This is a genomic window from Pseudarthrobacter sp. NPDC058119 (assembly GCF_042884655.1).
Lineage (GTDB): Bacteria > Actinomycetota > Actinomycetes > Actinomycetales > Micrococcaceae > Arthrobacter.
In genome coordinates, this window is record NZ_JBHVTN010000003.1 from 73419 (window position 1) to 130127 (window position 56709).

Consider the following 56709-nt stretch of genomic DNA (forward strand, 5'->3'; position numbering starts at 1 on the left):
GTGGTCGCCGGCAACAGGCGCCCACATCACCACCGGCGCGATCGGTGCCGCCTGGGCAGCTGCCGGGTTCGAAAACGGCAGGCTCGGCTACCCCGTCATCGACCAAGTGGGCGGCCTCAAAGACGGCGGGGCGTACCAGAATTACCAAGGCGGGACCATCATCTGGTCACCGGCAACAGGCGCCCACATCTGCATCGCCGCCATCCGCTCCATCTGGGCCTCCACCGGCTATGAAAACGGCCGCCTCGGCTACCCCACGAGCGATGAGTACGCGACAGGCAATGACGGAAGCGTTGCCCAGAACTACCAGGGCGGCGTTATCCACTGGAGCCCCACAGGCTCCTACATCACCTGGCGATAAGGAGTGTGCCGGCGGCCGCGTCAGTTGGCCGGCCGGCCTCCCAGCCGGGTGGTCACTTTGGCGGCGGCGGCAACGCACGCCTCGCCCAGGCTTTCGAACTGCTCCTTGGAAACCCTGAAGCGGGGCGCTGGAATCAGGACGGCGGCCACAACGTCGCCGCGGTGGTCGCGGACGGGCGCGGCCACGCCCACTTCGTCCATGGACGATTCGCCGTAGTTCCCCGCCCATCCGCGCTGCGCAACATCCTGGAGCCGGGCTTCGTAAGCCGCCAGGCCGTCGTCGTCCATCCCCGGAAAGGTGATGGTGCCGCTCTTCAGCAGCTCCCGCACCCGCTCGGCCGGAAGGGTGGACAGGAAGACCTGGACGGAAGCGCTCATGGCGTCACGGTAGCGGGCACCGAGCGGGGTGGTGTGCTTGATCTGGTGGTGGCTGGCGATCTGCTCCACGCAGATCGCTTCGTCCCCGTTCCAGAGCATGAGGGCGCTGGTTTCCCCCGTCTGCTCGGTCAATTGCCGCAGCACCGGGTAGGCCACGCGGCGCTCCTCCATCTCCGCCAACAGCGGTCCGGCAACGGCGATGAGCCCCAGGCCCAGCCGGAAGCGCTTGGTTTCCGGGTCCCGCTCCACCAGGTTTTCCTGCTCGAACGTGGCCAAGATCCGGGAGACGCTGCTCTTGTGCATGCCCACCCGGTTGGCGATTTCGGTGACGCCCAGCAGGGGTTCGTCGGCTGTGAAGGTGCGCAGTACGGCGATGGCGTTGACGACGACGGAGGCGCCTTTGGCATCAGTCCCGCCATTGGTGCCGGCTCCGTTGGCGCTGGTGTCGGAAGTTTGTGCAGGAGTCATGGTGGAGACCATCTTTCCCTATGCGCGGGCATTTTGCCCGGACGGCGGAAACGGCGCCACGGTTCCGTGACGCCGTTTCCTGCTGCTGGTGGCTATGCCCCGATGATGTTCTTCTCCGGGCCGAACGGGAACTTGGTGATGTTCTCCACCGAGTTGTCCTCGCCGATGACCAGGATGTCGTGCTCGCGGTAGCCACCGGCACCCGGCTGGCCGTCGGCCACGGTGATCATGGGCTCCATGGAGACCACCATGCCCGGCTCCAGGACGGTATCGATGTCCTCACGCAGCTCCAGGCCGGCTTCCCGGCCGTAGTAGTGGCTGAGGACGCCGAAGGAGTGGCCGTAGCCAAAGGTGCGGTTGGCCAGCAGTCCGTTGCTGATGTAGATCTCGTTCAGTTCGGCGGCGATGTCCTTGCACACGGCGCCGGGCTTGATGAGTTCCAGGCCGCGCTTGTGGACCTCGACGTTGATGTTCCACAGTTCCAGGGAGCGCTCGTCCGGCTGGCCCAGGAAGAGGGTGCGCTCCAGGGCGGTGTAGTAGCCGGAGGTCATGGGGAAGCAGTTGAGCGAGAGGATGTCGCCCTGCTGCAGCTTGCGGGTGGTGGCCCAGTTGTGGGCGCCGTCGGTGTTGATGCCGGACTGGAACCACACCCAGGTGTCGCGGACTTCCCGGTCCGGGAAGGTCTTGGCGATCTCGTGGACCATGGCCTCGGTGCCGATCAGGGCAACTTCGTACTCGGAGATGCCTTCGCGGATGGCGTTGCGGATTGCTTCGCCGCCGAGGTCGCCGATGCGGGCACCGTGCTTGATGACTTCGATTTCCTCGGCGGACTTGATCATGCGCTGGCGCATGGCGTCCTGGGAGACGTCCAGCAGCTGGGCGCCCGGGAAGGCGGCTGCGATCTTCTCGCGGGTCAGGCCCGGGAGGAAGTCGTCCTCGACGCCCAGCCGGGTGGCCTTGACGCCGCGCTGGCGCAGCGCTTCCTGCAGGCCGAAGTAGAAGTTGTCCCGGCGCCAGTCTGTGTAGACGATGTTCTCGCCGTAGGAGGTGCGCCACGGCATGCCGGCGTCGATGTTGGCGGTAACGGTGACCGAGTCGTCGGCGGTGACGACCAGGGCGTAGTTGCGGCCGAACGTGGTGTACAGGAAGTCGGAGTAGTACTTGATGCCGTGGTAGCTGGTGAGGATGACCGCATCCAGTTCCTTGGCAGCCATGATCCTGCGGAGGCCGCCGAGGCGGCGCTCGAATTCCGCGTCGGAGAACGTGAGCTTGCCCTTGGTGCCGTTGTGAAGGACCTTGAGGCGCTCGAGTTCGGCGATGGAGGAGGCGTTGTCGGCAGTGATAGTCACGGGTGGTGCCTTTCTAGTGGTGCAGCTGCTGTTGGTGCAACTGGTGTTGGTTTGCGTCGTGAGGTTGGTCTGTGAACCCGGATGGGTTGGGGGCCTCTGGTTGGTCAGAGGTGCTTGAGGGGCTTCCGCGAGGTTTCTGCGGCGAACAGCACGGCCATGAGTGACACGGCCGATGCGGCCACGAGGTACCAGCCCGGCGCCAGCTTGCTCTGGGTCATGCCGATCAGCAGGGTGGCCATGAAGGGTGCAGTGCCGCCGAACAGGGCGTTGGAGAGGTTGAAGCTGACAGCGAAGCCGCTGTACCGGACTTTGGTGGGGAACAGCTCGGCCAGGAAGCTGGGCAACGTTCCGTCATTGAGGGTGAGCATGCCGCCCAGCAGGATCTGGACCAGGACGATCACCAGGAAGTTGCCGGTGTCCAGCAGCATGAAGGCCGGCACGGTCAGGAGCATGAACAGCACTGACGCGGTGATCAGCATGCGCTTGCGGCCGAACCGGTCCGAGGCGAGGCCGGTCAGGAAAATGAAGCCGATGTAGCTGGCCAGGGCGATGGTGGTGGCCAGGAAGGACTCGGTGGGGCCGAAGCCCAGTTCCTCCGACAGGTACGTGGGCATGTAGCTGAGGATGACGTAGAAGCCGACGGCGTTGAGCAGCACGGCGCCGCAGGCAATTATCAGGTGTTTGCGGTAGGTCCGGAACATGTCCAGCGCAGGGGCTTTAGGGGCGGATTCCTCTTGGTCGGCCAATGCGCGGAAGGCCGGGGTGTCTTCCAGCTTGGTGCGGATGTAGCGGCCGATCAGGCCCATGGGGGCGGCCAGCAGGAAGGGCAGTCGCCATCCCCACTCGTGCAGTTGGTCAGTGCTGAGTACTGAGCTGAGGAGCGCCGCGATCAAGGAGCCCAGGAGCAGGCCGGCGGCGGTGCTGGCAGGCACGACGGCGGCATAGAGTCCGCGTCGGTTGGCCGGAGCGTATTCCACCAGGAAGGCTGATGCTCCGGCGTATTCGCCGGCCGCCGAGAAGCCCTGGACCACGCGGACCAGTAGCAGCAGGACCGGGGCCAGTATGCCGATGGTTCCGTAGCCGGGGATGAGGGCGATGCAGAACGTGGAGACGGACATGATGACGATCGAGAGGGACAGCGCCTTGCGCCTGCCCAGCTTGTCGCCGATATGTCCCCAGAAGAAGCCACCCAGGGGACGGACGAAGAAGGAGATCGCGAAGACGGCGAAGGTAGCCAAAAGCGCGGTCTGTCGGTCTGCTTCGGGGAAGAACACCGACGAGATGACGGCTGCGAGGTAGCCGTACACCGCGTAATCGAACCACTCGACAAAGTTGCCGATGAAGCTCGCGGTCACCACCCGGCGCCGAACGTCCTTACCGGCAACAGCGTTGTCCGTGCCGCTGCCGGCCCCGTAGGGAGCGTTGGCGTCAGCGGCAACCACTCCTGCCTGGGGTGAGTTTTGTTGGGTACTCATAAAACCACCAATGATGTTGGAGTTGCATTCCTTGCAACTTGGTTGTTTCAACATAGGCCGTGACGCGCAGCACAGTCAATAGATTGCTCGATGATTAATTGTTGGATTGGTGCGCAACGACGCGGTAAGTTCGCCAGTCCCACCAGCGGCCAACAGACGGCAATTGTGTTGCAACAAGAGCAACTTCGTTGTAACAAGCGTGAAATGCGGCGCTTAACCCAGCCATGGCCGCCAAGCGGAAGGCTTGGCGGCCATGCGGTCTTCAGTAGGAAGGGAAGGGTGCTACCTGACCGGCTGGGGCTCGGCCTGGATCACCGGATGGTCGCGGTGCAGGTTCCCCCGCGCCGAGGCGCCCTGCGGAGACCCCAACCTCGAAGATTTGTAGTTAAACAACCCTTTTTCCTAATTATTGTGAAGATTCCGCCCCGCCACGCTGAAGTGGGGCCGAAAGACACCAGCGGATCACCGGCGCCTGACCCATACTTGCGCCATGGACGACACTGCTGCCACGGAACGCACCTCCCGAAGACCGGACCGGATCCTGCTGGCGCTGGTGGGGGTGGTGGCCGTACTGGTGGTGGTTGCGCTCGCAGTGGTCTTCACCCGCGGCGGCCCGGCCCCGCTGGATGAGTCGAGCCCGGCCGGCGTGGTCCAGCGGTACAGCAAGGCACTCCTGGACGGGGACGCCGCCACCGCCGCGTCCTACCTCACTGAGGGTGCCAAGATCAGGTGCCGGGGCACGTACGCCAACGATCCCGCGCCCGCCCGTGTCGTTTTGATTTCGACGACGGAGCGCACCGATACGGCCACGGTGAGGGTTTCGATTGTCCGCTCGTCCCAGGGCGGACCGTTCGGTCCGTCCGAATACGAGATGGAGGACGCCTTCTCGCTCCTCAAAGTGGACGGCAAATGGCTGATCGACCAGCCGCCATACCCGCTGGTGGACTGCAGCGTTGTACCGGTGAAGCCATGACGGCGCCGGCAGCACCCACGGTCACTGCCCCGGCCGGTGGCCTGGCAACCCTCCGCCGGCTGATCCTGTACGTCCTGCTGTTTGCCCTGGTGGTGATCGCGGCCTCGGGGCTCCAAGGACTCCTGGAACGGCTCTTCCGGACCGCGTCCACCCTGGTGTCCGGTGATGTCGCGGGACTGGCACTGTCCCTTGCCTTCACCCTGATCGGCGGCCCGCTCGCGCTGCTGCTCTGGTGGTTCGTGTGGAGGCGCCTGGACGACGAATCCGAGCGCAGGGCGCCCGGGTGGGGCCTCTACCTGACCGGGATGTATGCGGTCTCACTGATCATCAGCACCACGTCGCTGCTGAACCTTGCCACCTCATTCATTGACACGCAGGAGAGCCAGTGGCCGTCCCCGCTGGCCAACGGCATCGTGTGGTCGGCCATCTGGTGGTGGCACCGGTGGATGTGGAAGCACCCCCGCAAACCGTCATCGCATCTGGAGGACGTGCGGGCCGTCGTCGGCTCCGTCTTTGGGCTCCTCCTCGGTGCCGGCGCCGCCATCGCAGCACTGGGCAGCCTGCTGGACGTGGCGATCCGCGGTTTCGCGGCAGCGGCTTCCTTTGAACCGTGGTGGTTCCCCGTCCTGAGGTCCGTGGTGTGGGCTGCCGGCGGAGCGGCGGTGTGGTGGTGGCACTGGTTCCGGGAGGGCGGCCGGCGCTTCCAGACTGGGCTGGTGGACGTCACCATCATTGCCGTGGGCATTTTCGTCGCCGGCATCACGGCCCTGGGTGGCCTGGGAGTCATCCTGTTTGTCCTCCTGCGGCTGGCCTTCGACCGGAGCGGCCCGCTGAATGACCTGCTCGAGCCCCTCGCCCCGGCCATTGCAGCTGCCGTCGTTGGTGCGCTGGTCTGGCGCTACCACCGCACCACGTCCGTGACCCGCTCCACCAGGACGCGCCGTGCAAGCCTCCTGGTGACGTCCGCAGTGGCCCTTGCCGCAGCAGCTTCCGGCGTAGGGGTGGTGGTCAACGCGCTGCTGGACGCCGCAGTGTCGCCGTTGGCCGGCGGTGCCACCCGCACGCTGCTCCTTGGCGGCATCAGTTCCCTGGTGGTGGGAGCACCCGTGTGGTGGCTGGCATGGAAACCGAGGCACCAGCCGCGGAGCGCCGGCGAGATTCCGCCTGGCCGGCGCGTCTACTTGGTGGCATTCTTCGGCGTCAGTGCGGTGGTGGCACTCATTACCCTGCTGGTTATCGGTTACCGGCTCTTCGAATTCCTGCTGGGCGACGTCTCGGGCGGCAGCCTCCTGGACCGTGTCCGCGCACCCCTGGGCCTCCTGGTGGCAGCAGGGCTGGTGGCGGGATACCACTTCGCGTTGTGGCGGCATGACCGGGAGCTGCTGGCGGCCGCGGCTCCCATGCACAGGCACGCGCTTGAGCGGGTCACCCTGGTCAGCGGCTATCCACCCGGTGCCGTGGATCCCGTGGCACTGGCCCGCGGCATCGCTGAAGCCACCGGAGGCGCCAAGGTGACCACCTGGCTGCAGGCGGACGACGGCGGCGCCCGGGTTCCGCCGTCGTCCGCCCCTGCTCCCGGGCTGGAGGAGGCAGTGCGGCAGGTGGCGGCAGCGCTGGAAGGCGTCACGGCCCAGCACGTACTGGTGGTTGCCGGGCCGGACGACCGGCTGGAAGTCATCCCGCTGGCGGCCGCCAGCGTCGCTCCCGTCTTTGACAGCCCTGCGGCTGGCCGGGTCCTTCGGCCCTGATGTGCGGCGAGGCTGACGCCTGGCGGTGATGGAAGGGAGGCCGGCAATGGCTGCATGGGGACGCGCAGCGCGTGGCAGCGGTGCAACGGCACGCACCGCTGCAACGGAACGGAGCACCGCAACGGCACGGAGCCGCGGGCGCCGGGCAGGTGCCCTCGCGGCCGCCCTGCTCGCGCTGGCCGGGTGTTCGCCCGCCGGCACCCCTCCACCCAGCAACTCCCCAGCTTCCGATTTCCCGCCCGCGTCAACAGCGCCCGCAACAGGGTCACCGTCCGGACCCTTCTCGGACGCGGAGCTCGCAGCGATCATTAACGGCGTGGGACGGTCGCGCAACCTGCCGTATCCTACGGCCCAGGACTCAACCCGCCTCCGCTCGGGTGCGGCGAGCGGGTCCTTCCCGCAAACCCGGACGGAAACCACACCGGCTGACTGCGTTGCCCTGGTTCCCGGATCCCCGTTCACCCACTGGGCCGATACGGGCATCAACTTCGCTGACGGTGCTATGCCGCCGGCCGGCGGGGAATCCGGACCAACGACCACCATCGGGATCATCCTCAGGAGTGCGGAAAAGGAGTCCATCGCAAGAGCCGATTTTGGCTATCAGGACGACCTCTTGTCCCGTTGCGGGCAGTTCGACCTTGCCTATACGGAGGCGGGCAGAACCTCCACCTATGCCCTCCAGTTGCTGGCCGCTCCACCCATCGCCGACAAGCAGCATGCGTTCATGCAGGTCACCAAGCCGAGGGGCGCCGGGGACTTCGGCTCAGTGGGATTGCGCGTCCTGGACGGCACCTTGTCCATCACACTGACGCTCTCTGTTGCCACTTTGAACTCGGAAGCCGACGCCAGGCCGGCCCTGGCTTCGATGGCGGACTTGGCGAAGGAGCTCATCAGCGAAGCGGGCAAGCCTCAGGCACCGGCGGCACCAGGCGCTCCAAACTCGATGGCGCCTGACCAGATGGTGGCGCTGTTCAAGGGCATGACCGGCCCCGGCGGGGCGCCGGTGAGTTTGCCGCAGGCGCGGATCGTCGGGCTCCCCCAGGGCTCCACACCCACAGCTCCGCCGTCGCCGGCCGACTCCCCCTGCACCTTCGATGACCAGGCGTACACCGCGTCCCTGGCTGGTTCCGTCTCCGGGCAGGGGCAGATCCAGGGGGCCACCAAGATGGACTACACCGACCTCACGGTCGTCAACATGCCTTCCACAATGCAGCCGCCCTATCCGTTCGATACCAGGGTGGACAGGCTCCGCGGCTGCACGTCTGTGCTGGAAATCCTGTTCGAGGGCGGGAGCCGGACGTGGTCCCCTGTTGCTGGTCTGGACACAGGCATCACCGCTGACTCGAGCTACGCCGTGGCGTACCAGCTCAGCGACGGCACAGGCCAATGGCACGTGCGGTGCGGGGCGCGCAGGGGAACGCTGTCCATCGAGGCTGGCAGCGGCACGGCCTCCCAAGCCGAGGCACAGGCCAAGGCCGGGGAACTGGCATCCTTTTTCAACGCTGTCTTCTCTCGCGCAGGAAAGTGAATGTGCCGCCGGTCCACCCCTGCGCGCACCCTTCCTCAAGATTTGCGCAGTTTATCCGGCTGCTGGATTAACTCTCTTCCCTTGGCATCCGGCGGTGCCTAGTGTGGCCACACACGCTTTACGAGGGGGACAAGTGAACAGCTCAGTCGAAGGTCTTCAAGACGCCACCACCCAGGATCAGCAGCAGGTCGCAGCGGATCCACTGGACGTACAGCACCGGGTGGTGGAATGGACGTCGGACTGCCTTCTGACCCTGCGCAGTCCGGTCCGGTTCACACGCGCAGACTGGCCCTAGGGCCGGCCGGCGTCCCGGGGGCTAGCTGGACGCGTCCCGCTCGATTTCTTCGGCCAGGTCGTCCACTTCTTCGGGGCGGGCGTCGATGCCCGCGTCCTCGAACCGCTCCTCCAGGACGTGCGCTACGTCGTCCTGGACCTGGCCAAGCTGGATGTCGTGGCGGACGTCCTCGGCAATGCTCTCGGGTGTCTCTGCGTGCCCGGGTCCGGCCACGATCCCGTCGTTGCCGTCGAAGGGATCGTTGGCGCCGCCCGCTCCGGAATCAGTCATACTGCAGGGTTACCCTCGCGGGGCCGCTGGTAAACGACCGGCTCCAATGAGGCTGCCTGCCGGGCCTCAGCCTAGGAAGGTCCGGTGCACCTCGCTGCCGTAGCGGCCAATAATGGCCCGTTTGGCGTTTCGGAAGGCTGCGAGGTCGCCGGCCTGGCCATGCTGTTCCACGCGGCGCCGTGCCAGTTCGTCTGAGATCACGTCGAGGAAGAGTTCGGCGAGCAGGAGCCGGGCGGAGTCGCGGAACCGCCCCCGGCCGTCGACGTAGAGCTGGACTGTGGGGGCGGCGGTGTTGATGATGACCTTCCGTTCCTCTTCGGAGTACACGGCACGGTCCGTGGTGTTGTGGAGGTTCCTGAAGTCGTAGCCGGTAAAGAGGTCCACGCCGTGGTCCCGGCTCGCGCGGCGTGCCTGCCGGTGCGTGGCCGCCAATGTTCCGGCGGCACCACGGTGCGGCGGCTGGTCTGCGGTGCGGCGGGAGGCGTGGTCGGCGATGACCACCTCGCAGAGCGCCCAGTAGTCGCCGGCCCGGGCGGTAATCTGCCCCTGGTCCCCGGCCCGCTCCCCCGAGGCAGTCCATTCGAGCCGGAAAGGCTCCGCGAGCGCTCCGACAGGAACAGGTGCAGGCAGCGGATCCAACCGGATCGAGGTGGGAAGATCCAGGTCGAACTCCAACATTTCGCCCTGGGGCAGCTGGCGCGGATCCAGCAGCAGGGCGACGTGGAATGGATGCACCGGCGGCCGGTAATAGAAGGGCGTTGTGAACCGCAGTGCCGCTGGCGCTGGTGCCTCGGGTGCCTGTGCGCCGTTCCCGCTAAGGCCCACGGATGCTGTTTCCAGGCCCAGGTCCCGGACGGCGGCCTCGCTCATATGCTGCAGCAGGTGCTCGATCATTTCGGCCGTCCGGCCCGAGGTGGTGGCCCGTTCCAAATGGGTAAGCTTTCCCTTCTCCGCCTGGACGGGTGCCGCGATCATCCGGCTCACCGCGTGCGAGAACGCCGCAACGAACGGGTCCTTGGTGTTCAGGCCCTCGCGCTCGTCGCTGATGATGGCTACGCCCTTGCCCAGCATGTCGGTCAGCGCCGGGCACCTGACCATGCCAAAAAGGTATTCGGTGCCCACCTGGTTCTCGAACTCGAACATCTGGCAGTCGAGCACGGCCATGCCGGACTCCACCACCAGGCCGGCGGTGCGCTCGTCGCCCTTCAGTGTCAGCTCGACGCCCTCGGCCCGCTTCAGCGTGACGGTGAAGGCATACTCGGTTCCGTCCACGTTGAAGCTGCCGGGTGCATCCGGGCCCACGAGGGTTGTGGCCGGCGGTTCCCGGAAGCGGATGCCGTCGCTGGCGTAGTCCCCGTTCCCGGGATGTCCGTGCAGCAGTTCCACGGTGCGCCGCTCCAGGACGTCCCTCAGGTAGATGTTGTCCGCGAGGAGCTGAAGCAGGGTCGCCTGCTGGGTGATGGTGGCGTGCGGGTTGTCGACGACGATGGTGACCTTGGTGCCGTTGCCGCCCCCGGCTATGCCGAGCCGCGCGTAGTCCGCGGGGAATGCTTGCCGGTCAGCGCCGTCGTCGTCATACAGGTAGCCGCCGTTGCTTCCGCGGAAGATATCGATCCGGGTGAAACGCCCGGCCTGGATGGTTTCGATCCAGCCGTGGCCAAGGCCGAAGATGGCCTGCTTGAGTCCGCGGCCGAAGTAGCCGCGGCCTGCCCCTTCGCCGCGCGCCAGCGGGCTGTGGGCGCCGCCGTAGCTGAGGATGCGTCCGGCTTGCCCGAAGGACATGCCCTCCGCCTGGTCACTGACCGTCAGCACCGCTCCCGAGTGGTGCCGCTGGTAGCCGACCAGGATCCTGCCGGTTACGTTGCCGCCCGCTTTTTCCACCCGCGCGTAACTGTCATCGCTGTTGGTGATGAGCTCCACGAGCGCCTTCTCAACCGAGGCGAAGCGCCGGGAATCGATCCCGATCACGCGCTGGTCCACTTGGATCTGGGCAACCGTCATGGGTGCTTCCTTCGCTCACAACCGAAGCTGATGGGCCGGACCAAAAACGCAACCGCGGGCCGGCTACGTGGAGCGTAGCAGGAGGCAGGGAGGTCAGGACACCCCGGCAAGGACCCCATCGATGCGGGCCAGCAGGCCGGGCCAGCCGTTGCCCATCCCTTCGATGGCGTGGCGTCCCATGGGGGTGTCGAGCTGGAAGCCGGCGTGCTCGAAGTGGAGGACGGTGCCGCCGTCCACGGGCTCAAGCCGCCAGGTGATCGTGGTGTCCAGCTGGCCTTCGGAGAAGAGGAAGCTGATGGAGGTGCCGGGGTCAACGGTGAGGACTTCACACTGCTGCTGGCCCCAGGCGTCCATGTCCATGGTGAAACGGTGGCCCACCACCGGTGCGATGTTGCCCGGGGCCCACCAGCGGGCCAGGAGTTCCGGCGTCGTCAGAGCGGCCCACACGGCAGCTGCGGGGTGTGGGTAGCGGCGTTCAAGCCTGATGGCATTTTCCGTCATGTTGGTTTCTCCTCGTCCAGAAGGTCTGCCAGCGCGTCCAGCCGCTGGTTCCAGTAGTGCTCGAAGTGCTTCAACCAGCCGCCGATCTCGGCGAGGCCGCCAGGCTGGAGGTGGTACACCCTGTTCCGCCCCTGCCGTTCCTCGCGGACCAGCCCTGCGTTCCGGAGCACGGCCAAGTGTTCGGACGCGGCGGGACGACTGAGGTCCAGCAGGCCGGTAAGTTCACCGGCCGTGCGGGCCCCTTGGCGCAGTTCGTCCAGGATGACGCGCCGCGCCGGGTTGGACACGGCGGCGAAGACATCGGGAAGCACCACTCCATTATATGTCGGAAATGTCCGACGCATATTCCGCGCGGGAACGATGCGCGCCATGTTCCCCGCATCACACGAGAGCTACGCTGGGCCGAAAGAGGCGTAGGCTGTAATTGCATGCAAATGCATGAACTTAACCAACGGACCGAAGGAGAATGCCCCATGAAGGCATGGCAGTTCACCGGCACCAACAACCCCCTGACGCTGAACGAAGTGGCTGAACCCAGTGCGGGTCCGGGCCAGGTGGTGGTCAGCGTCAAGGCCGCCGGGGTGTGCCACTCCGACGTCACCGCCATCGACGACGCCGGTTGGATGCCGCTGTTCCCGGAGCTCCCCCGCACCATGGGCCACGAAAATGCGGGCGTCATCACCGAGGTGGGCGCCGGCATGGAGCACTGGAAGGTCGGCGACCGGGTTGGCCTCTCCCCCGTCATGAAGGACGGCGACGCGTTGGGTTACGGCAAATGGGACGGTGGCTTCGGACCCACACTCCTCGCCACCGACGACAACCTGGTGAAGCTGCCAGACGAAGTCTCCTTCGAGCTGGGCGCGATGGCAACCGACGCCGGGCTTACCGCGTACCACGCAATCATGGCTGTGGGCGGGGCCAAGGCGGGCATGAAGGTCGGGGTGATCGGCCTGGGCGGCCTGGGCTACATCGGCGCCCGCGTCGCAGCACTCTCAGGTGCGGAGGTCTATGGCGCCGAGGTCAACCCCGAGACGCAAAAGCTCGCCAATGAGATCGGCCTCGCCGAAGTGGCCGACTCCATTACCGCCTTCAAGGACAAGAACCTGGACCTCATCGTGGACTACGCCGGGTTCGGCACGACCACGTCCGCGGCACTTGAGACCCTCGCCGAATTCGGCACCCTAGTCCAGGTGGGCATGGGACGCCTCGAAGCGACCATCAACACCTACCCGCTGATCATCAACCAGCTGTCCATCAAGGGCTCCAAATCCGGCACCAAGGAGGACCTGGAGAACCTTTATGCCCTCATGAAGTCCGGCGAGCTGAACCCGCCGATGAACCTCATCAAGCAGGCAGATATCCCCGGCGCCATCGACAAGCTGCGCAAGGGCGGCGTGGTGGGCCGCTTCATCGCGGTCTACGAGGACTAAGTCCGCCACGACCGTTCCCAAGCGGACGACGACGGGCATGGCCCGACGTCGTCCGCTTGCTTTTTTGACGGCTGCTGCAGCGCGCCGGCGATTCATCCACTAGGCTCGCCTTGGTCCGTTGTGGGCCTTGACCCGGCTGCGCCGGACTTATTGGGGGGCAAATCCATGGTGGGAACCGGCAGTACATCCAAGGCGGCATCCAGGCGCGTGGCCTGGCCGCATGCCGCGGTTATGGTCCTGCTGCTGGCCGGGTTGGCGGGGTGTACCTACTCCGATCACCCTGCAGAGCCGGCGGCAGCCGTCCAGTCCACCCCCGCCCCCACCCCCACCACGTCTTCGGCCGCGAAGCCCGCGCTGAGCGGGGAAACCGTGCGGGACTCGTTTGGCAATGTGGACTTCTACACCACGGCAGCGGGCGACACGCTCGCAGCAGTGGCGAAGGCCTACAAGCTTTCGGAGGCGAAGGTGGCCGGGTTCAACGGACTCCAGCCCGGAGCCGTCATCCCTGCGGGCACGAAGCTCCGGCTGATGCCGGCCGGTCCAGGGCGGGGCGCCATGGGCGCCGCAACAGTTGACGCCAACGGCATTGCAGCGGATTACACCGTAGAACCCGACGACAGCCTGGCTGGCATCACCTACCGGTTCAACCTGACCGAGGAGCAGTTGGCGGAAGCCAATAAGGTTCCGTTCGCCTACGAAAAGGGGAACGTCTTCTTCATCCAGGCCGGAAGGGCCATCCGCCTGCAAAAAAACCCGGTGGACAGCCGCTCGGGGTCCGGCGCAGAGGTCAACAACTCGTTCGGCCAGACGGTCTTCTACACCACGGTGGACGGCGACTCGTTCGACAGCCTTGGCTACAAGTTCCGCTCAACCACGGCACAGATCCTGCTGTACAACCCGTCCTTGGCGGCGGACCAGCCCATTCCTGCCGGTACGAAGGTTCGCCTGATTCCGGGCGAGCTGAAGATCCAGGGTGCCCAGGGAACGTTCACCACCGACGCCAACGGTATTCCGCTGACCTACACCACCGCCCCAGGGGACACCGAGCGGCAAGTTTCGTTCCGCTTCGGTGTTGACCAGCTGCGCTCGGCCAACCGTCCGAGCTCGGGCCCCGCCGGGGCTTGGTATGACTTCACCGACCTGCCCAGCGGCGAATTGGTGCCGGGCCAGACCATCAGCCTGGCGTTGGACAAGCCGATCAACAAACCCAGTCCCTGACTTGCGCCGGCAGCCGGAGCGGCGCCCTACCTCCGGCTTCTTCCTGTACTGCTGGCGGGACTGGACCGCCGGCCCAGCCTGTAGCCAGCCCAGAAGGCGAGCAACAGCAGCCCCGCCACCATGACCGCCAACCCGATCTGGGTGCCTTGCGTGACGAGGGCCGCCCCGTTGGCAATGAACGGCTTATTGCTGAGCGGCGCGTACGCGAACCATCCGGTGAAGTCTCGGTTGAGGTAGGCGATCAGGACACCTGCCAATACGGCCACGACGCCCAACAAAGGCACTGCGGCGGCAGGAACTTTGGCGCGTCCGGATAATTCATTTTCTTCAGGTGTGTTGTCTTCCCCCATGCCCGCGAGTCTAGCCTTGCTCCGCTTCGCGGTACCTACCGGGCTCGGCGTATCGGGTCTAGGCTGGCCGGATGTTGACTATCGGAACCATTGTCCTCGGCGTCAACGACGTCAACGCCGCCACGAAGTTCTGGAACGATGCCCTCGGCTATGTCCCCCGGGAGGCCGGCGACGAGACGTGGGTGACCCTGGTGCCGTCGTCGGGCCCTGGCGCGGAACTGTCCCTCATGCTCAGCGAAACCCCGGTCCAGGACCACCCGCGGATCCACCTGGACCTGTATGCGGACGACCAGTCCGCGGAGGTGGAGCGGCTGGTTTCGCTCGGCGCCCGGCGCGTGGACTGGGACTCGTACCCGGAGGATCCGGACTTCGTGGTCCTGGAGGATCCGGACGGAAACCTGTTCTGCGTCATCGACAAAAGCCCAGGGTAGGACGTCCCGGAACGGGAACGCCGCGCGTGCCCGGGCGGCGGAAGCAGCGCCTGGTTCAGGCGGACGACGGCGGGTGCATACCCGCCGTCGTCCGCTCGCGTGTCGCGGCAGCAACGCCGCCCCGGACCCGGGCGCGGCTGGCACACTGAGCCAATGAACAAGGCACCCGAACCTGCGCGCCGGCCTGGCATCCGTGCGGCGATGTTTGTCGATTTCGACAATGTATTCACCGGCCTCCAGGCCCTGGACCCGGCCGCGGCGAGGCGCTTTGCCGAGGACCCCAAGCAGTGGGCCGATGCCCTGTCCGATGGCGGAGCCGCTGACGACTCGCGGAGGTTCCTGATCCGCAACTGCTACTTGAACCCCATGGTGTACTCCAAGTACCGCCCCTACTGGACGCGGGCTGGATTCCGCGTAATCGACTGCCCGTCGCTGACGCAGCGCGGAAAAAGCAGCACGGACATCAACCTGGTGCTCGATGCCATGGATGCGCTCTCCGGAAGCGTGGCCATCGAGGAGTTCTTTATCGCCTCGGCCGACGCAGATTTCACCTCGCTGATCCAGCGGTTCCGCGCAGCCGACCGCATGACCACCGTCATCGCCGCCGGTGCGGTGGCCTTCGCTTACCGGGAGATGGCGGACCACGTGGTGGAGTCGCATGACTTCGTGGCCATTCTTAACGGCACCACCGCCGAACCCATCCATGCCGTGGTTTCGGCGAAGCAGTCGCCCGGCCCCGCAGCGGCGAAGTCAAAGCCGAAGACCGGTTCGCCTGCGGTGGCTGAGGTGCTCAGGTTCGTCCGGTCCGCGCCCGGCCCGGTGAAAGGGGCCTTGGTGGCGCACCGGGCCCTGAGTGAAGAGCCGTCGCTGAAGACGGACTGGGCCGGCCTTGGCAGATTCGGAGCGTGGGTGGCCCAGATCGGCAAGGACATCGAGTACTCACCGGCCAGGGGCGGGTGGGTGTGGGACGCCAAGCGGTTCTCCGCTGAGGACCTTCCCGCTCCCGCCGAGGTCCAGCCCGGCGTCGAGGAGCGGGTTACCCGGGTGACGGATGTACCTGCATTGTCGGCGGCCCAGTTTCGGCAGATCTTCACCTCCATGGAAGCCCGCCTCAGGGAACATCAGCTCAATCGGAACGAGCTGGCCCGGCAGGTGCGGGACGACTGTGTCAGTGCCGGTGAACCCGTTTCCCGCAATGCCGTGAACTTTGTGCTGCAGGGCTTGGCGTACGCCGATTTCCAGTTGCGGGACGATGCGGCCGCAGCGGAGATTGCTGCCGCCTGGACAGCCAACGTGGAGGAACTTTGCCGGGTGGCGCTGCTGGAATTCGACGCATCAGAAAAGCTGGCCGTCCGGCGGTGGGCGAGCGGCGGGTTCCTGGAAAAGTGAGCAGAGCGGACGACGGCGGAGACTCATCCGCCGCCGTCCACTCCCCCCAACAGTGTGGCCCGGCACGCACCGTTGAGTGCCGGGCCGGCTACGCTGCGAGCGGCAGGTCGAACAGTTGCTCGGCAAGCCTGATGAGGTGGCGGGGAGCGTCGCACTCGCCGTCCAGCCTGTCGCGGCCCAGGAACAGGGCAGTCCCCTGGATGGTCCCGTCGAGGTCAATGCCGGCCTCGCGGATGAGTACTTCCGCGCGCGGATTCGTGGTTGGCATGTTGGCGTGGCTGTCCAAATAGACGTGCCAATCGGTGCCGGTGAGGAGGCCAATGCCGCCTGACGCAATTTTTTGGAAGGCCGTCTCGTCAAGGTCGATCGACCGGATGTGCACTGGCTGGGAGAGCCGGGTGGGAACGACGAGGGCGTTGTGGGAGGTCATCATGGTGGTGTCCTTTGGCTGATCCCCGGGCCTCGGGCGCGGTGTTACGCGGTGTTGCTTGCCGGGGTGGTGCGGGCGGCCGCGGGCTAGGAGTCCCGGGCGGCCGCCCGCTGGCACGGTCAGCGCTGGTTTTTGCGCGGTTTTACAAAACTGAGCTCACTGTTTTCGCTTTTAGCTCTCTTTTCGGCACGTTTCTCCAGGATTGACTTGCCGGCCTTTTTTGCGGCGCCGCTTTTGGGGGATTTTCCGGACATCGGAATCACGCCTTTCTTTGCTTTGCGTTACCGGATACCATACCTGCTTTTATTTTTTTATCCAGCCCTGGGAAGGCGCATCTGGAGACGTCCTGTGGCGCCTCCAGACGCAGGGGGAAGGCAAAGCCGAGGACGCGGGGCCATTTTCCGTAGTTTGTTCCGACAGGGAATTTACCTTTCTTTTGTCTCGGCGCAGAAAAGCCGTTAGAAACCCAGCCGGAGCCTACAAAACAACCCTAAATTCGCTTTTTGCCTCACATCCAGAATTCACCGAGTTTCCCGGCCAGGGCTTTGCCCTGGCTGTGTCCGGCGTGCGCCGCGGCCGGCCGGAGTGAAAGGTCCATGGCGTTGGCACCGAACATGTGCTCGGCTCCGCTGTCCGGGGAAACCACTTCGACCGTACTGCCATGCGCATGGAGCTCCTCCACCTGCGCGGCGAGCTGCATGCCCCACTCAAGCGGCATCCGCGTCCTGCCGCCGAAGGGTGAGAGGACCAGGACCCGGCCACACCCGGCGGCCAGGTCGGCGTTCTCATTCCGCCGGTAGCCGCCGTCAATGTAGCTCCTGTCTCCAATCCGGTAGGCGGAGCCGCTGGAGCAACTAGCGGCGACCGCGTCGACCAGGTCGACGCCGCCGGACCGTTCGAACACCCCCGGTTCACCGGTACCGGCATCCACCGCTGTGATCAGCAGTTCATGTTCCGGCCATTCCTGTGTTGTCAGCCGGGCCGCGACGGTGGCCCGCCACCGCCCGGAATGGTCATAGTCCTCCGCCAGGTCGATGGCGGCGGCGCCCATCCTGCGGCGCATGTCGGCCGCGGTTGCGGAGCCGGCGATGATCCTGCCGGTCCGTTCCAGGTGGTTTGGAACCGGGCTGCCGGGCGACGGAGATACGGCAGGGCGCGGCCGCTGCGGTAGCGGTGCGTCCATGACGGCGGCATAGAGCACCGCCGGACTGGCCCCGGCGATCTGTGCAGCGGCCGTGGATCCTGCCGATGTTCCGATGACACGGTCTGCGCCGGTCACGTCCAGCCCGGCCTCTGCCAGGCCGGCGAGGACGCCGATCAGCCAGGCGTTTCCTGTGGAGCCCCCGCCGCCGAGGACCAGGGAGCGCCCGGAAGTCGCCGCCGGAAGGGCGCGCGGGACGGATGAAGAAGGTGTGGTGTTCATGGGAGTCGCCTTTCGCGAATTTACCTGTGCGGCGCTCCCGGTGGGCGGCTGGGTCAGCCGCGGATCGTGGACTTCGGGGGAGCACCCATTACGGATACAGCGTTCATGGGTCTCACCTCCTGGAGTCGGTTCACGATCAGGGGAATCTTGGCACACGGGCGCTGGTGTTCGCAACGGGTAAATTTGGAGCGATGATTTCGATTGACCGGGACAGTCCCACGCGCGATGACGTCCGCCTGCTCCTGAGCGAACACCTCGCGGACATGTTCGCCACATCGCCGGCCGAGAGCGTCCACGCACTGGACCACTCGGCTCTGTCCGCCCCGTCCATCACGTTCTGGACAGCCCGCGAGGACGGCGACCTTCTGGGGTGCGGCGCGCTCAAGCTGCTGGACTCCCCCGCCGTCACGGCGAGGCATGGCGAGATCAAGTCCATGCGCACCACAGCAACCGCCCGGGGCCGGGGCGTGGCCACCCTCATGCTGGCGCACATTCTTGGTGACGCCCGTGCGCGGAACCTTGAACGCGTCTACCTGGAGACCGGAACCGAGGACTACTTTGCGCCCGCGCGGCGGCTTTACGCCCGGCACGGATTCACGGAGTGCGCGCCGTTTGCCGACTACGTGCTGGACCCCAACAGCGTGTTTATGGAACTCCTTCTGTAGTCCCGCCAAAGGAAAGCAGTCCCACCCAAAGGAAAGCGGACGACGGCGGGTGGGCGCCCGCCGTCGTCCGCTTTCCTTTGCGCTGCTACTTGCTGAAGGGGACCTTTTCCCAGCTCAGCACGTCGGCGCCTTTGGCGCTGTTGCCGGCGACCGTAAAGCGGACGTAGTCCACGGCGTTGTTGGCGCCGTCCACCGTGATGCGCTGCAGTTTGTCGGCGGCGGGTGAGCCGTAGATGTCCAGCCAGGGTGAGCCCGCGGCGAGGGGCTGGTTCTCAGCGAAGACGTGGCTGTCGCCGTTGACCAGGTAAACCGGGGCGTCGAAGTTGTTGGTCTCCTCGACCATGGCCTGGACGATATCGCGGAAGCCGGAAACCGTTGCCGGGTTGGCGGTGGCGTCGGCCAGCAGCGACGGATCGAACATGTCGGCCTGCTGCATGAGCACCACGGCGCGGTCGTTGCTGCGCCTGGCCTCAGCGAAGGTCTGGTGGATCTGCGCGATGACCGCGTCCGTCCGGTGTTCCACCTCGGCGAGCTGTTCCGGCGTGGGTTCAGTCTTGCCCAGCCCGCTCCACGGCAGGAGGGAGTTGTTGCTGCCCTGGACGTTCAGCACGGAGAAGGCCACTCGGTTCTTCTCGAAACGGACGTCCTCCGGGAGGCCCAGGTTCTCCTGCGACTTCACCGGCATGGTGGCGCCCAAGGTCTTGCCGGGCTGGTTGAAGAAGACTTCCCGGATCTTGTCCAGGCGCTCCAGGGGATTGTAGGCGCCATTGTTGGTCCGGTGGCAGTCCACCCACTCGTTGTCCCCCGGCGTGTAGACCAGGGGATGGGTGAAGGTATCGAACTGGGTGCGGATGTAGGAGAAATACTGGTCCGAGCAGACGGATGAGCCGTTCTTTATATCGCCCACGTGTGCTACAAACTTCAGGTCCTTGTCCGCGTTGAGGTCCTGGATGCGGGACGGGAACCTGGCGATCTCGGCCGCGCCGTAGGGGATGTCGCCGATGGCAGCGAAGCTGAAGGCCTGGTTGCCGTCGGCGGTGTTGTCTGCGGCCTGGGCGGGAGTTGCCACTGTTCCCGCCAGGGTGGCAAGTACGGCAAGAGTGGCAAGGGCGGATTTCACGTACACGGTGTACTCCTTGAACGGGGATGTTCCGCCCGGCTCATCGGGAGAGACTGGACAGAGGGTGCCCGCCAAGAATGCTTGACCAGGGATAACGGTGGTGGGCTTGCCGGTGGCCGTCTGGTGAACGGGCAAGGACAGGACGCTTCGCGGGTGCCGAGCGCCCAGGTGCTGGGGGCGTGGCGTTATGCTGGGGAACCAGCTTTCAGTGGGGGGATGATATGAAAGCCAGCATCACTTTTGCCGTGTACGCCGCCGCGGTCCTGTTCGTGGGAGCATGTTCTGCCCAGGGATCCCTTCAGCTGCCGTCCAAAGGTCCCGATCCGGTCATCCAACATGAGATCACCACCAAGCTGATCGTCTCGGCTGGGGGTGCCAAGGCGGTCACGGTGGAGGATGTATCTGCCGGGCCCCGGGTGGAAGCCAAAGTTGCGGGCAAAGTCTCCCGCGACGGTGCAGGGTGCGTCACGCTCCTGGCGAGTGACGGCGATGACTGGACCCTGCTCTTCCCGCCGGGCACCACCTTCCGCGGCGAAGCCGTTGTCCTCCCCGACGGCACGTCACTGGCCCAGGGCGATCCGGTGACCCTGGACGGAAACCGGGGGCCCGCCAACGACGGTGCGAGCATGTGCTTGAACTACGCCAGGCTCCTCTCGGTCGACGCGGCAGCAGTGGGTGCGGGCGGCTGACGCTTGCTAGGAGGCAGCGAGATAATCCACGACAAATAGCTCCAGCACGCTGGACCCTTCCGGAAGCCAGCCCGGCGGCCAGAGGGTCGGTTCCCGGTCCGGTTGTTCGGCGGTGTATTTCCGCCCGGTGGGTGAAGTCCACGCCGGTGGCTCATTCCTGGAAGCGGCACCCGGACTCCAACCGGTCCGATGCTTGAGGCGGTGGTGCTTGGGGCACAGCTGTCCCAAGTTGCTGATCCCGGTGGCACCTCCGCGCTCCCAGGACCTGAGGTGGTCCGCCTCATTGTCTGGGCTGGGGTTGCTGCACCCGGGGAAGGTGCATTTTCCATCCCGCATCTTCAACCACCGCTTCAGCGATTCCGTGAGCCGGTAGTTGGTGCGGCCAAGTTCCAGCGTGGCTCCGTCGCGGGGGTCCACCAAAACGCGGTAGAACGAGTTGGCACCTTCTGCGACAAGCTTGCGCGCCATGGACGCGGGGATGGGCCCGTAGTTGTCCAGGTCGGCAGGCTCGTCTGTAGTACCGAGGAGGGAAAGGATTGGTACCGTGACCAGCACATCGGCTTTGAGGGACGGCCCGGGTCCGGCGAGGTCATCGGTGTCACCGAGCAGCAATTTTACGGCCAGGTCTGCCCGGAGCTGGGTGAGGGTCCGCGCTTCATTCGGCCCCTGCAGGCCGCGGGCCAGCGCAGATGATTTGTTCCAGATGGCACAGCCTTTATCCGCCGCCACGTACAGGGAAACCCAGGCCATGCCGTCCCGGTCCGGTTTGTACTCCATCCGCCGATCCGCCATGGACTTCGCATGCCTGATGGTCAGGGACTCGGGGTGATGGCGTTCCCGCCAGGCACGTACTTTCCGACGGAAACGGCCCGGCACCAGCTCTCCGGCTGACGCACCCCGTGCCCCGTTCGGCACTTCGGGGTCCAGGAAGTGGGCTTCCAGGTTTGCTGTAGCTGCAGAGTCCAGGCCGCTGGTTTCGTCGACCATGACCTGGGCATGACGCCAGGAGATGACTCCGGCATCCATGGCGCTCAACGTAGCCGGAAGAGAGGTGGTGAGCGCATGGGCGTCCTGCAACAGCGCGGACGCGGCTCCCTCGCCGATGGTGAGCGTGCAGGCGACTTCGGCAACGACGCTCATGTCCCTCGCCGATGATTCATAAGCGCTCTCCGCCGGAGCTTCCAGGGCGGCGGCGGCCTTCGAATACTCCGAGAGCAGCCGGACTTTCACCGCTGCAGTGGCGGCTTCGACCCGGGCCACGATGCCCAGGCCGTCCAGGCAGGACTCGGAAAGTTCCCGAAGATGATCATGACTGTCCACGCTGCGAGCACTATTCCCGGAATCCGAAGAACCGCTCATGGCTGCTCTTAGTTCATCCACCGGCCCGGCCAGGGATGCGACGGCACCGGCGAGCCCGCCCGTGCCTTTCGCATCCACAACCGCTCCGGTTTCCATAACCCAAGACTGTCACGGGGGTCTGACAGTAATGATGGAATCGGCTTGTGCTGCGGTGTGGCTCTGGGTTCTGACTGACGCCCTGTAGGGGTTTGTCTTGAAAATGATCTGCCGCCGCAGCACAAGCTGCAGGAAACGCGGCGGCCAGGTGGACATGACCTAATAGGAGCCTGTTCGAATAAGTCCCATTACTGTCTTGTCTGCCCACCTGGCCGGCGTGCCCCGTTTTGTCCCCACCGCATGCAACGGAAAGGCCAGGGCAGTTTCATCATGGCAAAGCACCCTCTGAAAGTCATCGCAGGGATTGACACTCACTCCGATACCCACCATGTCGCCGTTATCAGCGACACCGGCGAACACCTCGCGGACAAGGAATTCCTCGCTGTCGGATCCGGGTATCGGAAGATCATCGAATTCATCACCACATTCGGCACCGTCCTGGCCATCGGGGTTGAGGGCACCGGCACCTATGGCGCCGAGCTGGCCCGGGTCCTGACCCGCGAAGGGTTACAGGTCTTGGAGGTCATGCGGCCCAACCGGCAGCACCGTCGGCTGCACGGCAAATCGGACCCATTGGACGCCTACCAGGCTGCCGAAGCCGTCTTGGCAGGCTCCGGGACCTCGCTGCCGAAGGCGCGTAACGGTGCCGTTGAGGCCATGCGTGTACTGCGCGCCGAGAGATCAACCGCGATGCGGGCAAGGGTAGCGGTGGTGACCCAGATCAAAAGCATCCTTGTCTCCGCCCCGGACACCTTGCGCGCCCGTTACCGGAGCATGACCGGCACCGCAATGATCGCCGCGCTGGAAAAATCACGCCCCGGCGGCGATCTGAACGATCCGTTGAACACCGCCGCGGTCGTGCTCAAACGCCTCGCCCGCCGCTACCGCGCGCTGGACCAGGAACTGGCCCTGGTCGACAACAAACTCGACGCGCTGGTCAGCACCCACGCCCCCATGCTCCGCGACCTGCGCGGGGTTGGCACCGACACCGCCAGCCAACTGCTGGTCACCATCGGCGACAACCCTGAAAGAATCACCACCGAGGCGAAGTTCGCAGCCCTCGTCGGAGTCGCGCCGATTCCGGCCTCGTCTGGGAAAACCACGCGCCACCGCCTCAGCCGCAGCGGGGACCGGCAGGCCAACAAAGCAATTCACCACATCACACTCGTGCGCATGAGCTGTGACGCGCGCACCAAGACCTACGTCAGTAAACGCCGGCAAGAAGGCAAAACCACCAAAGAAATCATCCGCTGCCTCAAACGCTACGTCGCCCGGGAAATCTACGATCAACTTGTCCATCCAAAACCTGCGCCGACTGCTGGGGAACTCCGGGCCCTGCGAACAGCCAAACACATCACCCTCCAAGCAGCCGCCGATAACCTCCGCATCTGGCCCTCAACCCTGTCCAGATTCGAACGTGGACTCACCCGCGACGACCACTTCTTCCAACGGTACTCAGACTGGCTCAACACCAATTGACTCCCATAGGAGCATCATTCTAAGTTCAGCGATCCCGGCATTGGCCTCAAACTCGTGACCAGCCACCAGCGTGCTCCCGCCGGGAACCAAGTGCCCTCAGACCTCCGCCACCGGCGCCGCGAACTGGGCCTCGTACAGGCGCGCGTAGGCCCCGCCGGCGGCCAGCAGGGAGGCGTGGGTGCCCTGTTCCACAATCTGGCCGGCCTCCATCACCAGGATGAGGTCGGCATCGCGGATCGTGGACAGCCGGTGGGCAATCACGAAGGACGTCCGGTCGGACCGCAGCGCGCTCATGGCCTTCTGAACCAGCACCTCGGTCCGGGTGTCCACGGAGGAGGTCGCCTCGTCAAGGATCAACACTGAAGGCGAAGCCAGGAACGCCCGGGCAATGGTCAGCAACTGCTTCTCGCCGGCGGACACGTTGGACCCCTCGTCGTCCAGCACGGTGTCGTACCCCTCGGGCAGCGAGCGCACGAACCGGTCCACATACGTTGCCCGCGCCGCCTCCAGCACCTCGGAAGAAGACGCAGTGGGCCGCCCGTACGCAATGTTGTCCCGGATGGTCCCGCCGAACAGCCACGTGTCCTGCAGCACCATTCCCATCCGCGAGCGCAGGTCGTGCCGGCTCATGGTGGTGATATCCACGCCGTCCAACGTGATCCGCCCGGCATCCAGCTCGTAGAACCGCATCATCAGGTTCACCAGCGTGGTCTTGCCCGCACCGGTGGGCCCCACAATCGCCACCGTCTGCCCCGGCTCCGCCACCAGCGATAACCCGCTGATCAGCGGCTTGTCCGGGGAATAGGAGAAAGAGACGTCCTCAAAGACCAGCCGGCCGCGCGCACGTCCGTCCGGACTCTGCAAAACAGCAGGATCGGCGGACTGCTCCTCCGTATCCAGCAGCTCAAAGACCCGCTCGGCCGAGGCCACCCCGGACTGCAGCAGGTTGGCCATGGACCCCAGCTGCGCCAGCGGCTGGGTGAACTGCCGCGAGTACTGGATGAACGCCTGCACATCGCCCAGCTGCATCGCCCCGGACGCCACCTGCAGGCCACCCACCACGGCGATCCCCACGTACACCAGGTTTCCGATGAACGTCATGGCCGGCATGATCAGCCCGGAAATGAACTGCGCCCCGAAGCTCGCCTCATACAGCTCCGCGTTCTTCTGCCGGAACCGCTCCCCCACCTCGCGCTGCCGGCCGAACACCTTCACCAGCGCATGCCCGGTGTAGGTCTCCTCGATCTGCCCGTTCAGCTCGCCGGTGTTCTTCCACTGCTGCACGAACAGCTTCTGCGAGCGCTTGGCGATCAGCGTGGTGATCCCCAGCGTCAGCGGGATGGTCACCAGCGCGATCAGCGCCAGCGTGGGCGAGAGGATGAACATCATCACCAGCACGCCCAGCACTGTCAGCACGGACGTCACCGCCTGCGAAATGGACTGCTGCAGGCTCTGCGAGATGTTGTCCACATCGTTGGTCACCCGGCTGAGCAGCTCACCGCGCTGAATCGAATCGAAGTACCGCAGCGGCAGCCGGTTGATCTTGGCCTCGATCTGCTCGCGGAGCCCGAACACGGTCCGCTGCACCACGCCGTTGAGCACATACGCCTGCCCCCACATGAACGCCGACCCCAGCACATACAGCACCAGCGCCCACGTCAGTACGGTCGCCAGCGCGCCGAAATCGATGCCGGCACCCGGCGTCAGAGTCATGGCGCTGAGCATGTCCGCCTTCTGGTTGTCCCCAGACGCCCGCAGTGCCGCAATCAACTGCGCCTGCGTCATACCCGGCGGCAGCTGCTTGGACACGACGCCGGAAAAGATCAGGTTGGTGCCCTCGCCCAGCAGCCGGGGCCCGATCACCTGCAGGACCACGCCGGCCACCGCCATGGCCAGCACCAGCACCAGCCAGAACCGCTCCGGCCGGAGCGTTCCCAGCAGGCGTTTGGCGGAGCCGCCGAAGTTCATCGCCTTCTCCGCCGGCACGTTCATCCCGGCAAAAGGCCCGCCCCGCCCCGGTCCGCCGGCAGGACGGGGAATGCGTACGACGTCGGCCTGGCCCGGTTTCGAAGCGGGCGCACCTTCAGTGCCGCGTGTGGATGCGGGTCCCTGGCTCATACCGTCTCCTCCGCTGCCAGCTGGGACGAAACGATCTCGCGGTACGTCTCCGAGGTCTCCAGCAACTCATGGTGCGTGCCCTGCGCAACGATCCTGCCGTCGTCGAGCACCAGGATCTGGTCGGCATCGACAATGCTGGACACGCGCTGGGCGATGATCACCATGGTGGCGCCGGCGATGTTGCGCTTGAGGGCCTGGCGCAGCCTGGCATCCGTGCCGGTATCAAGGGAGGAGAACGAATCGTCGAAAATGTACAGTTCGGGCCGCTTGACCAGGGCCCGGGCAATGGCCAGCCGCTGGCGCTGCCCGCCGGAGACATTGGTGCCGCCCTGCGCGATGGGCGCGTCCAGCCTTTCGTCCATCTGCTCCACGAAGTCCCGTGCCTGGGCGATCTCCAGGGCGCTCCACAGTTCGTCCTCGGTGGCATCCGGGTTGCCGTACAGCAGGTTGCTGCGCACCGTCCCGGAAAAGAGGTAGGGCTTTTGCGGCACCAGCCCGATGTGCCCCCACAACAGGTCCGGGTCCAGGTCCCGCACGTCCACGCCGTCCATCAGCACCGCCCCGGAGGTGGCATCGAACAGCCGCGGCATCAGGTTCACCAGGGTGGTCTTGCCCGAGCCGGTGCTGCCGATGATCGCCGTGGTCTGCCCCGCGCGGGCGGTGAAGCTGATCCCGGACAGGACGGGCTGGTCGGCACCCGGGTAGGCGAATCCGACGTCGCGCATTTCCAGCTCGCCGCGCCGCTGCTTGCCGGCGAAGGCCGCACTGGTGACCGGCTGCTTCGGCGGCATGACGCTGGAGCTGGTGCCCAGCACCTCGCCGATCCGGTCCGCGGACACCGACGCACGCGGAATCATCACCGCCATGAAGGTGGCCATCATGACCGACATCAGGATCTGCATCAGGTAGCTCAGGAACGCGATCAGGGTTCCCACCTGCATGGACCCGTCCTCGATCCGGAATGCGCCGAACCAGATCACCGCCACGCTGGAGACATTCAGGATCAGCATGACCGTGGGGAACATCAGGGCCATCAGCCGGCCTGCGCGGAGGGCTACATCGGTGACGTCGGTGTTGGCGCCGGCGAACCGTTCGGTTTCCATGTCCTCGCGCACGAACGCCCGCACCACCCGAATGCCGGTGAGCTGCTCGCGGAGCACCCGGTTCACGGTGTCGATCCGCGCCTGCATCTTGCGGAACAGCGGCACCATCCGCGTCACGATGAGCCCGACGGCGATCAGCAGCACCGGGACGCACACGGCAATCAGCCAGGACAGTTGGGCGTCCTGCCGGATGGCCATGATCACCCCGCCGATGCTGAGCATGGGCGCGGCCACCATCAGGGTGGCGGACATCAGCACCAGCTGCTGCACCTGCTGGACGTCATTGGTGGAGCGGGTGATAAGGCTGGGCGCACCGAACTTGGTGACTTCCTGTTCGGAGAACTGCCCCACCCGTTCGAAGATGGCGCCGCGCAGGTCCCGTCCCAGCCCCATCGCGGCCTTGGCACCGAAGTACACCGCCACCACCGCGCACGCGATCTGCGCCAGCGTGATGAGCAGCATGACGCTGCCGGTGGACAGGATATAGCCGGTGTCGCCCCGCGCCACGCCTTGGTCGATAATGTCCGCGTTCAGCGTGGGCAGGTACAGGGACGCGATGGACTGCGCCAGCTGGAAAACCACGACGGCGGCCAGCAGCGGCCGGTGCGGCCGCAGGTATTCGACGAGCAACTTCCAGAGCATACGAAAAAGGCCCTCACCTGACGGAGTGTCCACAAAACGTGGTGCGAAGGTCAGTGTACGTCCGTGGAGAGCCGATGATCCTTACAGTTGGCTGGGAAAATCGCAGGTTCTCCCACGGCGTATTCGGCGGACTCGCCGGGGATCCACCGGCACCGGTGGGTACCTCAGTGTGAGAGAACTGGATGGGCGCCAACAGCGCCCCACCCCCACCGAAGGATGGAAGAAACAACGATGTTTGCCGGCACACGGAACCCGTCCCAGCGCACTGCCAGGTTTGGAGCCGCCTTCATCGGCGTCCTGCTCATCGCAGTCAACCTCCGGGTGTCCTTCGTCAGCGTCGGGCCCGTCCTGGTCAACATCAGCAGCGACCTGAGCCTGTCCAGCGCCGCAGCCGGATTCCTCACCGGCCTCCCGCTCATCGCTTTCGCCGTCTTCTCACCCCTGGCGCCCAGCTTTGCCGCGCGGCTCGGCCTGGACCGGGCACTGTGGATGTCATTGCTGATCCTCGCCTCAGGCATTGTGCTCCGTTCCCTGCCTCTGCCCGGCTTCATCTGGGCAGGGACGGTGCTGATCGGCGTGGCCATAGCGTTCCTCAACGTCCTGGTTCCCTCCCTCGTCAAACGGGACTTTCCGTTGCGGGTCAGCCAGGTCACCGGCAGCTACACCGCTGCCCAGGCCGCGTTCGCAGCGGTGGGGGCCGCCGTCGTCGTTCCCGTAGCGCAAACCTCCCCGGCGGGTTGGCGGCTGGCCCTGGGAGCCTGGGCGGGGCTGGCCCTCATCGCCATGGCCGTACTCCTACCCTGGCTGCGCCGGAACGGGACAGCCGCCGGGCACGCCGCAAAGCAGGAGTCTGCCCATCGGTCGCCGTGGAGCTCGGCGCTGGGCTGGCAGGTGACTGCATTCATGGGGCTGCAGTCGATCGCCTTCTACGTCCTGATGGCGTGGCTGCCCACCATCGAACAAAGCCGCGGGATCCCCGCCACCACCGCCGGCGTGCATCTGTCCGTTTTCCTGCTGATCAGCGTGTTCGCCAGCCTGGCGGCCGGGGCGGTCCTGCACCGGGGACCGGACCAGCGGCTGGTGTCCTTCACCGGCGGGGCGTTGGTGTTCGCAACCTTCCTGGGCCTTGCGCTGGCTCCTGACCTCATCCTCCTGTGGGTCCTGCTGGGCGCTGCCGGGTGCGGAAGCCTCATTGTCATCGCCTTGTCGCTGTTCAGCCTCCGGACCGTGAACCATCCACAGGCAGCATCCCTGTCCGGCATGGCACAGTCCGTGGGCTACGGCCTGGCCGCGGTGGGCCCGGTGGCCTTTGGTGCCCTTAGGGATGCCAGCGGGGACTGGACACTTCCGCTGCTCGGAACCGCCGGAGCGATGGCCGTCCTGGCAGTGGCCGGGTTATTCGCCGGCCGGGACCGGGTGATCAGGGAATCAGGTTCCCGGCGCGGTAGCGGTCAAACAGCGACGTAAAGGCATCCAGCGTCCGCCGGTACCCTGTGAAGCCGGCGTCCCTGCTCTTCCCCATGTCCGTGACCACCTCGATGTTCCGTCCCAGGTCACCGTCCGTGTGCCACCAGGACGCCACGCGGCCCAGGTCCGGTTCGCTCAGGTTGTTCTCCTCGGCAATCCGCCGCCACTGGTCCTCCCGCCCTGCCATCGACCGTTCCAGCGGACGGGGCGCCCCCTGGTATCCCTCCCACTCCACGCCGAAGTAGGCGGCGAGTTTCGGCCACATCCAGCGCCAGCGGAACACATCGCCGTTGACGATGTTGAAGGCCTCGTTGGCAGCCCCGGGGGTGGTTGCAGCCCAGAGCATGTGTTCGGCGAGCAGGCCGGCATCCGTCATGTCCGTGAGCCCGTTCCACTGCGTTTCCGACCCCGGGAAGACAAACGGCTCCCCGCTGTCCCGGCACAGGGTGGCCTGCGCGGCGAGGGTGAGTCCCATGTTCATGGCGTTGCCCACCGCATGCCCAATGACGGTGTGGGCGCGGTGGACGGACCAGGTGAACCCCTGCCGGGCCGCGGCCGCCCAGAGTTCGTCCTCCTGGGCGTAATAGAAGTTCGGCACCGGAAGGCGCGGTTCCTCCTCATGGAAGGGGGTGTCCGGCATTTCTCCGGCGGCGTAGGCCTCGAACGGTCCCAGGTAGTGCTTGAGTCCGGTCATCAGGGCGACGTGTGCCACGGCCTTGCCCTGCAGTGCTGAGAGGAGGTCACGAACCATGCCCGCGTTGACGGCGATGTTCTCTTCCTCGGTGTCCCGGCGGGACCAGGCGGTGAAGAAGACGTGTGAGGGGTTCTCCGGACCCAGCACAGCAGCAAGGGATTCAGCCGAGGTCAGGTCCGCGGAAAGCCACCTGACGCCGGCGCGTCCGGGGCCGGGCCGGCGGGACAAGGCCAGGACTGACCACCCTTCGCCAGCCAGGGTATCCACCAGGGCGGACCCTGCGATGCCGGTGGCCCCTACCACCAGCGCTGTCTGTCCATTGCCCGATGCTGTTCCTGATCGGATGGTCATAGTGCTCCTTGTGGTAGGTGCTTGGTTGCATCCGCGCGTCACCGCGGCCTCACGCCTGGGCGGAGGCCCGCGCGCTGCGTTACGCCGGGACAGTGGGCCGGAATGGGCCCTCTGGCGACAAGTCGGAGCGTCAGTCAGATATTCCGGCGCCGGCAAATGGCTCTCAGACGGTGCCCTACAAATTGCAGGGTGCGGGGCGGTGACAGGCCGGGTTTCACCCCTGGCGTAGGAGGGTCTCCCCCGGTCACCCGTCCATGGTCAAATAGGAGGGTTGCACCGGCTGCCCGAGTCCAACCGCGGCCTCGGCCCAACGGAAGGAAGAAGCACATGACCGATCCCCAAGACCATCCCCCGGTCCCCACTCCCGGGAGCGCACAGGGCCTGGACCAGAAGGTTGAGGGCGGGTGCCCGGTGGCCCACGGCAGTGCCACCGCCCAGGGCAGTGAAAGCGAAAACCCGGCGATCGATTCCCCGCAGCCCAAGGGAACCCGCCCGCGGACCAACCAGGACTGGTGGCCCAACCAGCTGGACCTCTCCGTGCTGCACACGCAGGGCCAGGCAAGCAACCCGCTGGGCCCGTCCTTCAGCTACCGCGAGGAATTCCAGAAGCTCGACGTCGATGCCCTCAAGCAGGACATCAGCCAGGTCCTGACCACCTCCCAGGATTGGTGGCCGGCGGACTTCGGCCATTACGGCGGCCTGATGATCCGCCTGAGCTGGCACGCTGCGGGCACCTACCGCGTCTTCGACGGCCGTGGCGGCGCAGGCGACGGCAGCCAGCGCTTCGCGCCGCTGAACAGCTGGCCGGACAACGCCAACCTGGACAAGGCCCGGCGCCTGCTGTGGCCGGTCAAGCAGAAGTACGGCCAGAAGCTTTCCTGGGCGGACCTCCTGGTCCTCGCCGGCAACGTTGCCCTCGAATCCATGGGCTTCAAGACGTTCGGCTTCGCCTTTGGCCGCGAGGACGTGTGGGAGCCCGAACAGATCTTCTGGGGCCCCGAGGACGCCTGGCTCGGCGATGAGCGGTACACCGGTGAGGGCACTATGGCGGACAAGGTCGGCTCCACCGAGATGGGCCTCATCTACGTCAACCCCGAAGGGCCCATGGGCAACCCGGACCCCGTGGCTGCCGCCGCGTTCATCCGTGAGACCTTCAAGCGCATGGCGATGAACGACGAAGAGACCTTCGCGCTGATCGCCGGCGGCCACACGTTCGGCAAGACCCACGGCGCCGGCCCCGCAGACGCACACGTGGGCCCCGAACCGGAGGGCGCAGACCTCGAGGCGCAGGGCCTGGGCTGGCTCAGCACCTACGGCAGCGGCAAGGGCGGCGACACCATCACCTCCGGCCTGGAAGTCACCTGGACGGACAAGCCCACGCAGTGGAGCAACCGCTTCCTGGAGATCCTCTTCGAGTACGAATGGGAACTGGTCAAGAGCCCCGGCGGCGCCCACCAGTGGGTTGCCAAGAACGCGCCTGAGATCATCCCGGATGCCCACGACCCCAACAAGAAGCACCGGCCCACCATGCTGACCACGGACCTGTCCCTGCGCTTCGACCCCACCTACGAGCAGATCGGCCGGCGTTTCCTGGGGAACCCGGACCAGTTCGCCCTGGCCTTCGCCAAGGCTTGGTACAAGCTGCTGCACCGCGACATGGGGCCGGTGGGCCCGCACATGCTGGGTCCTTGGGTTCCGGAGGCGCAGCTGTGGCAGGATCCGGTCCCCGCCGTCGACCACGAACTGATCGGCGAACAGGACGTCGCCGGGCTCAAGGCCACGCTACTTGACTCCGGACTGACCATCCCGCAGCTGGCGGGAACCGCCTGGGCCTCGGCCGCAACGTACCGCAAGACGGACCGCCGCGGCGGTGCCAACGGCGCCCGGATCCGGCTGGAGCCGCAGCGCAGCTGGGATGCTCACGAGCCGGAGCAGCTGGCTGCTGTGCTTCCCGTGCTCGAGCGGGTGCAGGAGGAGTTCAACTCCGCACAAGCCGGCGGCAAGAAGGTTTCACTCGCGGACCTGATCGTCCTGGGCGGCGCTGCCGCCGTGGAAAAGGCAGCAGCCGACGCCGGGTTCCCCGTCACGGTGCCGTTCCGTCCGGGCCGCACCGACGCCACGCAGGAACAGACCGACGTCGAATCCTTCCAGTACCTGGAGCCTCGGGCCGACGGCTTCCGCAACTACCTGCGCCCCGGCGCGAAGGTCCAGCCGGAGACCCTCCTGCTGGACAAGGCGTACATGCTGGACCTCTCCGCGCCGGAGATGACGGCGCTGGTGGGCGGCATGCGTGCCCTGGGCACCAACGTGGGCGGTTCCGGCCACGGTGTGCTGACGGACAAGCCGCAGGTTTTGACGAATGATTTCTTCGTCAACCTGCTCTCGCCCGGCACCAAGTGGAAGGCCTCCGAGTCCGAGGAAAACTCCTACGAGATCACCGATGTTGCCACCGGCGAACTCAAATGGACGGCCACCCCGGTGGACCTGGTCTTCGGCTCCAACTCGCAGCTGCGTGCACTGGCGGAGGTCTACGCCAGCGACGACGCCAAGGAGAAGTTCGTGCACGACTTCGTGGCAGCCTGGGCAAAGGTCATGGAGCTGGACCGCTTCGACCTGAACTGACCGGGATGACCTGATCGCGGCTCCGGGCCGGCTGCATCAAGCAGCCGGCCCGGACCTTTTTAAGAGCGCCTACTGATCGGTCGGGAAGCTGATGACCGCTGTGGTTCCGCCGCCTGGAGTCTCTTTCAGGCTCAGTTCCCCGCCATGAGCTTCGACAATGCGCCAGCAGATGGACAGCCCCAGGCCCGAGCCCTGCCCGTCGCCATCACGGTGCAGCCGGACCAGGGGTTCCAGCACGCGCTGCCGGTCCGTGGACGCAATTCCCTTGCCGTTGTCCGCGACCAGTACGGTGACCCCGTGGTAGTTGGAAATGCCGCTGATCCGCACCTTGAGTTCCCTCTCGGGACTCCGGTAGTTCACGGCATTGGCCACCAGGTTCTGCAGCAGGGTCCGGAGCTGGCCCGGATCCACCTGGAGCTTCAGTTCCTCGCTGTCCACGACGGCGTCAGTCCCGAAGGACAGGCCCAGGTCCCAGGCCACCTCGGCCGCCACGTCCTGGAGGGACACGTGCTGGCGCTGGAGGATTCCGCCAATCCGGGAGTAGCTCAGGACGTCCTCGAGCATGGCCAGCATCCGGTGGCCACTGGCGCTGATGATCTGCAGGTATTCGGCCGCCGGGTGCTCCCCGTCCACTTCGTCTTCCGCCATCTCCACGTAGCCCAGCATGGTGGTAAGCGGCCCGCGCAGGTCGTGGCTGACGCGCCCGGCGAACTCCGCCAGCTTGGCGTTGCTTTCGCGCACCTCGTCGAGGGCACTGTTCAGCTGAAGCGTGCGCCGCTGCAGTTCAAGCAGCTGCACCGCCTGGCGGGACAGGATTTCGAGCATGTCCAGCTGGCCGGCATCCGGGGACGCCGGTGAATCCGAGAAGACACACAGCGAGCCGAGTACGAACCCTGAGGACATTTCCAGGGGCACCGAGGCATAGAACCTGACAGCGGCGATTTCGCCCGTCACGAACGGGTTGGTCGCAAAACGCGGGTCCAGCGAGGCATCCTCGACAACAGTCATTTCCCCGGAGTGGAAGACTTTCGAGCACATGGAGTCCTCGCGGGAACAGACGCCGGCGTCAATCCCGATCGCAGCCACCTGGCGTTGCTCATCGGAGGTGAGGACATTGATGACCCCGAACGGAACACCACAAAGTTTGGCGGCCAGCTCCACCAGATTCTCCAGGGGCTCGGTGGACAGCTCCGCCGCGATGGACGAAACGCCCTTCCCGCTGGGGAAGGCGAAGCCGTACTCCTGCAGCAATTCATCCCTGCCCAGTGGATCGCCGGGCGCTGCGGCCGTTGAGTGAGTACCAGCCATTTCCGTCCCCTTCCAGACCGCAAAAGGGTCCCCGGGGAGATAGTACAGGGCAGCAGCGGCGTCCAGGGAATACGCTTCGCGGGCCTAACGGTGTAGGCCGCATAGGATCCTGATATGGCCCATCTCATCGTTCCGGACCCAACCCTCCAGTCCACCTGGCTGGAGGGAAGCGCGGAGTTCAAGGGTGCCCATCTCGATGGCGCAGGCGCCGAGGGCTGGTCTCTTGACGATCTTCGGGACCCGTCCGTCTTTGGCCGGTTCGTCGATGTCCTCATTAAGGACGCGCTGCCGGAAACGGTGCGCAAGCCGGGCTACGTGCCCTGCACCTACCTCTGGATTGCCGACGGCGGCACATTCCTTGGGTCGCTGGCCATCAGGCATGTATTGAACGGCTACCTCCTCAACGAAGGCGGTCATATCGGCTACAGCGTCAGGCCCTCCGCCAGGCGCCGCGGCCACGCGGCGAAGGCACTCGCCGACGCGCTGCCGGTGGCACGGGCACTGGGAATCCAGCGGGCCCTCCTGACCTGCGACATCGACAACGCAGGGTCCCGGGCGACCATCGAAAAGAACGGCGGCCAGTACGAGGACACGCGCAACGGCAAGCGGCGCTACTGGATCGACACCGACGGGCCGGCTGAAGCTGCGCCGTCTGCGGGGCTTTCAGGGTGATCACGGAACACGCGCTGCTTCCGGTTATTCCTGGCCAGGAAGAGGACTTCGAAGCCGCGTTCAGCCACGCCCGCCACATCATCGCTTCAATGCCGGGATTCATGTCGCTGTCCCTGTCACGGTCAGTCGAGTCCCCCAATACCTACCTGCTGCTCGTGGAGTGGGAGTCGCTGGAGGACCATACGGAGGGGTTCCGGGGCTCACCCGAGTACCAGCAGTGGCGTTCCCTGCTGCATCGCTTCTATGAGCCGTTCCCGGAGGTGGAGCACTTCACCCTCGTGGAGCCGGCGGAATAGATCTCCGTTGGCTTGGGGAAAGCCCCCGCGCGAGTCTCGCTCCAGCGCGGGGGCTCCTTGCTTCCCGCCGGGGAACTGGCGATGGAAACAGTTATAAATTACCGGCCGGTAGTTTGGGGAAATCACCGATCGCGGCGGCTTTGGCCAATCTTGATGGAACTTTGAGGCAAGACGCGAGCCCTCCAGTCTGCGGGGCCTGTCAGTCTGCAGGGCCTGCGGACGCGTCCGGGTCCTCCTCCGGCTCGAAGGTGTTGGGCTCGGCCCCGTCGGAGATCCCGACGCCGTCCTTCCCGCCAGGGATTCCGCCGTCGGCACTGCCCTTGCCGGCAGCCGGGCCCTCTTGCGGCTCATCCTCAGGCAGTGAATCAGGTGAATTGATGGACATCGCTCCTCCTCCATTGGCTGGGCCTCAACGCTAACAGCCCGCAGTGGAAAAGGCTCCGGAGCAGCCTGAACTTTTCAGGACCAGCAGGCCACCACCAGGCTGCATGACCTACCAGTCCAGCCCGGGCTCGTAGGTGCCGGCGCTCCACTCCCGTCCCAGGGGGTCGAGGACCCTGGCCCGGCGGGAGCCCCACTCTGTGTCTTCCGGCTCAATGACCGACGTCCCGCCGGCGGCAACAGCCTTTTGGTGGAACCCGTCCACATCATCCAGCAGCAGGTACAGGCCGGCGCCTGTGGAACGCCCTGCCAGCGGCGGACGTTCGTAAGCCGCATCATCGCTGGACACCATGACCACCGCGCCACCCATGCCTACCTCCGCGTGCACAACCCGGCCATCGGGGCCGTCCTGTCGACGAATGGTCCGGAAACCCACTTCCTCCAGCCAGGCAAGGGCCGCAGCGGCATCCGGATAGCTGATGTACGCAAACAGCCTGGTAGCCATGCCGGAATGGTAGTCCCAGGCAGCGCCGAAGGAAACCACAAGCGCGGTTTGCGGCACCGGTTATCCCGTACTCCTACTTGCCCGGTGCCGCTGCCCGTTGTTGCCGCAGGATGTAGCGCTGCAGCTTTCCCGACGGCGTCTTGGGCAGCTCTGCAACGAAGTGGACGCGGCGGGGATAGGCGTGGGCGGCGAACTGCGTCTTGACCATGGTTTGCAGCTCCGCCACCAGGGCGTCACTGGCGGCGATGCCGTCCGCCAGGACCACGTAGGCCTCCAGGACTTCGCCCCGCAGTTCGTCGGGTGCACCCACAACGGCAGTCTCAAGGACGGCGGGATGGGTGGCCAGGACGCTTTCCACGTCGAAGGGCCCGATCCTGTATCCGGCCATGATGATCACGTCGTCATCGCGGGAGGAAAAGAAGTAGTAGCCGTCCGCATCCACCATGCCCGCGTCACCGGTCAGGTACCACTTGCCATCGGCACTGAACCTTTCGGCGGTCTTCTCCGGCGCATCCTGGTACCCGGTGAACCACATCATGGGACTGTCCGCCACGTTGACGGCGACCCGCCCCAGCTCGCCGGGCGCAGCCGGTTCGTCGGCGTTGTCCTTGAGGACAGCGCAGCTCCACCCCGGCAGGGGCCGGCCCATGGAACCGGGCCTGAGCCCGGTCCTGACGTCGTCATGCCAGGCGTTGATGATCATCATCCCGTGTTCAGTCTGTCCGTAGTGGTCCCGCACCGGGACACCCAGCACTTCCCGGGCCCAGCTGATGACTTCCGGGGTGAGCGGTTCGCCGGCGGATGAGGCACGCCGAAGGTGGAAAGGCCCGGTTCCGGCGTCGGCCTTGGCGCGCATGGTCCGGTACACCGTGGGAGCAGCCGCGAAGTTGGTAACGCCAAATGCGTCCAGCACCCTGAAGCTGAGTTCCGGGGAGAACCCGGGGCGCAGCAGGATGTTCCGCAGTCCCGCGGCCATGGGGCCAAGGATCCCGTAGTACAGGCCGTAGGCCCAGCCGGGGTCCGCGGCGTTCCAGAAGACGTCCTCTTCACTGACGTCCAGGCCGAGTTCGATGTACTGGCGGAACGCGGCCAGCGCCCGGAGGGGCACCGGTACGCCTTTGGGCGCGCCCGTGGTTCCCGAGGTGAAGATCAGCACCAGGGCTCCGTCACCACCCACGGACTCTGAAGCGATTCCCGGCTGCTGCCCGGCCAGGAGCGGCGTGAGTGCCAGGTCCGGGTGGGATCCTTCCGGCCCGGCAACGATGACGGCGGCTGAGGTCTGCTGGATCTTAGTCCGCTGGTCCGGGTCGGTGATCACGGCTTTCGCCCCGGAGGCGGTCAGCCGCAATTCGATGGCCGGCCATGCGAAGGCTGTGAACAGCGGCACATGGACCGCTCCGCGCCGCCAGATAGCCAGGAGCATGACCACCAGGTCTGCCGACTTTCCCATCAAGGTGGCTACGGCGTCTCCGGGCCCGATGCCCAGCTCCGCCAGGGCTGCCGCTCCCCGTTCCGAGCGTTCCCGGAGCTCGCCATAGGTGATGTCCTCCGTGGAAAGATCGGCAGCAACCACCGTGAAGGCAACACCGCTTGGGTCGTGGCTGTCGCAGAGGAGCCCGGCCGCGCAGGCATCGGCCGCACCGTACGTGGCAAGCAGGGCATCAACGGCTGGAACCGGACGGGACATTCGTTCTCCTTCGAACAACGTGGCCTGGAAACAACGGCGCCTGTGAACACAGTGGAACAAACCTACTGCACGGGAGTGCCCGCCACGTGCCGGATTCCGCGATCCTGCGCCGACAGGTCAGCCCTTGGCGCCGGGCGGCCTGATGATCCGCCGCTGGGTGGCGGCGGCGATCGCGGCGGTGCGGTTGTCCACACCGAGCTTGCCGTAGATATGCACCAAGTGGGTTTTCACGGTGGCCTCCGAAATGAACACCTGCTTGGCGATGGCGCGGTTGGACAGGCCCGTGGCCAGCAGCTCCAGCAACTGCACTTCGCGCGGGGTCAGCGAGGTGCCCGGGTTGCTGATCCGGTCCATCAGCAACGCCGCGGCCCGGGGCGCCAGGACCGTGCCGCCGGCGGCCGCCTGCAGCACCGCCTGCCGCAGCTGCTCCGGCGGCGCGTCCTTCAACATGTAGCCGCTCGCGCCGGCTTCCACCGCGGCGAGGATGTCCGCGTCCGTGTCATACGTGGTGAGGATGAGTACCGGCGGCGGCGCGTCGAGTTTCCGGATTTCGGCGGTCGCGGTGACGCCGTCCATCCCCTCCCCCATCTGGAGGTCCATCAGGACAACATCGGGCGCCTCGTCCAGCGCCGTCAGCCGCGCCAGTTCCCGCAGCGCCGCCTTGCCGTCAGAAGCCTCGGCGGCAATGGCGATGCCCTCGAACCCGGCGAGCATGGCACGCAGCCCGGCGCGGACCACCGGATGGTCGTCCACCAGCAGGACGCGGACCTCGCTCACGGTTCCTCCACCGGGAGCCGGATGGCCACCACCGTGCCCTCGCCCGGCGCCGACTCCACCGCCAGGGTCCCGTTCAACGCGGCCACGCGTTCCCGCAGCGAGCGCAGCCCGAATCCGCTGCCGTCCGCTGCGCCCGCGGCACCTGCCGCAGCCTCCGCGTCGAAGCCTGCGCCGTCGTCGAACACGTCCATGGTCACCTCGGTGCCCAGGAAGGCAAGGCTCACGACGGCGATACTTGCCCGGGCATGTTCGCGGACGTTCGCAAGGCTCGCCTGCGCCGCGCGCAGCAGTGCCACGCGGGCCGGCTGGGGCAGGTCCTGCGGCTCGCCGTCCACCTCCAGCCGGCAGCGCAGCGACACCCCTGCAGCCGCGGCGTCGGTCTCGGTCCTGCCGCACAACCGGTCCAGGGCCTCCACGAGGGTGGTTCCTTCCAGCTGGGGCGAAGCCAGGCCGCGGACAAAGCTGCGGGCCTCGGCAAGGTTGTCCGCCGCGGTCTGCTGCACCAGTGCCAGCCGGCCCGATGCCGTGGCATTGTCACCGTCCGCGAGCGACTGCTCCGCTGCCCGCCCCAACAGCACGATGCTGGACAGGCCCTGCGCCAGGGTGTCGTGGATTTCCCGGGCCAACCGCTCCCGCTCGGCGAGCACCCCGGCCTCATGCTGGGACCGGGCCAGCTCCTCCCGCGTCCGCCGCAGCTCATCCGCTGCGCGCCGCTGGTTTTCGGCCTCCCGGTACAGGGCCGTGTAGGCGAGACCGGTGATCACGGAGAAAACCGCACCCAGGCCGGGCCCCACCACGGCCGCAGCATGGGGAACCGGAGCGCCACTGGCGGCCCACTGCGAACCGATCACCGCCGCCGTCATCAGCGCGATGGCCAGGAGCGCGGCACGCCGCGGCAATAAATGGAGGTGCAGGAAGAATATGGGGAAAGCGAGCCAGGCAAAGTCGGCGCTCCCGGCGAGCAGGAACGCCCATAAAGCTGTCACCAGGCCGAGCCACAGCACACCGTAGCGGCGGGGATCCATCCCGGTCCGTCCCTCGGCATGGCGCTTTTCCAGGACCGTGCCGGCCAGGTAGAGCGCAGCAAGGACGACGGCGGCGCCGGCCCACACCCAGCGCAGGGCCCCTCCTGCCATCAGCATCCGGACCAGGCCGACGGCCAGCAGCAGCGCGAACCCCGTATGCAGCGTGACCCGCAGGACCCGCAGGATTGCCGCCGACGACGCGTTTTCCAAGGCGTTCAATGGCCCTCGTTTGGGGATACCGCCGCGTGCTTCCGGTGTTTGCGGCAGGGGCATGGCAGGCATTTCACCAGCTTATGCCGGGAGCACGTGCCGGGAATCAACCAAAAGGTTGACTCCGGCATCAACCCTTCCATTCCGGCGGATCAACCATCCCCGCGATCCCCGTGCCGGCCCAGGCCGCGAGAGTGGAACTACAGAACAATCCACCCCTGCTGAAAGAAGAAACAACGTGTTCCTGGCAATCCGCGATATCCGCTTCGCCAAAGGCCGGTTCGCCATGATGGGCGGCGTCGTAGCCCTGATTACCCTCCTGCTGGTCATGCTGTCCGGCCTGACCGCCGGGCTCGCCGAGCAGTCCACGTCCGCCATCGGAAGGCTTGGGTCGTCCGCCGCAAATCCCGTGGACACCATCGCCTTCGGCGCACCCGGCTCCGGCTCCCCCAAGTCCTCCTATACGGAAAGCTCCGTGACCGCCGCGCAGGTGGACACCTGGAAGACCCAGCCCGGCGTCCGTTCTGCCGAGCCGCTGGGCATCACCCAGACAAGGGCGCAGGCCGCGGACGGGTCCGGCACCGCGAATGTAGCGGTGTTCGGCGTTTCGCCGGGCAGCCCGCTGGCGCCGGTGGACGTATCTGCCGGGACGGCCGCGGTAGGCACCTCGGTGGCGGAGGCACTGTCGGTGGGCCAGGGGGACAAGGTGGCCCTGGGCGGCGTGGAGCTGTCCGTCGCCGCCGTGGTGCCGGACCAGTGGTACGCGCACACCAGCGTCGTGTGGACGGCCCTGCCGGCATGGGCCAAGGCTGCGCACGTGTCCGACGCCGGCCAGCTGGCCACCGTCGTCGCCGTCACCTATGCGGACGGGGCCGCGGTGGATGAGGCAGCGGCCAACGGCGCGGCGCACACGGTCAGCGAGTCCCGGACCGGCTCCTTCCAGGCCCTGGGGTCCTTCAAGAGCGAGAACGGCTCCCTGACGCTGATGCAGGCTTTCCTCTACGGCATCTCGGCACTGGTGATCGTGGCCTTCCTGACCGTGTGGACCATCCAGCGCACCCGGGACATCGCCGTGCTGAAGGCCATGGGCGCACCCAGTTCCTACATCCTGCGGGATGCCATGACCCAGGCCGCCATCGTGCTGCTGGCCGGCGCCGGAACCGGCGGTGCCGTCGGTGCTGCCGCGGGCTTCTTCGCTGCCCAGGCCGCACCGTTCCAGCTGAGCCCGGGCACCACGGTGGTTCCCGTCGTCGGGATCGTTGCCCTGGGCCTGGCTGGCGCGGCGCTGGCCGTCAGGCGCGTCACCAAGGTCGATGCTCTCCTGGCGCTCGGCGGCAACTAAACCTCTTCCCTCCCTTTGAAAGGAACCCATCATGGCCACAACCGCTCCCCTGAACCTGCTCAACGTCACCCTCGAGTATCCCGACGGCGGCGGCACCACCACTGCCCTGGACCGGGTCAGCCTCACCGCCGAAGCCGGCCAGCTGGTGGCACTCGTGGGCCCCTCGGGGTCCGGAAAGTCGAGCCTGCTGGCCACCGCCGCCACCCTGGTCCGCCCCACGAGTGGCCAGGTCATCATCGACGGCACTGACACCGCGGGGCTTAAGGACAAGGAACTGACAGCCCTGCGGCGCGGGAAGGTGGGCATCATCTTCCAGCAGCCCAACCTGCTTCCGTCGCTCACCGCCGTCGAACAGCTCATCATCAGCGACCACCTGCGCGGAAAGTCCGCCAAGGCGGCCAAGGCCCGGGCCGGCGAGCTCCTGGACGTCGTAGGGCTCTCCGCGAGCGCGGGGAAACTGCCGCACCAACTCTCCGGCGGGCAGCGCCAGCGCGTGAACATCGCCAGGGCCCTCATGGGCAGTCCCAGGGTGCTGCTGGTGGATGAGCCGACGGCGGCGCTGGACCACGAACGGAGCGCGGCCATTGTGTGGCTGCTTCGGCAGGTGACCACCGAGTTCTCGGTGGCAACCGTGATGGTCACCCACGACACCGAGTTCGTGCCGCTGACCGATGTGGTGGCCACCATGCGGGACGGCCGGCTCACGGCGCCGGTGCTGGCAGGGGCCTGAGGCGGGCGGCGGCTCAACGCGAACGGCCACGGCGGGAGGACCCGCCGTGGCCGTTCATTTTTGCAGGGTCAGCGTGCCGGCTAACCTTTCGGAGTCACCTGCAGCCGGTCAAAGGACACCTGCTTGCCCTCCTGGTCCAGGACCACCACGTCGTCGCGGCCGTTCTGGACATCGGCGGGCAGGATGAACTCCACGGTGTTGTCCGTCGTGGGGAAGATCCAGCCGAGCCGGTAGCTGCGCTTGTTCAGGTAGACGTAGTACCACTGCCCGTAATCCAGGCCCTGGAGGACCACCTTCTGGCCGTTGCGGTACTTGTCCTGCGTCTTCAGGTCGAACGGGGGTGTCTGGCCATCGAAGTCCTGGACCGTCAGGACCGGCACGGATTCGGGCTGCGCGGGCTGCAGGGTGAGCTCGATGCCGCCGCCGGTGACCGTTGCGGTGACCGGCTTGGATCCGTTGGAGGCGGTGGCCTGGAAGCTGACCGGTTCCAGCTTTCCGGCGGCGATGTCCGCTGCGGTGAGTGTGTAGTCGCGGGTAGCCGTCACGCTGTTTCCCGCGGCGAGGACCTGTGCGCTAATGCCTGCGCCAGGAGCCGCTACCCCGGTGAGCGTGACGTTGCCGGCGTTTCCCAGCGTGTAGGTATAGGTGACGGTGTCGCCCGCGGAGGCGTACCGGTCGCCGTCGACGTCGGTCCATTCAGCGGCCACGGTGCCTTCGAGCCGGGCGTCGCGGACCTTGAGGTCCACCTCCCCGCCGTTCACGGCGTAGGTGCGGGTGGTCTGCCCGGCAGCGCTCACGTCCCAACTGGTCTCCGGGACAAAGAAGCCCTGGGCTGCTTCTCCCGCAGTGACGGTGTGCCGCGGCGTGGCGCAGGTGTAGCCCTGCCCCGCGGGCAGGACACTGTACCGGCAGTTACCGGGGCCGTCCGGAATGAACGGGCTGAAGTTGCCGGCGGTGGGCACCACTTTCTCCACCAGCGGGCTGGTGTTGGCGACGTCGAACTTATAGGGGAAGGCCTCCCCTGCCGTGTACGGCTGCGCGGCCAGGTCCCGGCCGGCGTCGTTGCGGCTGCCCGTGATGGTGGCGGCCACCAGGCCGTCGCGCAGTGCCACGGCGGAGCCGCTGAAGGCCACTGCCTTGGTGAGGGTCGGCGTCGCGCTGGCCGTGATGCTGAAGGTGGCCTGCGGCACGAAGTAGCCGCGGGAAACGTCCTCGGCCGTCACCGTGTGCTTGGCCGTGGTGCAGGTGTAGCTGGCGCCGGCAGCCAGGTTGTTGTACCGGCAGTTGGGGCTGCTGGGTGCCCCTGGGGCGGGTGGCAGGAAGCCGGCGTCGAACGTCCCGGAGACGGGCACGGAGTTGGCGGTGACGTTGGCTGTGCTCTTGATGGTGAAGGTGTAGTTGAGCACGTCGCCGGCCTGGTACGGGCTGGCCGCGACGTCGCGGTCCGGCGCGGAGCCGGTGATGGTGAGGCCCACCTGCGGTGCCACCGGCACGGTGGCGGTGAAGGCGACCTGCGAAACCCGGCCGTCCGCCGTCGTGAATGCGGCGTTGAGGTTCAGCGGACCGCTGGCGTTCGCCGGGGCGGTCAGGTCAACGTTCACGGTGGTGGAGGCGCCGGGTGCGACGTCGGGCACGGGCACCGTGGTCGCCGACCAGCCGCTGGGGGTGTAGACGGTGGCGGTGGCACCGGAAAGCGTAACCGCTTCCTGGTTGGTGACCGTGACAGCCACCTGCTTGGTGGCACCCGGTGCGGTGGTGACGGCGGGAACGGCCAGCGGCGCGCAGGCGTAGTTCAGCCACGCGTCGTCGAAGGCGGCAAAGGGCATGTTGTCCGTGTAGTTGCCCTCATACAGGACGCCGAACCGGCCGTCGTCCAACCGGGTCACCGTGGAGTAGGCGGAGAAACCGGAGCGGATGGTGCGCACTCCCGGCCAGGTGGCGCCGTCGTCGCAGGACACCCGGGCGGAGACGTTCTCGCGCCCGGTCTTCGAGTTGGCGTTGGTAAAGATCAGTTTCTTCGCGTCAGCGGAACCCTGCGGAGCGTTGGGGAACATCCGTGCGATGGCGCCGTTGTTGGCCGGGTCCGGCAGTTCGGTGTCCTGCGTGACCGGGCCGTAGGTGGCGCCGCCGTCGGTGGACACCGCCACTTTGCGGTAGCCCTGGTTGGCGTTGTCGCGGGAGTTGAGCAGCACCCGCCCGTCGGAAAGTTCCACGGTCTTGTTCTCGTCCATGCGGTCGCCCACGTTGGCGCCCTTGTGCCAGGTGGCCCCGTGGTCGTCGGAGTAGACGCTGTAGGCCTGGATCCTGTTGGTGCCGTCGGCCTGGCGGACGTCGCCGGCGTACTGCTGGATCAGCCGGCCCTTGTAGGGACCGTACTTGAGCTGGATGCCTTCGCCGGAGGACGCAAAGTTGGAGCGGACATCGCCCGCCACGGGGTTGGTCTTGCTGGTGCCCGGCTTGGTAACACTGGTGATGAGGCGGGGCTGGCTCCACGTGGCACCGCCGTCGGACGACTCGATCACTGCGGAGGAGATGACGTTCCTGTCCGCGTCGTCATTGCCGAACTGGCTGCCGCCGAAGCCTTGGTCCTTGGAGTAGACGAAGAACGCGAAGACCTTTCCGGCCTCGGCGTCGAAGATGTAGGACGGGTCGCTGTAGCCGTACTTTGGCCCGGATGCATCGCCCACGTGCCCGGCGGCGATCACCTGCACCGGCCCCCAGGTCCTGCCACCGTCTGTGCTGCGGCGCTGCACGATCGAGTTGGGGTTCGGCGCATCTGCCGAACTGCCCGGCCTGCCGTCCCAGGCAGCGAGGACCACGCCGTTGCCCAGGTAGGTCAGCGCAGGGATCCGATAGAAGAAGTTGGCGGCGGTCCGGTCCGCGGCCAGGTTGGTTTCCTGGAAGGTGCCGGGCGGAGCGGTCGGACTGGTGGACGGGATGGGTGCCGCCTGCCCCGGCAGCCCGCTTCCGGCGAGCAGGGCCAGGGCCAGTGCGCCCGTTCTGGCAGCCTTCCCCAGTGATCTTTTCCTGGTTCTTTTGGTGGTATTTCGCAAACCCATGCCCTTTCTGGACGCCGCGCTGCGGCTTGGATGGAGGTGACGACGCCGTCCCCGGAATCGAAATGTGATTCCTGCTACATACGACGTCCTACCACCATAGGCGGGGGCGAACAGGAAAGCTAGACTCAACATGTGACGTCCTACCTTTTACCTTCATGGCCCTCTGCCGTGCCCATCGTCGAACACGTTCTCGCCGTCCGGGGCCGCGGCGGCTACCGGCAATACCGGATCCCCGCACTGGCAGTGACGGTCCGCGGAACTGTCTTGGCGGCCTACGACGGCAGGCCGAACCTCGACGACCTGCCCAGCCCCATCGACCTGCTGGTCCGGCGCAGCACGGACAGCGGAGCCACGTGGGGCGGCCAGGAGTTGGTGCGCCGCGGCACCGGACTAGAGGGGTTCGGCGATCCCAGCCTGCTGGTGGACGCCGAAACCGGCCGGATCTTCCTGTTCCACGCCGCCGGTACGCGGGCCGGGTTCTTCGAATCGACCACGGGATCCGCGCCGGACGACGACGACGTCCAGCACTGTGACCTCAGCTGGTCCGACGATGATGGGGTGACCTGGCAGCACCGGCGCCTCACCGCCGACCTGAAGGGCAGCACCCCCGCCGGCCGGGACATCACCGGCATGTTCGCCGCCGCCGGGCAGGGGATCCAGGTTCACACCGGCCCGTTCCGCGGACGCCTGGTCCAGCAGTTCGTGCTGCTGTGCGGAGGGGCCATCATGGCCGCCTCGGCCTACAGCGATGACCACGGGGACAGCTGGCGGCTGGGCGAATTCATCGGCGCCGGGACCCATGGCGCCGACCCCAACGAAAACAAGGTGGCGGCCCTGGACGACGGCCGGCTGCTGCTGCACAGCCGGGCCACGCCGCACCGGCTGGCTGCCCGGTCCAGCGACGGCGGGCAGACCTGGAGCGCCCTCCTCCCGGTGGAGGACCTGCCGGACCCGAGCGACAACGGATCACTCGGCCGATTCGACGGGTTGCCGTACGTCACGGGCTGTGCCCGTCCGGCGACGGATCGGTGGCTCCTGGCCACCAACAACCAGGACCCCGCCCTCCGCCGGAACACGGTCCTCAGCCTCTCCACGGACAACGGCGGCACGTGGTACGCCGGGCTGGTCCTGTGCACCGGCAGTTCCGCCTACTCCACCGCCACGCGGCTGCCGGACGGGAACATCGGCGTCCTGTACGAGCGGCAGGGATACCGGGAGATCGTGTTCGCCTCGATACCGGCAGCGCAACTGACGGACCAGCTTGCCGCAATACCCCTTTCGGAACCCGCCCCGGATCACGCGCCGGATGCCGGCCTCACCTTCGACATGGAACTCCGGTCCGTCACGCCCGGCCTTCCGGAGGTATGGCAGAACGCCGGCGACTTCCACGTCATAGCGCACGACGGCAATGACTGGGGTTCGGCGTCGAAGGAGATCGGCCAAGGCTACTCCGCCGGGCAGGTCCAGGTCCTGGGTACGCGCGAGGCGCAGGACCTTAACTACGGCCCTATCACCCCCGGCTACAAGGCGGGAGACATCCTGGCCTTCACCGGCAGGGCAAGGAACGACGGCGGCCCAACAGTCGAGCGGGTCCGCTTGTCCGGCCCCGGGGCGGAGGCTTTTCCCGCCACCGACCTGCCGCCGGGCGCGGAAGCACTCTATTTCACCCCTTCCTACACCGTGACGGACGAGGATGCGGGGAAAGGGTTCCTGGAACTCACCTATGCGGTGGAGGGGCGGCGCGGCGGCTCGCCGGTGCAGCGCACGCGGATCTTCCGGTTCGACATGACTGACGGCGACGTCACCGTGGCTGATTCCCCTCCACCAGGGCGCACATCTGCCTGAGGCGATCCACCCGCTGGCTCACGGTAGGCCCCTGGGCCGGCAGTCCGATCTTGAAGCCGAGCAGGGGAACCGGACCGGCGGCGGCCAGGCACCGCCCGATCCCGGCACCGTTGAGCAGTGAGCTCCTCGGCGCACCGTCCACCTCCACGGGCGGAAGGTGGGCATCGATCCAGGGATAACCGAATTCCGTCTCCTCCGGGGAACAGCCGGAGAACATGACGCCCGCCAGGACTCCGGCGGCGCGGGCGTGCGCGATGTGTTCCGCTGCGGTGTCCGGGTTCCGGGTTTCGATGACGGACCGTGCCCAGTTGATGACCATTCCCACCTGGCTGCCCGCGCCGGTTTGGAGGGACAGGAGAACCTCCACCTCCTCGGAAAAGGTAAGGAACCCCTTCTCGGGCCTGCTGCCGGCCCGGGGTGCGTCACAGTGCTCCACCAGCAGCCTGGTGAGGCCCCACTCCCAGCCGAGGATTTCCTCGAGCGACTCCCGGAACCGCGGCGCGGAGGCCCCGGGATAGGGGGCCGAGTGCAGTTCGACGGCCTCCACCGCATGCCCTTCATCCTCAAGGCGCAGCACGAACTCCCGGACGCCTGCGGTGAACTCCAGCGCCTCCCGCCGGCCCGCAGCGTCCGGTGAGGCAAGGCCAAAAGTGGGCAATTTCGCCAGGCGTTGCATGGTGCCGGGGATTGTTGTCACCACCGCGGACCAATCCCGCGGCGCGCCGGCCGGCCAGCTTCCGCCATGCGGACCGTAGGGAAGTTCCAGCCCCCTCACGGAAGCGAGGCCGCCAAGGCCGCGGTAGAACTGCTCCTGCAGTTCACCCGGCTGGGCTGCGTAGGCGCCGGCGATCAATGACATTGGGAACTCCTTCGACGGGACGTGCGCGGAAGCGGCCGCGGATGTTGCAGGTGCCGCTATTTACTCCACTTGACGCTCGCTGTGATGGGACTTACAGTTTTCTCTACGAGCTAGGACATCCTACATCCGATAAACATCTCCTGAACGGTGAGGCACATGAACAACATCAAGAACCTGCCGCTGGTCAATGACGCCAGCCGCCGGAACTTCCTGAAGCTCGGCGGGGCCATGGGCCTGGCCGCAGCCTTCGCCAGCTCCCTCTCAGCCTGCGGCGGTCCGGCGGCCACCACCACGGGCGCCACGGAGAACACGTCGCCCATCAACAAGGACCTCACCATCGAGGCCGGCATCTCCTACGCGCTGTCCACCGGGTTCGATCCCATCTCCTCCTCCGGCGCCACCCCCATGGCCGCCAACCTGCACGTCTTCGAGGGCCTCGTGGAGTTGCACCCTGCCACGCGGGAGCCCTACAACGCGCTGGCCGCCGCCGATCCCAAGTTGGTCAACGACACCACCTACCAGGTGACCATCCGGGATGGAGCCGTTTTCCATGACGGAACGCCCGTCACGGCGGAGGACGTGGTTTTTTCCTTCACCCGCGTGATGGATCCGGCCAACAAGTCGCTCTTCTCGCAGTTCATCCCGTTCATCAAGGAGGTCAAGGCGCTCGACGCCAAGACCGTTGAGTTCTCCCTCAAGTACGCGTTCCCCGGTTTCGGCCCGCGCATCTCCGTGGTGAAGGTTGTCCCCAAGGCCCTCACCAACTTCCCGTTCGGTTCGGACCAGCTGAAGTCCTTCGACGCCAAGCCCGTGGGCACCGGCCCGTACAAGCTGATCTCCGCCGTCAAGGACGACAAGATCATCTTCGAAGCCAACCAGGCGTACAACGGCCCCATGCCCGCCCTGGCCAAGGGCATGACCTGGCTGCTGCTCTCCGACGCTGCAGCGCGTGTCACCGCCATGCAGTCAGGCCGCGTCCAGGCCATCGAGGACGTCCCCTACCTGGACATGCAGGGCCTCAAGTCCGCAGCGACCGTTGAAGCGGTCCAGTCCTTCGGGCTGCTGTTCCTGATGTTCAACTGCAACGCCGCCCCCTTCAACAACAAGAAGGTCCGGCAGGCCCTGCACTTTGGCCTGGACAAGGACTCGATCATCAAGAAGGCCCTGTTCGGCAACGCCAAGCCGGCCAGCTCCTACTTCCAGGAAGGCCACCCGGACTACGTCAAGGCCAAGAACGTCTACACCTACGATCCCAACAAGGCGGCGGACCTCCTCAAGGAAGCAGGCGTCACCAGCCTCGAGTTCGAACTGCTCACCACCGACACCGCCTGGGTCAAGGACGTGGCGCCGCTGATGCTCGAGTCCTGGAACAAGATCCCGGGCGTCAAGGTCACCTTGAAGAACCTGCAGTCCGGCGCCCTGTACACGGACCGCGTGGCCAAGGGCGACTACAAGGTTGTTGCCGCCCCGGGTGATCCGTCAGTCTTCGGCAACGACGCGGACCTGCTGCTGAGCTGGTTCTACGCCGGGGACACCTGGATGAAGAACCGCGCTTTCTGGGGCGACACCCCGGAGCGCGCCCAGCTGGTGGACCTGATGTCCAAGGCCGGCCAGGCATCCAAGGACGACGCCAAGAAGCTGACCGGCGAGATCGTGGACCTGGTGTCCGAAGAGGTTCCGCTGTACCCGCTGTTCCACCGCCAGCTTCCCAGCGCCTGGGACGCCAAGAAACTGAGCGGCTTCAAGCCCCTCCCCACCACCGGAGTTTCCTTCGTTGGTGTGGGCCGCACCGCCTAATACCTACCCACCGGAGACTACATTGAGCACCATATTGCGACTGCTGGGCCGACGGCTCGCAGCCCTGCCGCTGATGGTCCTGGGCATCACCCTGCTGGTGTTCCTGGTCCTGCAGGCAGCCCCCGGAGACCAGGCCAGCAGCGTCCTGGGCGAGGGCGCCAGCGAGGAAGCCAAGGAACAGTACCGGCAGGCAAACGGCCTGAACGATCCGCTGCTGCTGCAGTATGTGCGGTTCCTGGGCAAGCTCCTGCAGTTTGACCTGGGCGTCACCACGCCCCCGGCCAAGTCCGTGGCAAGCATGATCGGCTCGGCGTTCCCCCTTACGCTGCAGCTGACCTTCCTGGGCGTCATTATCGCCATCGTGGTCTCCCTGGTGTTCGGCATCATCGGCGCCCTGTACCGGGACAAGTGGCAGGACCAGCTGGTCCGAGTGTTCTCCATCGCCGCGGTGGCAACGCCGTCGTTCTGGCTGGGCATCCTGCTGATCCAGTGGTTCGCCCTGGGCCCGGCAGCGATGTTCCCGTCCGGCGGCATTGCCACCCCGGAGTCCGGCTTCGGCGGCTGGCTCAACTCGATGGCGCTGCCCGCACTGGCCCTCGGCATCCCGGTGTCAGCCTCGCTCATCCGGGTGGTCCGCACCTCCATGGTGGAGGAGCTGGACCGGGATTACGTCCGCACCGCGATCGGCAACGGCGTGCCCTACCGCGAAGTGGTCTCCAAGAACGTGCTCCGCAACGCACTCGTCACTCCGGTGACCGTGCTGGGACTGCGGATCGGCTACCTGCTGGGCGGCGCCGTCGTGATTGAAATGATCTTCGCGCTGCCCGGCATGGGCCAGCTGATCCTCAACGGCATCACCAACCTGGACGTGAACCTGGTGCAGGGCGTGGTGCTCACCATCTCCGTCACCTTCGTCCTGGTGAACATCGCCGTGGACCTGCTCTACCTGCTCATCAACCCCCGAATCAGGACCGTGTGACCCATGCGCAGCAAACTCGCTGAACGTCTGAGCGCCCCCGGCCTCCGCTTCAAGGCCTTGCCCTGGGGCTCCCGGCTGGCCCTCGCCTTCCTGGTGGTGATCGCCGCCGCCGCCGTGTTCGCCCCGGTCCTGGCACCGCACGATCCGCTGGAAACCTTCATGCCGGCCACGCCCCCGGGCGCCGAGCACTTCTTCGGCACCGACCGGCTGGGCCGGGACATCTTCTCCCGCCTCCTGTACGGCTCGCAGTCCTCCCTGATGATCGGCCTCGGCGCGGTGGGCCTGGCAGTGCTGGTGGGTGCCCTCCTGGGTTCGCTGGCCGCTACGTCCAGCAAGGCCGTGAACGAACTGCTCATGCGGATCATGGACATCCTGATGGCCTTCCCCGGCATCGCCCTGGCCGCGGTGCTGCTGGCGGCGTTCGGCAACTCGGTGCCCACCATCATCGTGGCCATCGCCATCATCTACACCCCGCAGCTGGCCCGGGTGGTCCGCGCCAACGTCCTGGCCCAATACGGCGAGGACTATGTCCGCGCCGAGCGGGTCATCGGCGCCGGCCGGTTCTACATCCTGGTCAAGCACATCGTGCGCAACACCGCAGCCCCCGTGCTGGTGTTCGCCACGGTGATGGTGGCGGACGCCATCATCCTGGAAGCGTCACTGTCCTTCCTGGGCGCCGGCGTCCAGGACCCCGCGCCGTCGTGGGGCAACGTGATCTCCTACGGCCGCAACCTCGTTTTGTCCGGCGGCTGGTGGGCCACCACCTTCGCCGGCCTCACCATCCTCCTCACCGTCCTGGCGCTGAACATCCTCGCTGAGGGACTCACCGACGCCATGGTCAACCCCCGGCTGCGGCGCGCGCCGGCGGTGAAGGACGACGACGGTGCTGCCGCTTCGGTGGCCGGCGCCGCCGTCACCGGCTCCGCGGTGGACACGGAAGTGGCCACCTCGGTTGCCCAGCCGTCGGTCGTGGAACAGCACGAGCTCGACGGCGTCCTGCCGGCTTCGGGAACAACCCCCACCGAAGGCCGGCAGGACACCTCAGCGGTCCTCACTGAGGTCAGGGCCGGCACCGGCAACCCGCACGCCCTGCTGGACCGCGAGCTGGAACTGCTCGCCGCCGTCGAGGCCACCCGCACGGACCGCCTCCCGCAGGTTCCTGCGGATGCCCGGACGGTGCTGGAGGTCAAGAACCTCTCCATCCGCTTCCCCGGCCGTTTCGGTGAGACGGCCATCGTGGACAACGTGTCCTTCACCGTCCGCGAAGGCGAAACCATGGGCCTGGTGGGCGAGTCCGGCTGTGGCAAGTCCATCACCTCGCTGGCCGTCATGGGCCTGCTGCCCAAGACCGCCCGGATCACCGGTTCCATCCTGTTCGACGGTAAGGAGCTCCTGGACCCGGGCACCAGCCACAGCAACGCCAATGCCTACCAGGGGCTGCGCGGCGAACAGATCGCCATGGTTTACCAGGACGCGCTCAGCTCGCTGAACCCGTCCATGAAGATCAAGGAGCAGATGCTGCAGCTCACCCGGCGCGGCGGCCGCAAGACCCCTGCCCAGCTGCTGGAAATGGTGAAGCTGGATCCGGTGCGCACCCTGGCCAGCTACCCGCACGAGCTCTCCGGCGGCCAGCGGCAGCGCGTCCTGATCGCCATGGCCCTGTCCCGCTCGCCCAAGATCGTGGTGGCGGACGAACCAACCACGGCCCTGGACGTCACCGTGCAGAAGCAGGTGGTGGACCTGCTCAACGAGCTGCGCGAGGAGCTGGGCTTCGCCATGGTGTTCGTCAGCCACGACCTCGCCCTGGTGGCCTCGCTGGCGCACCGCATTACGGTCATGTACGCCGGCCAGGTAGTGGAATCCGCCCAGGCCTCAGAACTGCTGCAGAACCCGAAGCACGAATACACCCGCGGGCTCCTGGGCGCCGTGCTTTCCATCGAGGCCGACGCCGCACGCCTGCACCAGATCCCCGGCACGGTCCCCTCCCCCAGTGACTTCGCTCCCGGGGACCGCTTCGCACCGCGGTCCCTGCGCAGCGACGCCGACCCCAACCAGCGGCTGGTCCTCACCGCCCTGGCTTCGGCCCACGGCGGGGACCACTACTGGGCCAGCCACCTTAAGGAGGACGCCAAGTGAGCGTTTCCACCGGACAGCCGGTCATCGAGCTCAAGGACGTCAAGGTCCACCACCGGGCACGCACCGGCGGCCTCTTCCGGCCAAACATCGTCAAGGCCGTCAACGGTGTGGACTTCAGCATCAGCCGCGGCGAAACCGTGGGCATCGTGGGCGAATCCGGCTGCGGCAAGTCCACCCTCGCCTCCGTGCTGGTGGGCCTGCAGGCGCCCACGTCCGGGCAGGTGCTGTTCCACGGCAAGCCCGCCATCAAACGCAGCGCCGCCATGCGCAAGGAGTTCGGCCGGTCCGTCTCCGTGGTGTTCCAGGACCCCGCCACCGCACTGAACCCGCGCATGACCATCCATGACATCCTCACCGACCCGCTCCAGGTGCACGGCATCGGCAACGCCGCCAGCCGCGCCGCCAAGGTCCGGGAACTGCTCGCGCTGGTAGGCCTGCCCGCCTCCGCGGCGGAAGTGACGCCGTCGCAGGTGTCCGGCGGCCAGCGGCAGCGCGTGGCCATCGCCCGGGCGCTGGCCCTGGATCCGGACATCATCGTGGCAGACGAGCCGACGTCGGCCCTGGACGTCTCCGTCCGCGCGCAGGTCCTGAACCTGCTCTCCGACCTGAAGGCCCGCCTGAACCTGGGCATGGTGTTCATCTCGCACGACATCCAGACCGTCCGCTACGTCTCCGACCGCATCTGCGTCATGTACTTCGGCCAGATCGTCGAGGAGGGCCCGGCCGCGCAGGTGTTCGACAACCCCAGCAACGACTACACCAAGAAGCTCCTCGGCGCGGCCCCCAGCCTGCTGCACACCTAGGCCACCCATCCCATTCATCAACCCAGTTATCGGAGTATTCCTTTGTCTTCCCAGTTCTCCGGCGTCATCCCGCCGGTCGTCACTCCCCGCCACGCAGACGGCAGCATTGACACCGCCTCCCTGCACAACCTCACCAACCACCTGCTCGACGGCGGCGTGTCCGGGCTGTTCGTCCTGGGCTCCTCCGCCGAGGTGCCCTACATGACCACGGTCGAGCGCGACTTGGTGGTCGGCACCATCGCCGAAGCCAACGCCGCCGCCGGCGACAAGGCAGTTCCGCTCATCGTCGGCGCCAACGAGCAGACCACCAACCGGGTCATTGACGAGGCCAAGCGCGTGATCGACCTCGGGGCCGACGCGGTCGTGGTCACCTCGATGTACTACGCCATCGGCAACGCGGCGGAAACCGAGACGCACTTCCGCAGCATCCATGCCGCGGTCGGCAAGCCGGTCTTCGCCTACGACGTCCCCGTCCGCACCCACTTCAAGCTCCCCACGGACCTGCTGGTCCTGCTGGGCCGCGAGGGCGTCATCGCCGGCGTGAAGGATTCCTCCGGTGACGATGTCTCCTTCCGGCAGCTCCTGCTCGCCGCCAGGGACATCGACAACTTCGACATCTTCACCGGCCACGAGGTGGTGGTGGACGGCGCCCTGCTGGGCGGCGCCCAGGGCGTGGTCCCGGGCCTGGGCAACGTGGACCCGCGCGGCTACCGCAACCTGGTGGACGCTGCAGAAGCCGGTGACTGGGCCAAGGCCGCGGCAGAGCAGGACCGCCTGGCCGACCTGTTCGAGATCGTCTACACCCCCAACGGCCGCGTCTCCGGCGGAGCTGCCGGCCTCGGCGCGTTCAAGACCGCGCTGCAGATCATGGGCGTCATCGAGTCCAACACGATGAGCGCGCCGATGCCGGCGTTGAACGAGGACGAAACCACGGCCATCAAGGTCATCCTCGAACGCAACGGGCTGGTCTAAGCATCCCCATGATGTACGCCGTTGGTGTTGACCTGGGCGGCACCAAGACTGCCGCCGGGATTGTTTCCGGCGACGGGGAGGTGCTGTTTTCAGACACCATCCCCACGCTGAACCGCAGCGGCGGCGAGGCCATCCTCGACGCCACGGCACATCTCGTTGCCGGACTGGTCCGCCGGGCGTCCGACGCCGGGATCACCGTCGAGTGCCTGGGCGTCGGGTCCGCCGGGGTCATCGATGCCGCGCGCGGCGTGGTGGTTTCGGCCACGGACGCCATCACCGGCTGGGCCGGGACGGCACTCACCGCAGGCCTGGCCGCACGGCTGGGCCTGCCGGCGTCGTCCGTCCGGGCGGTGAACGACGTCCACGCCCACGCGCTTGGTGAGGCGTGGACCGGCGCCGCCGCGGGAACCGGAAGCTCGCTGCTGGTGGCATTCGGCACCGGCGTGGGCGGCAGCTTCGTGCTCGGCGGCGCCCCTGTGCTGGGGCACCGCCACGCCGGCGGGCATGTGGGGCACTTTGCGTCCCCTTATGCGTACGACGGCGGCACCCCCCTCCCGTGCGTTTGCGGCGGTGCCGGGCATGTGGAGGCCATCGCGTCCGGCCCGGCCATCCTGGAATCGTACGTCCGCCGGGGCGGGCAGGCTTCCGCGCCGGACACCCGGGCGGTGTTCGGCCTGGCGGCGGCCGGGGACACCACCGCCGCCGAAGCCATCGCCGTTGCTGCCGCAGCTGCCGGCCAGGCGGTGGGCGGCCTGGCGAACATCCTGGACCCCGAGGTGGTGCTGGTGTCCGGCGGCCTGGCCGATGCCGGAACCCGCTGGTGGACTCTGATGGAAGCGGCGCTCCGCTCCGAACTCCTCCCTGCCCTGCGCGGCATCCCCGTCCGGCATGCTGCCCTGGGGAACGCCGCCGCGATGGTGGGCGCCGCCCGCCTTGTCCTTAATTCCGCCACAGCCAGCCAGGCCGCTTCCAGCGCGTCCGGTTGCGGTACCGCCCAGACATCCCAGAGGATCTGAACATGCTCCTGTCCCCCGACGCCCTCGAATCCCTGCGCGGACGGCTCATTGTGTCCTGCCAGGCATATCCGGGCGAGCCCATGCGCGATCCGCGGACCACAGCGCAGGTGGCGGCCTCGGCCGTGACCGGCGGGGCGGCGGCGGTCCGCGTGCAGGGACTGGCGGACGTGCAGCACACCCGGTCAGCCGTGGAAGTGCCGGTGATCGGGCTCTGGAAGGACGGGCACGACGGCGTCTTCATCACCCCCACTCTCCGGCATGCCTTGGCCGTGGCCAACGCAGGAGCCCACGTGGTGGCGATCGACGGAACCCGCCGTGAACGTCCGGACGGGCTTTCCCTTGCGCAGACCGTGGCGGGCATCCACGCGGAATCGCATGCCCTGGTGATGGCGGACTGCGGATCGCTGCAGGATGCTGCTGAGGTGGTCGAGGCCGGAGCAGACCTGGTGGGCACCACCCTCGCCGGCTACAGCGGCGAGCGCCCCAAAACCTCCGGGCCGGACCTGGACCTGCTGGCGGAGATTGCGGCGGCCGGGTTTGGTGTTCCCCTGATCGCCGAGGGCCGGATCCACACGCCCGCCCAGGCCCGCCAGGCCCTCGACGCCGGTGCTTTCGCCGTGGTGGTGGGCACCGCGATCACGCACCCGGCCACCATTACCGGCTGGTTTGTGGACGCGCTGGCATGACGGCTCCCGACGCGCTGGTGCTCACGGGCACCCTCCTGACGGACGGCACCACCGTCCGGGACGGCGCCGTCGCGGTGGTGGACGGACGGATCGCGTACGCGGGGCCGCGGGCGGGGTTCAATGCTGACTCCCTGCCCGGGCTGCGCGACCTGGCGCTGCCGCCGGGGAGCCTGATCCTCCCGGGCCTGGTGGACCTGCACTGCCACGGCGCGGTGGGCGGCGACTTCCCCGGCGGCGACCCCGCAGCCGCACGCGCCGCCGTCGACTTCCTGCACCGCAGCGGCACCACCACCCTGCTGGCAAGCCTGGTGACGGCGCCGCGGGAGGACCTGCTGCGGAGCGCCGCCGAGTTGAAGGTCCTGGCGGAGGAGGGGCTGATCGCGGGCATCCACTCCGAGGGGCCGTTCCTGTCCCACACCCGGTGCGGCGCGCAGGATCCACGGTTCCTGCTGGACCCGGACCTTGGGTTGCTGGGCGAGCTGGCCGTCGCTGCCAGCGGCCACCTGCGGACCATGACGTATGCCCCGGAGCTTCCGGGCGCTGATGGCCTGGTGGACGGACTGGTGTCCCGCGGCGTGACGCCATCGCTGGGACACACCGATGCGGACACGCGCACGACGGCGGACTCGCTCACCCGGGCGGCGGACCTGCTGGCTTCCTCCGGCACCCAAGGACTGCGTCCTACGGTCACCCACCTCTTCAACGGCATGCCGCCGCTGCACCATCGCTCCCCCGGACCGGTGGCCGCGTGCCTGCGGCTGGCTGCCGCAGGACGCGTGGCCGTGGAGCTGGTGGCCGACGGCGTGCACCTGGATCCGGAGACGGTGCGGATGGTGTTTGCGCTGGCGGGTGCCGGGAACGTTGCCCTGGTGACCGATTCCATGGCCGCGACCGGGCTGCCGGACGGCGACTACGACCTGGGCCCTGCAGCCGTCCGTGTCGCCGCCGGAGAGGCCCGCCTTCGCAGCAACGGCTCCCTGGCCGGCGGAACCGCAACTCTGCTGGACGTAGTGCGCCGGACCATCGCCGCGGGCGTGGACGCTGCAGAGGCTGTCCTGTCCGCCACGGCCGTCCCGGCGGCGGCCCTTGGCCTCGGCGCCGAGGTGGGCAGCCTGCGGACCGGGCTGCGCGCCGACGTCGTGGTGGTTGATGCCGCCTTTAATCCCACACTGGTTGTCCGCGGCGGAAGAGTCCTGGCGTAG

50 protein-coding genes are annotated in these 56709 nt (G+C 66.9%); 26 read left to right on the forward strand and 24 right to left on the reverse strand.

What is annotated here, in order from left to right:
* Positions 1 to 361 (forward strand): LGFP repeat-containing protein (locus ACFVTD_RS08270; protein ID WP_387560767.1); only part of this gene is annotated, 361 nt, incomplete at its 5' end.
* A gap of 20 nt (positions 362 to 381) precedes the next feature.
* On the opposite strand, the gene ACFVTD_RS08275 is transcribed toward ACFVTD_RS08270, so the two are convergent.
* The 3 genes from ACFVTD_RS08275 to ACFVTD_RS08285 all read right to left on the reverse strand — a co-directional run bounded on the left by ACFVTD_RS08275 (position 382) and on the right by ACFVTD_RS08285 (position 4030).
* On the reverse strand, positions 382 to 1218 hold the full coding sequence (locus tag ACFVTD_RS08275; protein WP_387560769.1) for an IclR family transcriptional regulator: 837 nt from the start codon (positions 1216 to 1218) through the stop codon (positions 382 to 384).
* 80 nt (positions 1219 to 1298) lie between these two features.
* Complete coding sequence (locus ACFVTD_RS08280) at positions 1299 to 2555, reverse strand: aminopeptidase P family protein (protein WP_387560772.1); 1257 nt, start codon at positions 2553 to 2555, stop codon at positions 1299 to 1301.
* A gap of 104 nt (positions 2556 to 2659) precedes the next feature.
* Positions 2660 to 4030 carry an MFS transporter gene (locus tag ACFVTD_RS08285; protein ID WP_387560775.1) on the reverse strand — a complete coding sequence of 457 codons (1371 nt, stop codon included), beginning with the start codon at positions 4028 to 4030 and terminating at the stop codon, positions 2660 to 2662.
* A 490-nt stretch (positions 4031 to 4520) separates the two neighbouring features.
* On the opposite strand from ACFVTD_RS08285, the gene ACFVTD_RS08290 reads away from it, so the two are divergent.
* Genes ACFVTD_RS08290 through ACFVTD_RS08300 form a run of 3 tightly spaced genes read left to right on the forward strand, consistent with a single transcriptional unit; the run spans position 4521 to position 8279 of the window.
* Positions 4521 to 5003: a hypothetical protein gene (locus ACFVTD_RS08290; protein WP_387560778.1), complete on the forward strand. Its 483-nt coding sequence runs from the start codon at positions 4521 to 4523 to the stop codon at positions 5001 to 5003.
* Positions 5000 to 6751 carry a DUF5671 domain-containing protein gene (locus tag ACFVTD_RS08295; RefSeq protein ID WP_387561704.1) on the forward strand — a complete coding sequence of 584 codons (1752 nt, stop codon included), beginning with the start codon at positions 5000 to 5002 and terminating at the stop codon, positions 6749 to 6751. The genes ACFVTD_RS08290 and ACFVTD_RS08295 overlap by 4 nt, the downstream gene beginning before the upstream one ends.
* A 46-nt stretch (positions 6752 to 6797) precedes the next feature.
* Positions 6798 to 8279 carry a hypothetical protein gene (locus ACFVTD_RS08300; RefSeq protein WP_387560780.1) on the forward strand — a complete coding sequence of 494 codons (1482 nt, stop codon included), beginning with the start codon at positions 6798 to 6800 and terminating at the stop codon, positions 8277 to 8279.
* Positions 8280 to 8595: 316 nt separating this feature from the next.
* On the opposite strand, the gene ACFVTD_RS08305 is transcribed toward ACFVTD_RS08300, so the two are convergent.
* The 4 genes from ACFVTD_RS08305 to ACFVTD_RS08320 form a co-directional block, all read right to left on the reverse strand.
* Positions 8596 to 8844 (reverse strand): hypothetical protein, encoded by a 249-nt coding sequence (locus tag ACFVTD_RS08305; protein ID WP_387560783.1) that lies wholly within the window; start codon positions 8842 to 8844, stop codon positions 8596 to 8598.
* 66 nt (positions 8845 to 8910) lie between these two features.
* Complete coding sequence (locus ACFVTD_RS08310) at positions 8911 to 10845, reverse strand: ATP-binding protein (protein WP_387560786.1); 1935 nt, start codon at positions 10843 to 10845, stop codon at positions 8911 to 8913.
* A gap of 93 nt (positions 10846 to 10938) precedes the next feature.
* Entirely contained in the window at positions 10939 to 11346 is a 408-nt protein-coding gene (locus ACFVTD_RS08315) for an SRPBCC domain-containing protein (RefSeq protein WP_387560789.1), read from the reverse strand.
* On the reverse strand, positions 11343 to 11657 hold the full coding sequence (locus ACFVTD_RS08320) for an ArsR/SmtB family transcription factor (RefSeq protein WP_387560791.1): 315 nt from the start codon (positions 11655 to 11657) through the stop codon (positions 11343 to 11345). Before ACFVTD_RS08320 ends, ACFVTD_RS08315 begins: the two co-directional genes overlap by 4 nt.
* 162 nt (positions 11658 to 11819) lie before the next feature.
* On the opposite strand from ACFVTD_RS08320, the gene ACFVTD_RS08325 reads away from it, so the two are divergent.
* Both ACFVTD_RS08325 and ACFVTD_RS08330 read left to right on the forward strand, forming a co-directional pair.
* A complete protein-coding gene (locus tag ACFVTD_RS08325) occupies positions 11820 to 12776 on the forward strand; it encodes a zinc-binding dehydrogenase (protein ID WP_387560794.1) in 957 nt (318 codons plus the stop codon).
* A gap of 207 nt (positions 12777 to 12983) precedes the next feature.
* Positions 12984 to 13994 (forward strand): LysM peptidoglycan-binding domain-containing protein, encoded by a 1011-nt coding sequence (locus ACFVTD_RS08330; protein ID WP_387560797.1) that lies wholly within the window; start codon positions 12984 to 12986, stop codon positions 13992 to 13994.
* Between the two features lie 26 nt (positions 13995 to 14020).
* On the opposite strand, the gene ACFVTD_RS08335 is transcribed toward ACFVTD_RS08330, so the two are convergent.
* Positions 14021 to 14344, reverse strand: coding sequence for a hypothetical protein (locus ACFVTD_RS08335; RefSeq protein ID WP_387560800.1), 324 nt, complete (start codon positions 14342 to 14344; stop codon positions 14021 to 14023).
* Positions 14345 to 14415: 71 nt separating this feature from the next.
* Here ACFVTD_RS08335 and ACFVTD_RS08340 point away from each other — a divergent pair, with 71 nt between their 5' ends.
* Both ACFVTD_RS08340 and ACFVTD_RS08345 read left to right on the forward strand, forming a co-directional pair.
* A complete protein-coding gene (locus ACFVTD_RS08340; protein ID WP_387560802.1) occupies positions 14416 to 14775 on the forward strand; it encodes a VOC family protein in 360 nt (119 codons plus the stop codon).
* 153 nt (positions 14776 to 14928) lie between these two features.
* Positions 14929 to 16164, forward strand: a complete 1236-nt coding sequence (locus tag ACFVTD_RS08345; protein WP_387560805.1) for an NYN domain-containing protein — start codon at positions 14929 to 14931, stop codon at positions 16162 to 16164.
* A gap of 88 nt (positions 16165 to 16252) precedes the next feature.
* Here ACFVTD_RS08345 and ACFVTD_RS08350 read toward each other — a convergent pair whose 3' ends face one another.
* The 3 genes from ACFVTD_RS08350 to ACFVTD_RS08360 all read right to left on the reverse strand — a co-directional run bounded on the left by ACFVTD_RS08350 (position 16253) and on the right by ACFVTD_RS08360 (position 18017).
* A complete protein-coding gene (locus ACFVTD_RS08350) occupies positions 16253 to 16597 on the reverse strand; it encodes a hypothetical protein (protein ID WP_387560808.1) in 345 nt (114 codons plus the stop codon).
* A gap of 116 nt (positions 16598 to 16713) precedes the next feature.
* Positions 16714 to 16848 (reverse strand): hypothetical protein, encoded by a 135-nt coding sequence (locus ACFVTD_RS08355; RefSeq protein WP_387560811.1) that lies wholly within the window; start codon positions 16846 to 16848, stop codon positions 16714 to 16716.
* A gap of 254 nt (positions 16849 to 17102) precedes the next feature.
* The gene (locus ACFVTD_RS08360; RefSeq protein WP_387560814.1) at positions 17103 to 18017 is read right to left on the reverse strand and encodes a patatin-like phospholipase family protein; all 915 of its coding nucleotides are present in this window, start codon (positions 18015 to 18017) and stop codon (positions 17103 to 17105) included.
* 191 nt (positions 18018 to 18208) lie between these two features.
* On the opposite strand from ACFVTD_RS08360, the gene ACFVTD_RS08365 reads away from it, so the two are divergent.
* A complete protein-coding gene (locus ACFVTD_RS08365) occupies positions 18209 to 18682 on the forward strand; it encodes a GNAT family N-acetyltransferase (protein WP_387560817.1) in 474 nt (157 codons plus the stop codon).
* An 85-nt stretch (positions 18683 to 18767) separates the two neighbouring features.
* Here the strand turns inward: ACFVTD_RS08365 and ACFVTD_RS08370 are convergent, their stop codons facing one another.
* Complete coding sequence (locus ACFVTD_RS08370) at positions 18768 to 19808, reverse strand: hypothetical protein (RefSeq protein ID WP_387560820.1); 1041 nt, start codon at positions 19806 to 19808, stop codon at positions 18768 to 18770.
* A 215-nt stretch (positions 19809 to 20023) separates the two neighbouring features.
* Here ACFVTD_RS08370 and ACFVTD_RS08375 point away from each other — a divergent pair, with 215 nt between their 5' ends.
* On the forward strand, positions 20024 to 20491 hold the full coding sequence (locus ACFVTD_RS08375) for a hypothetical protein (protein WP_387560823.1): 468 nt from the start codon (positions 20024 to 20026) through the stop codon (positions 20489 to 20491).
* Between the two features lie 6 nt (positions 20492 to 20497).
* Here the strand turns inward: ACFVTD_RS08375 and ACFVTD_RS08380 are convergent, their stop codons facing one another.
* A complete protein-coding gene (locus ACFVTD_RS08380) occupies positions 20498 to 21946 on the reverse strand; it encodes a DUF222 domain-containing protein (RefSeq protein ID WP_387560826.1) in 1449 nt (482 codons plus the stop codon).
* Positions 21947 to 22186: 240 nt separating this feature from the next.
* Here ACFVTD_RS08380 and ACFVTD_RS08385 point away from each other — a divergent pair, with 240 nt between their 5' ends.
* On the forward strand, positions 22187 to 23425 hold the full coding sequence (locus ACFVTD_RS08385; protein WP_387560829.1) for an IS110 family transposase: 1239 nt from the start codon (positions 22187 to 22189) through the stop codon (positions 23423 to 23425).
* A 96-nt stretch (positions 23426 to 23521) separates the two neighbouring features.
* On the opposite strand, the gene ACFVTD_RS08390 is transcribed toward ACFVTD_RS08385, so the two are convergent.
* The gene (locus ACFVTD_RS08390) at positions 23522 to 25543 is read right to left on the reverse strand and encodes an ABC transporter ATP-binding protein (protein ID WP_387560832.1); all 2022 of its coding nucleotides are present in this window, start codon (positions 25541 to 25543) and stop codon (positions 23522 to 23524) included.
* The gene (locus ACFVTD_RS08395; protein ID WP_387560835.1) at positions 25540 to 27288 is read right to left on the reverse strand and encodes an ABC transporter ATP-binding protein; all 1749 of its coding nucleotides are present in this window, start codon (positions 27286 to 27288) and stop codon (positions 25540 to 25542) included. Before ACFVTD_RS08395 ends, ACFVTD_RS08390 begins: the two co-directional genes overlap by 4 nt.
* 231 nt (positions 27289 to 27519) lie before the next feature.
* Between ACFVTD_RS08395 and ACFVTD_RS08400 the strand changes: the two genes are divergently transcribed.
* A complete protein-coding gene (locus tag ACFVTD_RS08400) occupies positions 27520 to 28755 on the forward strand; it encodes an MFS transporter (RefSeq protein WP_387560838.1) in 1236 nt (411 codons plus the stop codon).
* On the opposite strand, the gene ACFVTD_RS08405 is transcribed toward ACFVTD_RS08400, so the two are convergent.
* Positions 28709 to 29800 (reverse strand): SDR family oxidoreductase, encoded by a 1092-nt coding sequence (locus ACFVTD_RS08405; RefSeq protein ID WP_387560841.1) that lies wholly within the window; start codon positions 29798 to 29800, stop codon positions 28709 to 28711. The genes ACFVTD_RS08400 and ACFVTD_RS08405 overlap by 47 nt on opposite strands.
* A 327-nt stretch (positions 29801 to 30127) precedes the next feature.
* Between ACFVTD_RS08405 and katG the strand changes: the two genes are divergently transcribed.
* On the forward strand, positions 30128 to 32422 hold the full coding sequence (gene katG, locus ACFVTD_RS08410) for a catalase/peroxidase HPI (protein WP_387560844.1): 2295 nt from the start codon (positions 30128 to 30130) through the stop codon (positions 32420 to 32422).
* A 69-nt stretch (positions 32423 to 32491) separates the two neighbouring features.
* Here katG and ACFVTD_RS08415 read toward each other — a convergent pair whose 3' ends face one another.
* The gene (locus ACFVTD_RS08415) at positions 32492 to 33730 is read right to left on the reverse strand and encodes an ATP-binding protein (RefSeq protein ID WP_387560847.1); all 1239 of its coding nucleotides are present in this window, start codon (positions 33728 to 33730) and stop codon (positions 32492 to 32494) included.
* A 114-nt stretch (positions 33731 to 33844) separates the two neighbouring features.
* Here ACFVTD_RS08415 and ACFVTD_RS08420 point away from each other — a divergent pair, with 114 nt between their 5' ends.
* Both ACFVTD_RS08420 and ACFVTD_RS08425 read left to right on the forward strand, forming a co-directional pair.
* Positions 33845 to 34402 carry a GNAT family N-acetyltransferase gene (locus tag ACFVTD_RS08420; protein ID WP_387560850.1) on the forward strand — a complete coding sequence of 186 codons (558 nt, stop codon included), beginning with the start codon at positions 33845 to 33847 and terminating at the stop codon, positions 34400 to 34402.
* Positions 34399 to 34698, forward strand: coding sequence for an antibiotic biosynthesis monooxygenase family protein (locus tag ACFVTD_RS08425; RefSeq protein ID WP_387560853.1), 300 nt, complete (start codon positions 34399 to 34401; stop codon positions 34696 to 34698). The genes ACFVTD_RS08420 and ACFVTD_RS08425 overlap by 4 nt, the downstream gene beginning before the upstream one ends.
* A gap of 199 nt (positions 34699 to 34897) precedes the next feature.
* On the opposite strand, the gene ACFVTD_RS08430 is transcribed toward ACFVTD_RS08425, so the two are convergent.
* From ACFVTD_RS08430 to ACFVTD_RS08450, 5 genes are all read right to left on the reverse strand, one after another.
* On the reverse strand, positions 34898 to 35083 hold the full coding sequence (locus tag ACFVTD_RS08430; protein WP_387560856.1) for a hypothetical protein: 186 nt from the start codon (positions 35081 to 35083) through the stop codon (positions 34898 to 34900).
* Positions 35084 to 35191: 108 nt separating this feature from the next.
* Positions 35192 to 35584, reverse strand: a complete 393-nt coding sequence (locus tag ACFVTD_RS08435) for a VOC family protein (protein ID WP_387560859.1) — start codon at positions 35582 to 35584, stop codon at positions 35192 to 35194.
* Positions 35585 to 35657: 73 nt separating this feature from the next.
* Positions 35658 to 37271: an AMP-binding protein gene (locus ACFVTD_RS08440; protein WP_387560862.1), complete on the reverse strand. Its 1614-nt coding sequence runs from the start codon at positions 37269 to 37271 to the stop codon at positions 35658 to 35660.
* 117 nt (positions 37272 to 37388) lie between these two features.
* Positions 37389 to 38048, reverse strand: a complete 660-nt coding sequence (locus tag ACFVTD_RS08445; RefSeq protein WP_387560865.1) for a response regulator — start codon at positions 38046 to 38048, stop codon at positions 37389 to 37391.
* Positions 38045 to 39355 (reverse strand): sensor histidine kinase, encoded by a 1311-nt coding sequence (locus ACFVTD_RS08450; RefSeq protein ID WP_387560868.1) that lies wholly within the window; start codon positions 39353 to 39355, stop codon positions 38045 to 38047. Before ACFVTD_RS08450 ends, ACFVTD_RS08445 begins: the two co-directional genes overlap by 4 nt.
* Positions 39356 to 39521: 166 nt before the next feature.
* Here ACFVTD_RS08450 and ACFVTD_RS08455 point away from each other — a divergent pair, with 166 nt between their 5' ends.
* Both ACFVTD_RS08455 and ACFVTD_RS08460 read left to right on the forward strand, forming a co-directional pair.
* A complete protein-coding gene (locus ACFVTD_RS08455) occupies positions 39522 to 40625 on the forward strand; it encodes an ABC transporter permease (protein WP_387560871.1) in 1104 nt (367 codons plus the stop codon).
* Positions 40626 to 40656: 31 nt separating this feature from the next.
* Positions 40657 to 41355: an ABC transporter ATP-binding protein gene (locus tag ACFVTD_RS08460; protein WP_387560874.1), complete on the forward strand. Its 699-nt coding sequence runs from the start codon at positions 40657 to 40659 to the stop codon at positions 41353 to 41355.
* 80 nt (positions 41356 to 41435) lie between these two features.
* Here the strand turns inward: ACFVTD_RS08460 and ACFVTD_RS08465 are convergent, their stop codons facing one another.
* Entirely contained in the window at positions 41436 to 44414 is a 2979-nt protein-coding gene (locus ACFVTD_RS08465; protein WP_387560877.1) for an exo-alpha-sialidase, read from the reverse strand.
* Positions 44415 to 44546: 132 nt separating this feature from the next.
* Here ACFVTD_RS08465 and ACFVTD_RS08470 point away from each other — a divergent pair, with 132 nt between their 5' ends.
* Positions 44547 to 46259 carry an exo-alpha-sialidase gene (locus tag ACFVTD_RS08470; protein WP_387560880.1) on the forward strand — a complete coding sequence of 571 codons (1713 nt, stop codon included), beginning with the start codon at positions 44547 to 44549 and terminating at the stop codon, positions 46257 to 46259.
* On the opposite strand, the gene ACFVTD_RS08475 is transcribed toward ACFVTD_RS08470, so the two are convergent.
* A complete protein-coding gene (locus tag ACFVTD_RS08475) occupies positions 46216 to 47118 on the reverse strand; it encodes a DUF4862 family protein (protein ID WP_387560883.1) in 903 nt (300 codons plus the stop codon). The genes ACFVTD_RS08470 and ACFVTD_RS08475 overlap by 44 nt on opposite strands.
* Positions 47119 to 47274: 156 nt before the next feature.
* On the opposite strand from ACFVTD_RS08475, the gene ACFVTD_RS08480 reads away from it, so the two are divergent.
* From ACFVTD_RS08480 to ACFVTD_RS08515, 8 genes are read left to right on the forward strand one after another with little or no spacing between them, the layout of a single operon-like run.
* Entirely contained in the window at positions 47275 to 48915 is a 1641-nt protein-coding gene (locus tag ACFVTD_RS08480) for an ABC transporter substrate-binding protein (protein WP_387560886.1), read from the forward strand.
* 22 nt (positions 48916 to 48937) lie between these two features.
* A complete protein-coding gene (locus tag ACFVTD_RS08485; protein WP_387560889.1) occupies positions 48938 to 49894 on the forward strand; it encodes an ABC transporter permease in 957 nt (318 codons plus the stop codon).
* 3 nt (positions 49895 to 49897) lie between these two features.
* Entirely contained in the window at positions 49898 to 52030 is a 2133-nt protein-coding gene (locus ACFVTD_RS08490) for a dipeptide/oligopeptide/nickel ABC transporter permease/ATP-binding protein (RefSeq protein ID WP_387560892.1), read from the forward strand.
* Complete coding sequence (locus tag ACFVTD_RS08495; RefSeq protein ID WP_387560895.1) at positions 52027 to 52833, forward strand: ATP-binding cassette domain-containing protein; 807 nt, start codon at positions 52027 to 52029, stop codon at positions 52831 to 52833. Before ACFVTD_RS08490 ends, ACFVTD_RS08495 begins: the two co-directional genes overlap by 4 nt.
* Positions 52834 to 52875: 42 nt before the next feature.
* Complete coding sequence (locus ACFVTD_RS08500; RefSeq protein WP_387560898.1) at positions 52876 to 53805, forward strand: dihydrodipicolinate synthase family protein; 930 nt, start codon at positions 52876 to 52878, stop codon at positions 53803 to 53805.
* Positions 53806 to 53813: 8 nt separating this feature from the next.
* Positions 53814 to 54821 (forward strand): ROK family protein, encoded by a 1008-nt coding sequence (locus ACFVTD_RS08505; RefSeq protein ID WP_387560901.1) that lies wholly within the window; start codon positions 53814 to 53816, stop codon positions 54819 to 54821.
* Positions 54822 to 54823: 2 nt separating this feature from the next.
* On the forward strand, positions 54824 to 55507 hold the full coding sequence (locus tag ACFVTD_RS08510; RefSeq protein ID WP_387560904.1) for an N-acetylmannosamine-6-phosphate 2-epimerase: 684 nt from the start codon (positions 54824 to 54826) through the stop codon (positions 55505 to 55507).
* The gene (locus ACFVTD_RS08515; RefSeq protein ID WP_387560907.1) at positions 55504 to 56709 is read left to right on the forward strand and encodes an N-acetylglucosamine-6-phosphate deacetylase; all 1206 of its coding nucleotides are present in this window, start codon (positions 55504 to 55506) and stop codon (positions 56707 to 56709) included. Before ACFVTD_RS08510 ends, ACFVTD_RS08515 begins: the two co-directional genes overlap by 4 nt.

Bases quoted from the DNA above. Each gene is read 5' to 3' on its own strand.
- ACFVTD_RS08295 (WP_387561704.1), top strand. From the start codon at position 5,000: ATGACGGCGCCGGCAGCACCCACGGTCACTGCCCCGGCCGGTGGCCTG.
- ACFVTD_RS08405 (WP_387560841.1), bottom strand. From the start codon at position 29,800: ATGACCATCCGATCAGGAACAGCATCGGGCAATGGACAGACAGCGCTG.
- ACFVTD_RS08300 (WP_387560780.1), top strand. From the start codon at position 6,798: ATGGCTGCATGGGGACGCGCAGCGCGTGGCAGCGGTGCAACGGCACGC.
- ACFVTD_RS08435 (WP_387560859.1), bottom strand. From the start codon at position 35,584: ATGGCTACCAGGCTGTTTGCGTACATCAGCTATCCGGATGCCGCTGCG.
- ACFVTD_RS08350 (WP_387560808.1), bottom strand. From the start codon at position 16,597: ATGATGACCTCCCACAACGCCCTCGTCGTTCCCACCCGGCTCTCCCAG.
- ACFVTD_RS08290 (WP_387560778.1), top strand. From the start codon at position 4,521: ATGGACGACACTGCTGCCACGGAACGCACCTCCCGAAGACCGGACCGG.
- ACFVTD_RS08380 (WP_387560826.1), bottom strand. From the start codon at position 21,946: ATGGAAACCGGAGCGGTTGTGGATGCGAAAGGCACGGGCGGGCTCGCC.
- ACFVTD_RS08275 (WP_387560769.1), bottom strand. From the start codon at position 1,218: ATGGTCTCCACCATGACTCCTGCACAAACTTCCGACACCAGCGCCAAC.
- katG (WP_387560844.1), top strand. From the start codon at position 30,128: ATGACCGATCCCCAAGACCATCCCCCGGTCCCCACTCCCGGGAGCGCA.
- ACFVTD_RS08475 (WP_387560883.1), bottom strand. From the start codon at position 47,118: ATGTCATTGATCGCCGGCGCCTACGCAGCCCAGCCGGGTGAACTGCAG.
- ACFVTD_RS08395 (WP_387560835.1), bottom strand. From the start codon at position 27,288: ATGCTCTGGAAGTTGCTCGTCGAATACCTGCGGCCGCACCGGCCGCTG.
- ACFVTD_RS08430 (WP_387560856.1), bottom strand. From the start codon at position 35,083: ATGTCCATCAATTCACCTGATTCACTGCCTGAGGATGAGCCGCAAGAG.
- ACFVTD_RS08340 (WP_387560802.1), top strand. From the start codon at position 14,416: ATGTTGACTATCGGAACCATTGTCCTCGGCGTCAACGACGTCAACGCC.
- ACFVTD_RS08490 (WP_387560892.1), top strand. From the start codon at position 49,898: ATGCGCAGCAAACTCGCTGAACGTCTGAGCGCCCCCGGCCTCCGCTTC.
- ACFVTD_RS08450 (WP_387560868.1), bottom strand. From the start codon at position 39,355: ATGCCTGCCATGCCCCTGCCGCAAACACCGGAAGCACGCGGCGGTATC.
- ACFVTD_RS08505 (WP_387560901.1), top strand. From the start codon at position 53,814: ATGATGTACGCCGTTGGTGTTGACCTGGGCGGCACCAAGACTGCCGCC.
- ACFVTD_RS08315 (WP_387560789.1), bottom strand. From the start codon at position 11,346: ATGACGGAAAATGCCATCAGGCTTGAACGCCGCTACCCACACCCCGCA.
- ACFVTD_RS08375 (WP_387560823.1), top strand. From the start codon at position 20,024: ATGAAAGCCAGCATCACTTTTGCCGTGTACGCCGCCGCGGTCCTGTTC.
- ACFVTD_RS08305 (WP_387560783.1), bottom strand. From the start codon at position 8,844: ATGACTGATTCCGGAGCGGGCGGCGCCAACGATCCCTTCGACGGCAAC.
- ACFVTD_RS08345 (WP_387560805.1), top strand. From the start codon at position 14,929: ATGAACAAGGCACCCGAACCTGCGCGCCGGCCTGGCATCCGTGCGGCG.
- ACFVTD_RS08440 (WP_387560862.1), bottom strand. From the start codon at position 37,271: ATGTCCCGTCCGGTTCCAGCCGTTGATGCCCTGCTTGCCACGTACGGT.
- ACFVTD_RS08360 (WP_387560814.1), bottom strand. From the start codon at position 18,017: ATGAACACCACACCTTCTTCATCCGTCCCGCGCGCCCTTCCGGCGGCG.
- ACFVTD_RS08390 (WP_387560832.1), bottom strand. From the start codon at position 25,543: ATGAGCCAGGGACCCGCATCCACACGCGGCACTGAAGGTGCGCCCGCT.
- ACFVTD_RS08415 (WP_387560847.1), bottom strand. From the start codon at position 33,730: ATGGCTGGTACTCACTCAACGGCCGCAGCGCCCGGCGATCCACTGGGC.
- ACFVTD_RS08285 (WP_387560775.1), bottom strand. From the start codon at position 4,030: ATGAGTACCCAACAAAACTCACCCCAGGCAGGAGTGGTTGCCGCTGAC.
- ACFVTD_RS08325 (WP_387560794.1), top strand. From the start codon at position 11,820: ATGAAGGCATGGCAGTTCACCGGCACCAACAACCCCCTGACGCTGAAC.
- ACFVTD_RS08510 (WP_387560904.1), top strand. From the start codon at position 54,824: ATGCTCCTGTCCCCCGACGCCCTCGAATCCCTGCGCGGACGGCTCATT.
- ACFVTD_RS08460 (WP_387560874.1), top strand. From the start codon at position 40,657: ATGGCCACAACCGCTCCCCTGAACCTGCTCAACGTCACCCTCGAGTAT.
- ACFVTD_RS08480 (WP_387560886.1), top strand. From the start codon at position 47,275: ATGAACAACATCAAGAACCTGCCGCTGGTCAATGACGCCAGCCGCCGG.
- ACFVTD_RS08420 (WP_387560850.1), top strand. From the start codon at position 33,845: ATGGCCCATCTCATCGTTCCGGACCCAACCCTCCAGTCCACCTGGCTG.
- ACFVTD_RS08355 (WP_387560811.1), bottom strand. From the start codon at position 16,848: ATGTCCGGAAAATCCCCCAAAAGCGGCGCCGCAAAAAAGGCCGGCAAG.
- ACFVTD_RS08515 (WP_387560907.1), top strand. From the start codon at position 55,504: ATGACGGCTCCCGACGCGCTGGTGCTCACGGGCACCCTCCTGACGGAC.
- ACFVTD_RS08400 (WP_387560838.1), top strand. From the start codon at position 27,520: ATGTTTGCCGGCACACGGAACCCGTCCCAGCGCACTGCCAGGTTTGGA.
- ACFVTD_RS08385 (WP_387560829.1), top strand. From the start codon at position 22,187: ATGCAACGGAAAGGCCAGGGCAGTTTCATCATGGCAAAGCACCCTCTG.
- ACFVTD_RS08365 (WP_387560817.1), top strand. From the start codon at position 18,209: ATGATTTCGATTGACCGGGACAGTCCCACGCGCGATGACGTCCGCCTG.
- ACFVTD_RS08310 (WP_387560786.1), bottom strand. From the start codon at position 10,845: ATGACGGTTGCCCAGATCCAAGTGGACCAGCGCGTGATCGGGATCGAT.
- ACFVTD_RS08465 (WP_387560877.1), bottom strand. From the start codon at position 44,414: ATGGGTTTGCGAAATACCACCAAAAGAACCAGGAAAAGATCACTGGGG.
- ACFVTD_RS08335 (WP_387560800.1), bottom strand. From the start codon at position 14,344: ATGGGGGAAGACAACACACCTGAAGAAAATGAATTATCCGGACGCGCC.